This is a genomic window from Rhizobium sp. FKL33 (assembly GCF_005222915.1).
Taxonomy (GTDB): domain Bacteria; phylum Pseudomonadota; class Alphaproteobacteria; order Rhizobiales; family Rhizobiaceae; genus Rhizobium_E.
This window is the reverse complement of sequence record NZ_STFX01000008.1, coordinates 1-56,996: the sequence shown is the minus strand read 5'-3', so window position 1 is coordinate 56,996 and position 56,996 is coordinate 1. Positions and strand designations below refer to the sequence as shown.

The following is a 56,996-nucleotide window of genomic DNA, read 5'->3' as shown; positions in this document are numbered from 1 at the left end:
GCATCGGCGAGACCGTGCATCTCGGTTATGTCGACCAGAGCCGCGACGCGCTCGACCCCAACAAGACGGTCTGGGAAGAAATTTCCGGCGGCGCCGAAGTGATCAAGCTCGGCAAGCATGAGATGAATTCGCGCGCCTATTGCTCGACCTTCAATTTCCGCGGCGGCGATCAGCAGCAGAAGGTCGGCAATCTCTCGGGCGGTCAGCGCAATCGCGTCCACCTCGCCAAGATGCTGAAGTCCGGCGGCAATGTGCTGCTGCTCGACGAACCGACCAACGACCTGGACACCGAAACGCTCGCGGCGCTCGAAATCGCGCTCGAAAACTTCGCCGGTTGCGCCGTGATCATCAGCCACGATCGCATGTTCCTCGACCGTCTGGCCACGCATATCCTGGCCTTCGAAGGCGACAGCCATGTGGAATGGTTCGAGGGCAATTTCGAGGATTACGAGCAGGACAAGGTTCGCCGGCTTGGTCCCGACGCCCTCAATCCGAGCCGGGTCACCTATAAGCGCCTGACGCGCTGAGACCTTCTCTCTGGACGTTTCGGAACCCCCGGCTCGCGCCGGGGGTTTCTTTTTGCGTGGACGCCCGAACTTGACGCGCGTCAGGTCGCCGGTTTCCCGTCGCGGAAGTTATACGGAAAGTTTTCTCCGCGCGTCGTTTGATTTTCCGCTTGCGCCACCGATAAAAACATATAAAGATATGTTTATGTCTTGATTGGGTGATGCATGGTCGACAATAGCGGTTTCTCGCTGAACAGTCTGGTGGAAATTCTCAAGGCCTCGGCCGAACCGACGCGGCTGCGTCTGCTCGTGCTCTTGTCCTCGGGCGATCTCACCGTCAGCGATCTTACCGAAATTCTCGGCCAGTCCCAGCCCCGCATTTCCCGTCACCTGAAACTCCTTGCCGAAGCGGGTCTGATCGAGCGCTATCAGGAAGGCGCCTGGGCCTGGTTCCGGCTGCGTCGCGACGGCGAGAGCGCCCAGCTGACCCGCAAGATCATCGAAAGCGCCTCCGGCGCCGACGCCGTCATCACCCGCGACCAGGCGCGCCTGTCTCAGGTCCGCGCCAGCCGCGCCGAGAAGGCCAGCGAATATTTCAGCCAGAACGCCGAGGGCTGGGATCAGCTCCGCAAGCTGCATGTGGCCGAGGCGAAGGTGGAAGCGGCGCTGCGGTCGATGGTCGGCGCGCGCCCGGTCAACGCCTTTCTCGATCTCGGCACCGGCACCGGCCGGCTGTTGCAACTGTTCGAAGGCCTTTACCGCACCGGCACCGGCGTCGACGCCAGCCGCGAAATGCTGGCGGTGGCCCGCGCCAATCTCGAAAAGGCTGGTCTCGCCAAGGCGACGATCCGGCTCGGCGACATTTTCAACCTGCCGCTCGAAAGCGAGAGCTATGACCTCGTTTCGATCCACCAGGTGCTGCACTTCCTCGAAAATCCCGAACTGGCGCTGGCGGAGGCGGCACGAATGCTCAGGCCGGGGGGGCGGCTCGTCGTGGTCGACTTCGCCCCTCACGGCCTCGACAGTCTCCGCAGCGAACATCACCACGCCCGCCTCGGTTTCTCGCATCAGCAGATGTCCGATTGGCTCGAAGAGATTGGTCTCGACATTGTCGAGGTCAAGGACCTGACCCCGGAAACGGCGGGCGAGGCATTGACCGTGACCATATGGCTTGCCCGCGACCGCCGCATTGAAATCGCCGCCGACAGCGTTGCCGCGCTCTCGGCCACGAGCAGGAGATCCTGACATGACCAAATATTGCCGCGACATTGCCCTGTCCTTTGAATTCTTCCCGCCGAAAAACGCCGACGCCGCTTCGCATTTGTGGGATGCGGTCGACGATCTCAAGAAGTGGCAGCCGGAATTCGTCTCCGTCACCTATGGCGCCGGCGGCACCACCCGCGACACGACGCTCGGCACGGTGTCGACCATTCTGTCCGAGCACGGGCTCGACGCCGCCTCGCATCTGACCTGCGTCGGTTCGAGCCGCGAGGAAGTCCGCCAGGTGGTGGCCGATCTCAAGAAGGCCGGCGTCCGCCGCATCGTCGCGCTGCGCGGCGATCCGCAGGGCGGGCTGGGCAACGCCTATGTTCCACATCCCGAGGGTTACGCCTATGCGTCGGATCTGGTGGCCGGACTGGCCGAGATCGGCGGGCTGGACATCTCCGTCTCCGCCTATCCCGAGCGCCATCCGGAAAGCCGGGATTGGGCTGCGGAAATCTCCAATCTCAAGCGCAAGGCCGATGCCGGCGCGACGCGCGCGCTGACGCAGTTCTTTTTCGACAACGATCTCTATGAGCGCTATGTCGAAACCGCTCGCGCCGCCGGCGTCACGATCCCGATCGTGCCGGGCATCCTGCCGATCCAGAACCTGGCGCAGGTGCAGCGTTTCGCCGCCCTCTGCGGCGCAAGCGTCCCCGATTTCGTCGTTCAGACGCTGGGTCCGGTCGAAGATCATCCCGAGGAGCGTTTCCGTCGCGCCGCAGAACTCGCCGCGAACCAGGTTCTGGATCTCATCCGTCGCGGGGTCGACCAGTTTCATCTTTACACGATGAACCGGTCGGCGCTGACGTCCGAGGTCCTGCGCCTGTCGGGCTTCGAGCCGGCGCGGTTCGAAACGCCTGCGCTCACCATCGCCGCCTGAGCGGACATCACCAAATGAAAGAGGCGCCGGTTCGTGAGATCCGGCGCCTTTCAAATACCGTCAGGGCCGTTACGTTCGGCCCGTTAAAGCGCGTCTTGTCAGATGAACAGCATAACGCCGACGAACAAGAAAGCCGCGCCGACCAACACCATATTGAGGGATTGAGTAATTCCCATGCTCGAACCTCCTGCTCGTGTTGACGGGGTCAGTTAAGCGCGTTTTTCCGGCTCTGGAAAGCGGAAATTATGACGCAGTGCGGCGAAATAAGGCGCGCGGGCAATAATCCACAGATCCAACTCCATGAAATTCATAGATTTTCACGATTTCACATTTTTTTCACAGAGATGACTGAAAGCTGAAGATAAGCGCCATCTTTACCATTAATTTTAAGGGGTTGTGGCGCGAGCTGCGCGGCGCTGCACAAAGGAGGCGAGTCTTCCGTCCAGCACCACGAGGCCGAGAGCGATCACCGCCATGCCCGCCCATTCCACCCATTCCAGCCTTTCGCCCAGAAAGACCATCCCGAGCAGGATGGCGCTCGGGGGCACGAGCAGCGTGACCAACGACGCATTGGTGGCGCCCGCCAGCGCGATGATGCGGAAGAACAGGATATAGGCGAAAGCGGTTGAGACCAGCGCCAGCGCCAGCATGGCGGCGAGCGCGCCCGCGGGCGGCACGGGCAGTGTCCAGGGCTGGTCGACGCCGAGCGCTATCGGGGCCATGATCAGCGTCGAGGCGGTCAACTGGCCGGCGGCGATCGCGGTCGGATCGACGCCGCGGAACCGTTTGCTGAAGATTGCGGCGAAGCCGTAGGAGACGGCGGCCAGCAAGGGCAGGGCCAGCGCCCAGAGCGGCGCATCCGCGCCTGCGCCCAGATGCGGGGAAAACAGCAGCACCGCGCCGACCAGACCGAGAATGACGCCTGCAGCTTTCCGGGGCGTCATTTTTTCGTCCCGGGTCGTCATATGCGCGATCAACACGGTCCAGACCGGTGTGGTCGCATTGAGAATCGAGGCGAGGCCTGCGCCGATATGGGTCTGGCCGATGAAGATGAAACTGTGCGGAATGGCGTTGTTCAACAGGCCCAGCAGCAGAAACGATCCGGCGCGGTTCCGCAGCGTGGCGTAGAAGCCGTTGCGGCCGCGCAGATAAATATGCAGGGCGAGCGCCGCGATTACGAAACGGGACAGCGCCAGCGTCAGCGGCGGCACATGCTGCACGGCCACGCGGGCAAAAAAGAAGGAGCCGCCCCAGAGCAGCCCCAACAGGATCAGAAGCGCCCAGGCGAGGGGCGATATGGCGGACTTTTGTACAGCGGCTGTATTCGCCATCGCGACCTCTCCAGAAATTGTATCGTAGGAGAGGTCTAGGCGAGAGCAGCGGCTTCCGCCACCCGAAAAATCAGAGCGCGTTCAGGAGAGCGGGGGTCGCCCAGCCATCGGCCGGCATGCCCAGCCGCTGCTGTTCCTTCTGGATGGCGATGCGGGTGCCGCCGCCGAGAATGCCGTCGATCTTGCCGACGTCATGGCCGAGCGCCTGTAGCTTGGTCTGCAACGCCTTCATGCTGTCGGTGTCGAGGCCCGGTTCGGGATTGCCCTTCACGTAAGGCGGCGCGCCGGCGAGCCGCGTGGCGAAATAGGCCGCCGACGTCGTGTAGATGAAGGACTTGTTCCATTCGAGATAGATGGCGAAATTCGGATAGGTCAGGAAGGCGGGTCCGAAGCGGCCCTGCGGCAGCACCAGCGCTGCGTCGAGCTGGCCGAAATTCGTATTTCCGTCGCGGGGCGTCACGCCGAGCGCGAACCAGTCCTGCGCCTTCAGGTTGCCGCCCAGGCCGCTCTTCTCGAACGGCACATTGTCCGGCAGCGTGACCTCTTGGATCCAGGGCTCGCCCTTGCGGAAGCCGAGGCTCTGGATGAAGCGGGCGGCGGTGAGGATGACGTCGTCGTCGCTCTTCTTGAGGTTGACATGCCCGTCGCCGTCGCCATCCGTGCCATAGGCGATGATGTCCTTGGGCAGCATCTGCACCATGCCGATTTCGCCCGCCCAGGCGCCGGTGTTGGTTTCGGGATCGAGATCGCCGTCGGCGACCATCTTGATGAGAGAGATCAGCTGCGGACGGAAAAGCTCGGGCCGGCGACAATCATGGGCGAGCGACACCAGTGCGTTGCGGGTGTTGAAATCGCCCTGCACGGCGCCGAAATCGGTTTCCAGCGCCCAGAAGGCGGTGATCACCGGGGCGGGGACGCCGTAATCGGCTTCCGCCTTGGCGAAGGTCGCGGCGTGGTCCTTCATCTTGCGGCGACCGATGTCGAGACGGGCCTGACTGACGACGCGCTTGGAGAATTCGAGGAAGGTCTGGCGGAACACGCCCTGGCCGCGGTCCATCGACAGAACCTTCTTGTCGATCCGGGCGCCGGCGAGCGCCTCGTCGGCGGCTGCGGCCGGAATGCCCTGCGCCACGGCTTCCGCCTTCACCCCATCGAGAAAGGCGGTGAGATCGCCGCCGCAGGCGACTGCGGGCGCGGCCGGCTGAGCGGGTTCTGCCGTCTGGGCGAGAGAGGGGAGGGGCGTGAGCGCGGTCAGCGCGCAGAAAAGGGAAGCGGTCAGCGATCGCTGCATGATGAACCTTCCGAAAGAGCAAATTCGCGAAAGGTTTTTCAGAGAATTATGGCGGATGCAAGCCAATTCCGGCAGGAGCGGCCGACGTGGGAGAACGCCGGCCGGGCGCTTCGATTACATTTCGGCGACGGCGGTCAGCCAGTTGCGCCAGTTCTTGGCGGAACCCGCGAAGACATTGATGTCGGTGTCGCCCTTGATGCCGGGAATGCGGCCGGTGCTGGTGTATTGCCAGAAGGCCCAGCGACGATCGGTGTAGATGTTGTTGGGGTGATCGGCGACGGCGCGCAGCCAGAAGTGATAGTTCTTGAACTCGCCCACTAGGATGTCGCGATGGAAGTCGACCGTGGTGTAGATGATCGGGCGCTTGCCGTAATGGGCTTCGAGCCGGTTCAGGAAGCGTTGCAATTCCTGCACGGCCGTGAGCTTCGACGGGCGATAGCGGCAGTTCTTGGATTCGCCGTTCCATTCCACGTCGAGCACCGGAGGCAGCACCATGGCCGCCTTGGGCACATTGGCGATGAACCAGTCGGCCTGCTGGTCGGCCGTCGAGCAGAAATAGTAGAAGTGATAGGGCGCTGGCGGAACGCCGGCGGCCTTGGCGGCGCGCCAGTTTTCATGGAAGCGATTGTCGAGATTGTCCTTGCCTTCCGTCGCCTTGATGAAGGCGAAGGCGACTCCGGAGCCCCGCACCTGGCGCCAATCGATGTCGCCGTTCCATTTGGACACGTCGATGCCATGGATCGGGTGATGATGCGGAGTCTTCGGCCCGAAGTCCTGCGGGTCCATGTCCTGAAAGCGCGGCGGCACGGAAGCCGTTTCCACAAGGTCGTACTCGACAGACGAGCATGACGCCATCGCAAGCAGCAAGGGCATGACGAAAAGCGCGAAGCGACGCATTTTTCCCCCGATAAGACGCAATACACAAGCCCCTGCCGCTTCCCGTTTCCCACGTCAGCTCAGGGCGTAAGCGCCGATCCTGCGGCATCATCGTAAAGAATCGGTTAGTTTCCAAGCGGAAATTGCATCTTTCGGCTTGCGCCTCGCTTTCGGTGAGGCGCATTCGCGGCTCAGCCGCGCGAGCGGCGGATGATCGCCCGCCAGGCATAGCCGCGCCTGAGCGATGAAAACTCGAAATCGCATTCTTGGGAAAGGGCGTGTCGCTCCATCGCAGCCCGCAGATTTGCGCGCGGCGAGACATGGAAGCGGCCGAGCCAAGCGAAGAGCAGCGCGCGGAATGGCGCAGGCAGGCCTTCCTGCTGACCGAAATCCACGATATGCAGCGAACCGCCTGGTTTCAACGCCCGGACGCATTGCTCGATCGTGCGTTCCCATTCCGGGATCATCGACAGCGCGTAGGAGACGAGAATACGATCGAAACCCGCCACCCCGAATTCGGCAGGTGAGAAGCGCGCCGCATCGGCGAGGCGAAGCACGGGCGCCGGCATGCCCTCGACCGTCAGAGACTTTTCGGCGCTCGCCAGCATTTCACTCGATATGTCGAGGCCGAATTGGCGGATGCCGGGATAGTGCTTTGCCGCCAGCGCCAGATTGCGGCCGGTGCCGCAGCCGACTTCCAGAAGGCTCTGCCGCGCTGTCATCGTCAATCCCCGGATCGTCTCGTCGCGGCCGAGCAGATAATATTTGCGGGTCAGATCGTAGATATGGCGCTGATGGCGGTAGATGTCGTCCATCAGGCTGGAATGATTGCGATTGGCGAGTGTCTGGTCGGTCATGGCGTCTTCTCGTAGATGTGGAAGCCGCCATAGATGGCGGAGCGGTCCTTGCGGCCGAGCGCCAGCGATTTGTCTTCGAGATAGCGCCAGGCGGCGTCAATCTCGGAGGCGAGGCGTCCGGCGACGATGCTCTTTTCGGCGGCGGTGCGGAAGATCACCCGCGCGCCGGGACGGGCGGTGCGGGTGATCTCGCGCCAGAGCGCGTTCACCTGTTCGTCCGTCATCCAGTCCTGCGCGTCGAGCAGCACATAGCGGTCCATGCTCTCAGCCGCTTTGCCTTCGAGGATATGCACGACATTGTCGTGATGCAGCGCGACGCGGTCGAGATTGTCGCGGATCGCCGCATAGTTCTCGAACGCGAGATAGGGCGGCAGCTTGCCTTCGGCCGGGGAGGGGTAGCGCCGTGCGAAAGCCTGCCAGGCGAAGTAATTGTCTTTGAGCGGGAAGTGGCAGGCCAGTTTCTCCACCCGTTCGCGCAGCACGCCTGCGAGCGTCTTCTCCTCGGTCAGGCTCGCCAGTTCGTCGAACTGGCGCGGCGGAATGCCGAGGCCGAAGAGCGAGCTCTTTCGCGCCGTGATCCAGCGCACCGCCTTGCGGTCGAAAACCGGGGCGATGCGGCGTTCGAACACGTCGCGCTGTTCTTCCAGGGTGCGGGCCTGCATCAACTCGTTGAGATCGACGCCATAGAGACGGGCGGCGATGTGGCTTGCGCCGATGAAGCGGCCGAGCAGTCCCGTGCGGTAGAAATTGCCGTTGAACACTTCGATGCGGCGCTTGCCGTTGAGGCGGCGGCCTTCCCAATAGCGGCGGCTCTTGGCGTCGAGATGGGGGGCGATGAAGCGGTCGTAGGCGGCGCTGTTGGCGCGCTCGTTGGCGGCGCCGAAGAAGCGCATCACGTCCGAATGTCCGGGCAGATGCCGGAAGGCGGCGATCTTCAGGCGGTTGAGCGCGATATGGCTGGCGTTGAGATCGGCGACGTCGATGCTCTGCGGTCCCCTGGCGAGATAGGTGAGCATGTTGCAGCCGCCCGAGGCGATGGTCAGCAGACGGTGATGCGGCTCAAGCTCCATGGCTGCGAGATCGACGTCCGGGTCCTCCCAGATCTGCGGATAGACGAGGCCAGAAAAGAGCAGGCCGAAGATTCGCTCCGAAATGCCATCGAGGCTCAGGGCCCGATGCTGAAGAAGAGCTCCCTTCAATCGCTCGTCCAGGCCGATGCGTCGCTTGCGGATGATGGCGTCGATCATGTGCAATCCCCTCGATCCAACGGATGCGTAGCGAATATTGCAAATGCGCGACGGTTTGATGACGGAGATTGTGGGAACTTGGCCCGATTTGGGCCGGCAAATGCGGATTCCGTTTACCGCAAGTTAAGACTTGGCCGCTAACTTCTGATTCATCACCAGGAGCGGCGAACATGATGTTGCGAACGTTTCTGCCGAGGATGTCTCAGCGATATGCTTTCGCTGGCTCGGCAATTGGGGCGTTACTGCCCATAATCGGATTGACGGCGGAAGCCGTGTTGAGCGAGCGGGGAACCGCTGTCGCGTCGGTCGGTCTGACGCCGACACAGGCTCTGATGTTGACCGCCCCCATTCTCTGCGGGCTGGCGTTTCATCGCCTCGGCTCGCTGAAGGAAGCGCTCGAGCGTCGGCTCGAACAGCGCGAGCGCGCGGCAAAGCAACTCTTCGAACTCTCGCTGCGCGACCGGCTGACCGGCGTCGCGAACCGGCGCGCCCTCGAACTCGAAATCGAACGCTTCATCGAGGCCAAGCGGCATGGCCGCTTCCGTCCGGCGTTGCTGTTGATGGATCTCGACAGGTTCAAGCAGGTCAACGACATGCTCGGCCACGACGCCGGCGACGACCTGCTTCGCATCTTCTCGTCCCGGCTCACCGCCGTGCTCGGCCCGTTGGCGCGTCTTTTCCGCCTCGGCGGCGATGAGTTCGTGGTCACCATAGCGGGCGAACCCCGGGACAGCGACATCGAACGGCTATGCCGGATGATCGAAATGACGGCGGCCGAGCCCTACGACCTCGGCGGCGGCCGCGTCGCCTGTGGCGTGTCGATCGGCATCTGCTATGTGGAAGAGGGCGATCAGCATATCGGCGACCCGCTGCGCCGGGCCGACGCCGCGCTTTATGTCGCCAAGGATGTGCCCGGCTCCGCCCATATCTTTCACACGCCGGCGCTCGGCCGGGCGATGAGCGAGCATGCCCGCCTCGAAGAAGAGATTGCCGCCGGCATTCGCAACGACGAGTTCTTCCTCGAATATCAGCCGATCATGCATGCCGAAAACAGGCGCGTGAACGCCTTCGAAGCCCTGCTGCGCTGGCGGCATCCCCGCCGCGGCGTATTGCGCCCGGACGCCTTTCTCGATGTCGCCCGGCGCTCGGGCCACATCATGCGCATCGGCCGGATGGTGTTTTCCAAGGCGATTGCCAACGCGGCTGACTGGCCCGAGGAAATCGGCGTTTGCGTGAATGTCAGCGGCGACGAATTCCGCGATCCGGGCCTCGTCCGCCATGTGCGTCAATGTCTGGATCAACACCGCGTCGATCCGCGCCGGCTCACGATGGAGGTGCAGGAAGAGGCGTTTCTGGTCGATCAGGACAGTATCCGGTCTGCGCTCCTGGCGCTCAAGGACATGGGTGTGCGCATCGCGCTCGACGATTTCGGCGTCGGCAGCGCTTCGATCAATCACCTGAGGCAGTTTCCCCTCGACCAGCTGAAGGTCGATCGCTCCTTCGCCCGCGGCATGGGCGAAGGCGGACAGGATCGCGAACTCGTCGACATCATGGTTCGGCTCGGAAAGGTTTTCAACATCGGCGCGACGATCGAAGGCGTCGAAACACAGACACAACTGGATCTGGCGGTGGGACTGGGCGCGACGTCGCTCCAGGGCTACATGATCTCCCGCCCGATCCCTGCAGATACGGTTCAGTCGCTCTTCGTGGCTGCGGGTCCATCGCCCCTAGGGCCCGCCCACTTCGCGAGCGCCTGAACCGCGCTCGGAAGTTGGGGAAGGCGCGCCCCTTCGCACTTCCCCAACGACCGATTTCCTGCTCAAGTCAGGAAACCTGAACTGCGTTGACTTCTTTGGAAAGCGACAGCCCCCAATGGCTTTCCTCCGAAGTCAACGCAGTTCATTTTATTCTGGAGTGTGCTCATGAAACTCATCGCCCGGATCCTGGCCTGGCTGGTTGCTATCGTCGTCGTCATCGCGATCGGCGCCGTCGGCTGGCTCTATCTCAATCCGCCCGAGGAGTTTCGCGTCGCCAACGCCTATTCGGCCAAGATCATCTGTTCCAGCGTCTTTGTGTCCGGACGCAAGGCCGAGGAGGTGCTGGCAGACGAACTGCAGGCGCCGGGCCATTGGCTTTTGAAATATGTGTCGATCGCCAAAGGCGAGGATGCCGTGACGGCCAAGCTGTTTGGCTTCCTAGCCGCTGAATCGGCTGTCTATCGCCCCGGCCTCGGCTGCGCTTCGGCGCCGAACGGCGATCTCGACGCCGTCCGCGCCGTCGCCTTCAAGACGCCGCCGGTCATTCCGCCCGTGTCCGATTTCGAATGGCCGCTCGGCGATACCGTCAGCCGCAGCGCCGATCCTCGCGCCGAAGCGCTGCTCGCCGATCCCAAGTTGATCGGCCCGGGCGCGCGGGCGCTCGTCGTGGTCAAGGACGGGCGCATCGTGGCCGAGGCCTATGCGCCCGGCTTCAATGCGGAGACGCCGCTGCTCGGCTGGTCGATGACCAAGACGGTCACGGGCGCGCTCGCCGCAATCCGCATGCAGGACGGCGCGCTGTCCTGGGACAAGGCCAAGCTTTTCCCCGACTGGACCGACGACCGCGCCAAGATCACGGTCGCCGAGCTGATGGCGATGACCAGCGGCCTCTCGCTGAACGAGAGCTATGGCGATGTCGACGACGTCACCCGCATGCTGTTTCTCGAGCCCGACCAGGCGAAATTCGTGCGCGACAAGCCGCTCGAAGCCAAGCCGGGGGAGAAATTCGAATACACCACCGGTACGGCGGTGCTGCTGGCGCGGGCGGTGCAGGACACCTTCGCCGATCGCGAGACTGCGCTCGCCTATCCCCGCCAGGCGCTGTTTGCGCCCATCGGCATGCGTTCGGCCATCTTCGAGACCGATGAGACGGGCACATTCTCCGGCGGCTCGTTGCTCTACGCCACGGCGCGCGACTGGGCGCGCTTCGGCCTGCTGCTCGCCAATGGCGGCGACTGGAACGGCGAACAGATCCTTCCGGTCGACTATATCGAGCGAGCCGGTCGCGCCAGCGCCCTCTCGGGCGGTCGCTACACCGAAGCGCTGACCTGGAAGAGCGGCACGGGCGAGCAGACTGCGGAGCAGACGGGCCTTCCCGCCGATGCGTTCTGGGCGCTCGGGCACGACGGCCAGTCGATCGCGATGGTCCCCTCGGCCGGTCTCGTCGTCGTGCGCATGGGACTGACGCCCTCCAAACTCAATTACGACCCGGCGCCACTCACGAAGGCGCTGCTGGATGCGACGATGGAGCCGCTGCCGGAGCCCGAGCCGGAACCGGCGCAGCCGTGAGTTCGGGCAGTATCGCGTTCGAGGGGAGGAGGGCATGCGCATCATCCTCGTTTCCGACATTCACGACCAGCCCGAGCCAGGCGGCGGGCTCGGCGGCGATGTCGATGTCGCATTCGTCAGGATGAGCGAAGCCGCAGACGCGGCCCATCTGCGCGGCGAGGCGCTGCATCGTCATCTCTTCAGCAATGGCGGCATGGAAAAGGCCGTGGCGCATGTCGCTGCGCTCGGCGGCGATGAAGCGGTCGGCATTGGTTTCAGCGCCGGCGGAACGGCTCTGTGGCGCGCCGCCGCCGGTGGAATGCGGATGAGGGCGCTCGTCTGTGTTTCCTCCACGCGGCTCCGACTCGAAACAATCAGGCTATCGATGCCGGTCCATACATTCTGGGGTGGGCGCGACGCACAAATTCCGGACGAAACCTGGCGTAGGACGATGCCGACATCGTCGCACGTGTATGAGGGGCTCGAGCACGGTTTTTATCAGAAGCGCGAGGGTGACGCGGCAGGCAGATTGTGGACTGCGATCAGGCGAGCGCTCGGCGTGGACTGGTAGCCTCTCCTGTTGCCGATTTTCGGCGTGCGGGATCAACCCGGTGTAAGTGGACTGCAAGAGTGTCCCATGGGGGGACGATGTCCGCTCGTCGCAGTATCTGGCCAATCTCGCCTCGGTGATAGCCGCCATGCAGCGCCACATGTGTCAACATCTCCTGACGAGTCATGCATCCTCGATCGCCATCGGTGAACGTGAACCGGATTGGTTCGGCTAGATCTTGTTCGGAGACATTCGCGACATAGTTGTTGTACCAAGCATCATTCGCCGCCATCTGCGCCCTTAGCGCTTCGAGCGAAGGTAGCGGATCGACATTATCGTTTACATAGCCATGCTGTGCACCAGCGAGATGACCCGAGAAGATGCGGGCTACGACATGGCTGTGGCTCGCCAGGCGCAGTGCGTCGAGATAGGCGGCTGGGGCTTTCTCTTCGAGTTCAGCCAGTTTGTGAATGAGGTCGCCATTGGCCCAGGCGTGATATGCGAATATAGCCGGGAACGGGTTGGACATTATCTGTTTCCTCTCAGAAAAATGTGAGTAGATTGCTCACATTCTTGCCGGGAGCGCCGATTTGTCTACTCGCATTGCAATCGTCTCAACGTCGATGCGCAAGCAGCCTCGACAAGCCCGCTCTAGGCTGATGGTGGACGCAATCCTTGAAGCCGGGGCTCGCATTTTGAGCGAGTCCGGTTGGGCTGGTTTCAACACAAATGTCGTGGCAAAGCTGGCGGGCGTCAGCATCGGCTCGTTTTATCAGTATTTTCCTGACAAACTGGCCCTGATCGATGCGATCCGGGACCGGCACCTGCAAGACTGTTTGATGGCCTTGCGCGGGTTGCCGATGGATGCGCCGCGTCTCGAGGATTTCGCCGCCGCTCTGGTAGACGCTCTTGTTTCCGCCCATGGTCGGCATCCCGGTTTGCATCGGGTACTCCTTGATGAGACCCCGAGCGGCGGCCATCTGGATCCCGCGAGTGCCTTCGAAACGGAGTATATCGGCATTTATGCCCGTGCGATCGGCATTTTTGCCGGGCGGGCGCTTGATGAAAAATCGCGGGCTGACGCAATGGTGCTGTCGGACGCCGTTGACGGTGTCATTCACAATGCTGCGCGGCGGGGACAGTTGAGCGACGGCTCAATTCGAGCCGCGCTTATCCTGCTTGTCGAAACATTTCTGTCTCGCCTAAGGCTGACGGACTACAAGGGGGCGTCCGCATGAGACGTAACCTCAGAGCGTGTCCGAGCTTGGTCGGCATGGAAGCGTTTCCATGCTGCCGCTATCCAGTTGCGCCAGGACTTCAGCAAAACCATATTTCGGCGTGAAGCCGAGAAGCCGCCGGGCTTTGCCTGAAAAGTAGACGCGGTCGATGGTTTTCGGCAGCCGCCATCCGCGCTTTTCAAACGCCGCAGCAACATCCGGCGCGCGCAGGCGGATCACAGAGGGGGCGTCAGAGGCGAGGGCGCTCCGATCCTCCATGAGAAACGGCGTAGCCGCGGAGACGACAAACACCTGAAAGGGATCGCCTCGATTGTCGAGGGCCAGCAGATGGGCGTCGGCGACGTCGCGTATGTCAACGCCTCGATGAAGGCGATAGATTGCCATCTGGTCGGCGGGTTCGGGGAAACTTCTCGCCATGCGCAACACGCGCACCTCGAACGCGGGGCTTGCGAAGTCCGCAAGCGCCTGCTCTGCGTCGAGCTTGGTCCTGTGGTAGATCGTTCTCGGCCGGGGCTGTGAATCCTCGTCCAGCCAGGCGCAATTTCCTGCCTCGACTGCCTGCCCGTAAAGCGCGGTGGTGCTCGTAAACACAAGCCGCCCGACGCCGGCCTCGCCAGCGAGGCGAGCAAGGTTGCGTGTCGCCTCGACGTTGACGCGGTGAAATTCGGCATCCGCGATCACGCCCACATGCGGCGCGTGAAGCGCTGCAGTGTGAATGACGGCGTCAGCGCCTTGCAACGCCGCTCGCAACAGGGACGAATCGTTGATGTCGGCGAGAAGGCTTGTCGTGGAGAAAGGCGTTCGGTCGACGCCGACTATTTCATGATGGTTGGCGATGGCATTGTAAATCGATCGCCCGACCCGACCCGAACTTCCGGTGAGAACAATCTTCATTGCGCGCTTCCGAAGTCAGCGGGTATCAAATTGACCAAACATCCGGCCTTGTCAGGTCGAGCCGACTGCTTTCAATCGAATTCGTTCTGTCCAAATCTCGAACGCACGGGACGCCCTCAATCCGCGTGAATGACTTCCAGAAGCTGCTTCTTCTTGGCCTGGTAATAATAACCGGTGCGATAGAGCCAGTCCGCCTTGGCCACGTCCTTGTCGGCGGTGAGCCAGGCGCCGCGCAGATATTTCACGGCGTATTTCAGGTTGGTTTCCGCATCCAGAAGGCCGTTCGGCGAGCCTTCATAGCCCATGCCCTTGGCGGTGCGGTAGCGGATCTGCATCAGACCCCAATTGCCGCGATGGACTGCGCCGGGATTGTAGTTGCTTTCGCGGCGGACGACCTTGTGCACCAGATGCTCCGGCACTTCGTAAAGCGCGGCGTATTTGGAGATGAGCTGATTGAGGTCGGTGTTCTTGCTGGAAGAGACGACCGGCTCCAGCGATTGAACCGCCGGCTGCGCGGCAAATGCGGTGGCGGCCGAGGGATCGGCGCTGGCGAGTTCGACGCTGGTTTTGCTCGGCGTCGCCGCCGGCCCGCCCATGCGCAGCGCGAACACTGCCGCGACATCAGGCTGGCCAAAACTGTCGGTCATCACTGCGGACTGGCGCGGCTGGGCGGCGGCCGGCTGAACGCCCGGCGCAGCCTGCAGACCGGGCGCGGCGTCGGCGGTTGTCGTTGCGACAGCGCCGGGAATGCCGGGCTGAACTGTGGCAGCGGCGGCGGCAGTCTGTTGTTGCAGGACGGGAGTCGGCACGGAAGTCGGTGTTGGCAGCGCCATCACGGAGGGATCTACGGAAGCGACTTCGACGGCGCTGAAAGCCTGAGCGGCGTCGGTGATCGGCTTGGGCGAGGGGATGGCGTAAGCCATGGCCACCGTTTTGTCTGACGCGAGATCGACCGGAGAGATCGGGGCCGGGGACGTGGTCAGCATCGCCGTGCTGGACGTGTTCACCGTCTGGAGTTGGGTGGTCATCGCCACTTGCTGGGCCGCCGGCTTCACATCCAGTTTCGCCGAGTTCACCTTGGCGGACTGGCAAGACGCCGTCAGTCCCACCGCGCCTGAAATCAGCGCGATCCGTGTGGCATGCGTCACGTATTTTTTCATCAACTCCGCCCGCTTTGTTGAGGTCCGCCCTCCCTTCGGAGGGGGAGAGTCTTCACAAATCGTTACGTCCTGATACTCGATTAAAAGACAGCCGACAAGACGCTGTGCTTAACCTTTCCCGTACTGGTGGATCTCGTTCTTCGAAGTGAAATCAGTGATTTCATCAGCGGATGATGGTCCATCGTTAATGGATGATGAATGATCGTGGTTAACAAATCCCTAATTTGAACGCCCGCGCCAGATGGACCAAGACGCAGCAGTCGCCGACTACGAGCAAAAACCATTGAATCTTCACAAGCTTGTGAACGGGCGCAGGGGCGAGGAAAAGGTCCGGGTCGCGATCGCATTTGGCGAAAAAGTTCCATCTTGCAATGCGGGCGCGCAATTTGAGGGATCAGCGCCTTTGAACCATCTTCGGTTAACCGTCAGAAAAACTAAATTAAGAAATTTGACAAACCGACGCGGGAAAACCCTCCCGCGCCGGCGGAAACGGATGTCAGGCGGCTCGCCAGGGCTGGCCGATATAGTCCATCACCTCCGAGAACCAGGGCTGGTCGGTGTCGAAATGCTTGCCGCCCTTGATGCGCGAGAATTCGATCGTCCGCAGTTTGCCGTTCTGGTCCTCGTCGTGGCCGGTGACGCCGGAGACGCGGTTGAGCGCGCTTTCCACCGCAAGGTCGACCATGCTCTGGATCAGTCTGAGATCGTCGCGGTTGGCCGGGGCGGAACGGGCGTAATAGCCCGACTTCTGCACCATCGAGCGCTCGGCGCCGATCATGTGGCCGATATGTTTGGAGAACCAGTTGCCGACATTGATCGTGTCGATCTTCACATGACCGAAGGCGTCGCGCTTGACATGCTCGCCGGAGGCTTCCCGCTCCGCCACGATCGTATCGAGGCCTGCGCCTTCTGAAACGAAGATGGTCACGAAGCCGGTCTTTTCCATGATCTGGCGGAGGCGCTCGCCTTCTTCTTCGAGATCGAAGGCGACTTCCGGCAGATACATGCCGTCGATGTTCTTGAGCTGGGTGTTCATCATCAGGCCTTCGACATAGTCGCGGCCCTTGGTGTCCTGGATATAGGCGCGGGCCGTGGCGGCCGTCAGCCAGCCGCAATGGCGGCCCATGACCTCATGCACGACCAGCGATTTCGGCGCGGCGCTCTGTTCGTTCGACACATGGTCGAAGAAATGCGCGCCGACTTCGGCCGCCGTCCAGGCGCCGAGCGATTGCTTGATCGGCACGACGTCGTTGTCGACGGTCTTGGGCAGGCCGACGACGGTCAGCTTGTAGCCGTTGGCCTCGAGATAGGCGGCGAGGTCGGCGGCCGTGGTGTTGGTGTCGTCGCCGCCGATCGTGTGGAGAATGGTCACGCCGTCGCGGGTCAGCCGCTCGGCGGCCACGCGCAGCGGGTTTTCGCCTTCCTTGACCAGGCCGCGCTTCACGCAATCGGCGGCGTTGGTCAGCTTCACGCGGCTGTTTCCGATCGGTGAACCGCCGTGATAGTGCAGAAGATGCGCCTTTTCGCGCATGTCCTTGGTGATCTGGATGCTGTCGCCGAGGAGCACGCCCTGATAGCCCGAGCGATAGGCGATCAGCTCCACATCGGGAGCGATGTCGCTATAGCGTTCGATCAGTCCGCCCACGGCGGAAGACAGGCAGGGCGCTAGCCCGCCGGCTGTCAGCATTGCGGCTTTTTGTTTGGCCATGATTGAAATCTCCCATGCGGCGTTTGCCTTTTCAGCCGGCATCGATGGGCCAGCGCCAGCCTTCTGTAAAGTGAAGAGATGATGAAGAACAGGCCTTGCATCCGGTGCGGAAGGCGCGCCTGCCGATTGAAACGATTCAATGCGCCCGGGAAAACCCAGGGCTTGTGGATAAGGTTGTCTTCGGGCCGAGCGGGCCCGGCGGAGGAACCTCCTGCATCATCGCGCGTTCTAACGGCAATGACAGGATTTGCTCACCCAGGAGAAGATCGATGAAGACCTCGCTCAAAACAATTGTCGCCGCTTCCGCCTTCGGCTTCGCAGCGGCTGTCACCGGCCCAGCGCTTGCTGACAGCCTCACCATCCGCGTGGCTCCGAACACGCCCGCACAGCGCGTGATCGTTCGTCCGCCTGTGGTCAAGAAGGTGGTGGTACGCCAGCCGTGCTACACCAAGACGGTGAAAAAGGTGACTAGCAACAAGACGGTGATCACCAAGTCGCGCGTCTGCCCGTAAACTCGGGTCGATGCCAGGTTACTGCGCATTCGAAGCGGTTCCGCCATCGTGCGGAGCCGCTTTTGTATTCGCCACATTTGGCTGCGGCGACTGCAAATTCGCCGGAAAGATCGTTTCCGATCAATTTGCATTACGGAAATTTCATTCTCGCCATGGCTTGCTTTTAAGCCGACAATTGGTCACCCTTTTCTTCTATCCTCGTTCTCCTCCAGCCGGACGCGATCATGTCTTTTTGGGAAAAGCTCTTCAGCGCAGTCGCCGACACCGCGACCAACGCCTTGTCGAGCCTCATCGAGGCGATCCGGACCGTGTTCGAAGGCGATCCGGAAACGCGGCGCAAGGTCGCCTTTTCCGTCGCGGTCATCGCGCTTTCGGCCAAGATGGCCAAGGCCGACGGCATCGTGACGCCGAACGAGATCGAGGCTTTTCAGCAGATCTTCGAATATCCGGACGCGGAAGCGCGCAATGTCGCCCGCCTCTATAATCTCGCCAAGCAGGATGTCGCGGGTTACGAGGCCTATGCCGAAAAGCTCTCCGGCCTCTGCCGCTCCGACCATCCCAATTGCGCGATGCTCGAAAACGTCATGGACGGCCTGTTCCATATCGCCAAGGCGGATGGCGCGGTGCACGAGCGCGAAATGGCCTATCTCGAAAATGTCGCGGCGATCTTCCAGATCTCGGAAGACCGCTTCGCGCAGATCCTCGCCCGTCATGTCTATGTCGAGGGCGCTGATCCCTATAGCGTGCTCGGCGTGTCGCGGAAGGACGATTTCTCGACCATCCGCCAGCAATATCGCGCGCTGGTGCGCGAGCATCATCCCGACGTGATGATCGCCCGGGGCCTGCCCACGTCGTTCCAGGCGGTGGCGCATGAGCGCATGGCGACGTATAACGCGGCCTATGCCGCCATCGAACGCGAACTTCGCGCGGCCTGACGCCAGCATTCGAGACTGTTGATGAGCCATTTTTCCCCCGATTTCGCGCGCGCCGATGTCGCCGCATCCCCCAATTTCGGCGATCGCAAGGGTGTCGAGCGTCCCGACATGATCATCCTGCACTACACCGGCATGCCGTCGGCGGATGCGGCCTTCGACTGGCTGCGCCGGCCCGAAAGCGAAGTGTCGAGCCATTATTTCGTCTGGGAGGACGGCCGCGTCAGCCAGCTGGTGGCGGAGGACAAGCGGGCGTGGCATGCCGGCGCGAGCTTCTGGAAGGGGGAAACGGACATCAACTCCCGCTCCATCGGCATCGAGATCGCCAATGCCGGCCATCCCGGCGGACTGCCTGACTTCCAGCCTGCGCAGATCGCATCGGTGATCGCGCTCTGCCGCGACATCGTCGCCCGTCACGGCATCGTCTCCGAGCGCGTGCTCGGCCATTCCGATGTGGCGCCGGTGCGCAAGGTCGATCCCGGCGAGAAATTTCCCTGGCAGGCGTTGGCCGAAGCCGGGGTGGGCCATCATGTCGAGCCGGCGGTGATTTCGGGCGGACGCTTCTTCCAGCGGGGCGATGCGGGGCCGCCGGTCGAGGCGTTGCAGGCGATGCTGGCGCTCTATGGTTACAACGCGCCCGTCAGCGGTGAATTCTGCGACCGGACCGCAGGCGTGGTCGAGGCGTTCCAGCGGCATTTCCGCCCCGAGCGCGTCGACGGCGTCGCCGACGCCTCCACCATCGACACCTTGCATCGGCTGCTTCGGGCGCTGCCGCAGGACTGAGCAACTTTCTGTTGTCCGAAGAGTTCACACTGACTAAGAAACACTCTGTGTAAAACAGTGCGCGGGTTCAAAATGGCTATCGTCGGAATCGACCTCGGAACCACCAATTCCCTGATCGGCGTGTTCGAAGACGGCAAAGCCAGATTGATCGAAAACGCCAATGGCGGTTTTCTCACGCCCTCGGCCGTCTATGTCGACCAGAATGGCGAGATCGTGGTGGGAGCAGCCGCCCGGGAAATGGCGCTGACCAATCCCGACGCCGCGGTGATGTCGTTCAAGCGCTGGATGGGCACCGACCGGGTCGTGTCGCTCGGCAAGAGAAGTTTCCGCGCCGAGGAACTGTCTTCCTTCATCCTGCGCTCGCTGATCGACGACTACAAATCCAAATATGACGAGGAGATCACCGAAGCGGTGATTTCCTGCCCGGCCTATTTCAATGACGGCCAGCGCAAGGCGACCATCAATGCGGCGAAGCTTGCCGGCCTCAAGGTCGAGCGGCTGATCAACGAGCCGACGGCGGCGGTGCTGGCCTATGGGCTCGAGACCCGCGACGACGGCCAGTTCCTGGTGTTTGATCTGGGCGGCGGCACATTCGACGTGTCGATCATGCACAAATATGACGGCGTGTTCGAAATCCGCGCCTCCGCCGGCGACAATTTCCTCGGCGGCGACGATTTCTCCGAAGCGCTGGCGGGTCTCCTCCTGCGCAAGGGCAATATTGACCGCGCCGGCCTCGGCAAGATCGACCAGGCGCGAATCCTGCGCGCCGCCGACACGCTGAAGATCGATCTCTCCGCCAAACCGAACCTCGATTATCGCATCACGCTCGAAAAGACCGTGCTCGAAGGCGTCGTCACGCGCGAGGAATTCGAGGCGGAGGCCTCCGACCTCATGCGGCGGCTCCGGCATCCGCTCGAACGAGCGCTGCGCGATTCGTCGATTTCGCCCGATGAGCTCGACGCCATCGTGCTGGTGGGCGGCGCGACCCGCATGCCGGCGATCCGCCAGATGATCGCACGCCTGTTCGGCAAGCTGCCCTTCGTCACCATCAATCCCGACGAGGTCGTGGCGATGGGCGCGGTGATCCAGTCGGCGCTGAAAAGCCGGAACGCGGCGGTCGACGATGTGTTGTTGACCGATGTCTGCCCCTTCACGCTCGGCGTCGCCTCGATGCGCACGCGGCCTGACGGCAGGCGGGAAGAGGTGGTTTCGCCGCTGATCGAGCGCAACGCCACCGTGCCGATCAGCCGCGTAGAGCCTTTCACCACCATCTCCGACAACCAGACGGAAATTGCGCTCAGGATCTATCAGGGCGAAAACATCCGTCCCGAGCACAATGTCCATATCGGCACGCTGAATGTGAAGATCCCGCGCAAACCCGCCGGCCATGAAAGCGTCGATGTGCGCTTCACTTATGACATCAATGGTGCGCTCGAGGTCGAGGCGACGGTGCAATCGACCAAGGACGTGTTCAAGACGGTGTTCTCCAACGATTCCGGTCTCGACGAGAAGGAATTGGCCAAACGCTTCGAGCAGCTTTCGAAGATCAAGCTCGCGCCCCGCGACCAGCAGGAAAATCGCGAACTCATCGCGCGGGCCGAACGCATCTATGCCGAAGCGCTCGAGCAGGATCGCCAGATCATCGCCGATGGGCTGATGCAGTTCACCGCCGAAATCGAAGACCAGCGGCTGCGCGACATCGAGGCGGTGCGCGAGGAGTTTCGCGCCTTCCTGAACCAGTTCGACAAATTCGTCTTCAACCGCGATTGAGACGGGGATGGAGACCTCTGACTATCCATGGTCGGCGCTCGGGATCGAACGGACGGCCGACGCTTCAGCCATCCGCAAGGCCTACGCCATAGCCTTGAAATCGGCGCGGCCGGATGAGAATCCAGAAGCGTTTCAGAGACTTCTGACCGCGCGGAACGAGGCGTTGCGGCTGGCGGTCACCGCTCCGCATGTCGGCGCAATCCTGTCGGCGACGTTATACAAGAACGAAGCCAACACAAAATTCCGCCCAGTTATCCAGTTGCTTCAGACTGAACCTGGCACGCGACTAACAGAAGAGACCGACGCCACTGCTATCCGGCAATTGTTTAAGGCGCTAGAGCAGGTAGATGTTGCCTTTGAGAAGAATGGCGATGTCGTGGCGGCTTATTGTGACGCTTTTGACGTTGTAGAGAACGCGCCCCTACAAGAGTTGGGTCAGTTTTTGGGTCCGGTCATTCGTCATATTGCAGAGGGGCTGGCGCATCGTCAGCCTCGCGCGTTCCAGGACGTTACGCTCCAAGAGCCTCGCGACATACTCGGGCCTTTCGAACAGGTCCTGATCGAGCTTGATCGTCGCTTCAAGATTTTCGGCGACGAGCGGATCCTGCTTAACTATTTTGGTTCCGATGCAGCGCTGCATTTCGCCTCTCTCCTTGCGTTTGCGATTGGACAAGGACCGGGCGGTTCCGCTTCCCGAGAAAGGCCGCCGCTCTATGTCGATGACATTTTCATCCTGACGACTTTCGCCTCGAGCAAGCGCATGCTGCGGATCTGCGATATTGCGAAGACCACGGGCCGCTTCCCACTCAACGTAGATCTTTTTGGACTGTTTTTTCCGTATTTCTTCGCTCTTTATCACCGGATTTACTGGCTTGCGGCCCTGATTGGGCTTCCACCGGTTCTCTATCTGGGCCTTACTCCAAAGGAGATGATCCCTCTTGGCGGTGCATTACAGAGCGGGCTCATCTTGCTGTATGTGGTCCAATGCCTGTGTGTGGGTATCAAGGCGGATCAATTGCGTGTTTTCCAACTTCGGCTATGGGTGGATGTGTTGAAAAGGCGTAGAAGATCGCCGGCTTATGCCTTGCGGCGCCTGGCCGAGCTTGGCGTCGCGTCTCCGCACAATGCTTGGCTGGGTGCAATATTCCTGTTTGTGCTCGCCGCGGGCATCCGCGCCGCCGTTTATGGACCCCAGCCATGACCCGTCGCTATCCCTGGACCATTCTCGATATCGATCCGACCTCCGACCAGAAGGAGATCCGCAAGGCCTATGCGCGCAGGCTCAAGGTGACGCGTCCGGATGAGGATCCTGCCGGCTTCCAGGCGCTGGTGGAAGCCCGCGACGCGGCGCTGGAGGAAAGCCATTGGGTAACGAGCGACGAGGAAGGCGAGGGCGCTGCCGAAAACGCCTCGCCGGAAGATGCGGCGGTCGCTCCAGTTGTCCCTTCAGTCGAGGCGGATGGCCCGGCGGCGGATCTGTCCGGTCGTGATCTGGCGGAGGCGGTGACGGTCGAGGCGAAAGATGCGCCCGCTCTCACGCCATCTGATCCGTCCGACGCCAAACGGGTCGTCGTCGAACTGTCCTATCCCGCGCCTGATACCGAGGCGACAGCAGGCGAGTCGCCGGCGGAGGCGCATGACGATGACGAGGAGGAGCTCGAACTCTGGGAATTGCTGGAGGAGACCCGCAAGACCCAACCCTGGCGGCGACCGCTGGATCTCTGGGGCAACGTCTTCGACGCGCTCGAAAACCTTCCGCTCAGCCAGTTCGACGAGGCGCTCGGCGTGGCGCTGCGCGACCTCCTCGACCAGATCCAATCGGGCGATCTCAAGCCGCATGACCAGCCCGGGGTGCTGCGGGAACTCGACCGGCGCTTCGACCTCCTGTCCAACGATCGCCGCATCCTCCGCCATATGCGTCCCGAGGACGCCGATTCGCTGATCGACGCGCTGTCGGACGCCGCCGAGCGGCGCGGTGCGGCCGATGCGCCCGCCCAGCCGCAAACGCTGGACGGCGTCGACGATCTCGATCCTGGCCTCGTGGCGCTCGCTTTTGCGCGCGAGCCGAAGATGATCGCCTATTTCGAGCGCGCGATTCGCGAGCGCAGCTACCCCTGGGCGTTCTCCGTGGTCGGATTGTTGTTTCCGGCGCCCTTCGCCTTCTATTACCGGCTTGGGAAACTGGCGTGGTTCGCGGCAATCTTGGCCATTGCCAACGCCATTCTGCGTTCGCCGTCAACCCGCGAGGGCTTGCCGATGGTCAACGGTTTTTACGGCCTCTTAGTCACCATTTATATCGTCGTTGCGCTCTCCACCGCCTTCAACTGGCGCAAGCTCCGGCTCGCGGCGCTCAGCGAACATCTCGCGCCGCTCAAGGCGAATGCTGCCCCCTATGAACGCTTGGCGGAGGCGGCGGCTGCTTTCGGCAAACCGGATCGGACGAAGATGGCGCTCGGCATTTTCATTCTGCTCGCCGCTGTTTTCCTGCGCCTTGTTCTGCAATAAAACTTGAACGCCATTCGCCATTTTCGAGTCCGGAGATTTCCCGTGCCCCAGTTCCAATACGCCGTGGTCGGACGCGGCCTGACCGGCTCCGCCGCCGCCCGCCATCTCGCCGAACAGGTTCCGGGCGTCGTGCTGATCGGCCCGGATGAGCCTCACGATTGGGCGAGCCATCAGGGCGTGTTCGCCAGCCATTACGACGAAGGCCGCATCACCCGCACCATCGATCCCAACGAAGTCTGGGCGCGGCTCGCCAACCGCTCGATTGCGCGCTACCGGGAGATCGAGGCGAAAAGCGGCGTGACCTTCTACGGCGAAAAGGGCTGCCTGATCTCCGGCCTCAAGACAGGCCGCAGCCAGACCTATATGGCCAATATCCGCGCCGCCGCCGCGCGGGTGGGCGTCGAGCCCGTCCTTCTGGACGACGAGGGGCTTAAGGCGACATTTTCCTATTTCAGCTTTCCCGACGGCTCCGACGCCGTGTTCGAGCCGGTGAATGCCGGCTATGTCAGCCCGCGCAGGCTGGTGGCGGCGCAGACGATCGCGGCGGAGAAGGCCGGAGCGAGCGTGATCCGCAAGCATGCGTTGTCGATCGCCCAGAAGCATGGTTACGCCGAGATCACGCTCGAGGACGGCGAGACGGTCAGCGCGGCTCGCGTGCTGGTCGCCGCCGGCGGTTTCACCAATCAGCCGGGACTTTTGCCCGACGTTCTCGACATGCAGGTCTATGGCCGCACGATCAGCCTGTTCGAAGTCTCCGAGGCTGAAGCCGCGCGGCTCGCCTCCATGCCGTCGCTGATCTTCGAAGACGAGCCGGAGGAGTTGGGCGTCTATATGCTGCCGCCGATCCTCTATCCGGACGGCAAGCATTATCTGAAGATCGGCGGCGATATGACCGATATCCTGCTCGAAAACACCGACGCCGTGCGCGACTGGTTCAAGAGCGGCGGCAGCCCCCGCAATTTCGATCATCTCGTCGGCATGATGAAGCGCCTCGTTCCCTCGCTCGACATCAAGGAGGCCCGGCCGGTGACCTGCGTGACCTCCTATCCGCATGATCAGGGCGTCCCGACCAAATATCCAGCCATCGGCCCGACCTCTGCGCCGTCGATCTTCGTCATGGCCGGCGGCTGCGGCGCCGCGGCGAAAAGCTCGGACGAAATCGGCCGGTTGGGGGCGGAACTCCTCGTGCATGGCGAGATCGTCGATCCGGCCTATCCGACTGCGGATTTCAGGCCGAGGTTTGTGTGAGGATGTCGCCGGGCGGTTCCGTTTGGCTCTTGTAGCAAAAACTGGTAGAGTCTGCTGATCGAGAGGTGCAGCTATAATATCGGCTTACAATATCGGAGATCACTTCGAAGGCTTCGTGCGCGAACTCGTCGAAAGCGGGCGTTATGAGAGCGCCAGTGATGTCATGCGCGATAGCCTCCGCCTGCTCGACGAACATAAGAAGGCGCGGGCGCTCGAACTGGAATTTCTCAAACGCGAATTTGCGGAGGGCAAAGCCAGCGGCGAGCCGCAAGAAGTTGATCCGATCCAATTCTTCAATGAGCTGAAGGCGGAGCGGCGCGCCCAGCGTGGCGAGTGTAGATCACGCTTAACCAGATCTATCAGAGATCTGTTGTGTCGTTGGCAACGTAAATTTTTTCTTTGATGGCGTATTCGTTAATCTTGTAAAATTCTGGTAATTTCTCTGTGTTGCTTCTCTTTAGACCAGTTTCAAAGATATGTAAAACGTCTGATGCCGAAACGCCGTCACATAAAAATATTTCGCCTATTTGAAATGTAATACTTTCCTGCATTTCTTCATCGAAGTCGTAAGTTTCTGTTATTTGAAATTTATTTGCGTGTAATTGATAGTATAAGCTTTTTACGGGTCTTGGGAGGTGTCGAATCTTGCTCTCCATCGCTCCCTTGAGTTCAATCAATTGCAATATTTCTTCGTAAAAATCGATCCCGTATTTTTTTGATAAAATCTCAAACACTCCTCTATGACGAATTGTAATATTTTAACGCCTTCAACCCCCCTCCGTTCGGAGATATCCAAAACCAATTCAAATCGCTTTTGCTCAATTTCTGTACGCATCGATACCTCTTCAAGCATATGTTCCGCCCGTACAAAGGCGGTATTCACCTGACGGCGCCATGCTTTGAAGCGGATTCAGGCGGCGTGGATTTCAGGTTGCATTGAAGCCTGTTTCTGTCTGTTTGTCTGCGCCTCTTCTCTCAGTTTTTGGGTGTCGGCCCGGCATTCTTTCCCGGTCTATCGATGAAAGTCTGCAGGAGTTTCCAGTCGGCTCTGGTCCGGGCGCCTGGCACTGTAGCTGACAGTCTTGGAAATCGCGGTCGAAATCTCGTTTCCGAACCGCGCCGTCGCCAAGAGGCCTGATTGCTTCCGGTCTCCACCATCGAGGTTGGTCGACATGAACGCTCTCGAAATAAAACCTTCCCATAACCGCATCCTTGCTTTATGGACCGCCTCGCCAGTCGGCCGGGCAGCCGCGCTCCGCATGTGGTCGAAAGGCCGCGGGGTGAGGAAAGTCCGGGCTCCACGGAAACACGGCGCCGGATAACGTCCGGCGGGGGCGACCCCAGGGATAGCGCCACAGAAAACAGACCGCCCGGCATGCCGGGTCAGGGTGAAAAGGTGGGGTAAGAGCCCACCGCGGATCCGGCAACGGAGACGGCATGGCAAGCCCCGCCGGGAGCAAGACCGAATAGGGACGACGCGTCCGCTTCATGCGGCAGGCCTGTTTCCGGGTCAGTCGTCCGGGTGGGTTGCGAGAGGCGTCGCGCAAGCGGCGTCCCAGATGAATGGCTGCCACGTTCCGGAGCGATCCGGAGCCTTACAGAACCCGGCTTATAGGCCGACTGGCGATTTTTTCTCTCTTCAAAAATAATTTCTCACGTAGCGTGAGGTCCCTCGCGGACCTTTCGCGGCGGCATTTCTCAACCTTTCGTTAAACTTAACAGCTTATGAATGGGAGACCGGCCTCCCGTTCGCGGGCGACCCTTCCCATTGACGCCCATATGGTCCCATGCTATCCCAAAAGCGCACTGAAAAAGGGCGACAGACAGCCCGCTTCAAGACTGGTGCAGACCGGTGGGATCATCCTTCCGGCCTGGGCGCAAAGGCGAGACAGGACCTCTCTTTCGCGTTCAAAATCAAGTGGATGACGGTTTCGCCCAGCGAGGCTCGTTTCCTGGAAGCGGAAGTATTGCGTCATGAGCCGGTTCCTTTCCAATGCGACGAACAAGGTCGACGCCAAGGGGCGGGTCTCCGTGCCATCCTCTTTTCGCGCCGTGCTTGCCGCGCAGGGGATCGAGGAGCTCTACGGCTTTCAGGATTTCCACTATCCGGCGATCAATGTCGGGGGACCCGACCTGCTCGCGCGCCTGGAAAGGCGGCTGCAGGACATGGACCCGTTTGCGCCGGAAGCAAACCGGATGTCGCTGCTCATTCATGGCGGCGGCGTTCACATGAAGCTCGATACGGAGGGTCGCCTGATGGTCACGGATTTCATCCGGACCTATACGGGGATCGAAAACGAGGCGACCTTCGTCGGTCGGGCGGATTTCTTTCAGCTGTGGCGGCCGGATCAGTTTCTGGCCGCGCAGAATGCGGCGAGACTGGAGTTGCGGGGCGAAAGCCGCGGCTCCTGATGGTGCGGGGTGACAGGACGATGACGGATCATGGCAACGGAGCGGACGATGCCATTGGCGGACCGATGCGTCATATCCCGGTCATGTTGTCCGAGGTGCTCGCGCATCTCGGGGCGGAGCAAGACCGCATCATTCTCGACGGCACATTCGGGGCCGGCGGTTACAGCCGGGCCATTCTGGCGACGGGCGCGACGGTGATCGCGCTCGATCGCGACCCCACGGCGATCGCCGGGGGGCAGGGGCTTCTCACCGAGTTTCCCGACCGCTTCAGCCTGCATCACACCAATTTCGGCAAGCTCGACGACTTCGCTCCCGAAGGCGGGCTCGACGGCGTGGTGCTCGATATCGGCGTCTCCTCGATGCAGATCGACGAGGCCGATCGCGGCTTCTCCTTCCAGAAGAACGGACCGCTCGACATGCGCATGTCGGGCGCGGGCGTCAGCGCCGCCGATGTCGTCAACCGCGCCAAGGTCAACGACCTCATCCGCATCTTCTCCTTCCTCGGCGAAGAACGTCAGGCGGGCCGCATCGCCCACGCCATCGACAAGAAGCGGCTGGAAAAGCCGTTCGAGACCACGCGCGATCTGGCGGGCCTCATCGAGATCGTCACCCCGCGCAAGATGACCGACAAGATCCATCCGGCCACCCGCGTCTTCCAGGCGCTGCGCGTCTTCGTCAACAACGAGCTCGGCGAACTGGCATCGGCGCTGTTCGCCGCCGAACGCGCGCTCAAGCCCGGCGGCCGGCTCGTCGTCGTCACCTTCCATTCGCTGGAGGATCGCATCGTCAAGCGCTTCTTCGGCGATCGCGCCGGCAAGGCGTCCGGATCGCGGCATCTGCCGGAAATCGCCGCCGCGCCCGTCATCTTCAAGCCCGAGCCGAAACAGGCGGTGCAGGCGACAGAGGCCGAGGCGGAAGTCAATCCGCGCGCCCGTTCCGCCAAGCTGCGCTGCGGCGTCCGCACTGAGGCGAAGGCCGGCAAGGCCGACGCCTCGATCTTCGACCTGCCGCAACTCGCCGACATCGAACGACTGAGAGGCTGACATGCTGCGCACGCTGGACATTCTGCTGATCGTGATCATGACGGCGGTGGCGACCATCACCTATACGATCAAGCATCGCGCCGAAGAGAAGCTCGGCGAAGTGCGCAAGCTCGAAGCCAATATCCGGCTGGAGAAGGACACGATCGACCTGTTGCGCGCCGACTGGGCGCTCCTGACCCAGCCCGCCCGGCTCGAACGGCTGATCGCGCTCTATCAGGAAGAGCTCAAGCTGCAGCCGACCGACACGACGCAGATGGTGCAGCCGGCGGAATTGCCGATGCTGAAGGCCGATCTGCCGCCGGTCGAAGAGGCCGACGCCAAGGACGGCAAGAAGAAGGCCGACGACAAGACGGCAGCGGGCAAGAAACCCAAGACGGATGACATCAAGACAGGATCGGTGGCGCGCTAATGTCCTTCCTTTCCCGCATCATGGTATTGAAGAGCAAGGCGCATTTCAGCGCCGGGCCGCGTGGTCACGAGTCCGAAAAAGGCCTGACCTTCCAGGGCGTGCGCAAGACATCGGGCCAGCAGGCCCGAAGCCGCATCGCCATCATGATCGGCGCCTTCACGCTGGTTTACGCCGTGATCGGCGGCCGGCTGGTCTATTACGGCATGACCCCGCCGGAAACGGTGTCGTCGATCCGGCCGGCGGAAAATCAGGTCGCCTCGCGCCCCGACATTCTCGACCGCAACGGCGAAATTCTCGCGACCGACGTGCGCACCGTGTCGCTGTTCGCCGAGCCGCACAAGATCGTCGACCCCGACGAGGCGGTGGAGCTCCTTTCCACCGTGCTGCCCAATCTCGATCGCAAGGCGATCTACAAGAAGCTCACCTCCAATTCGCGCTTCCAGTGGCTGCAGCGGCAGCTGACGCCCAAGCAGCAGAGCGAAATCCTGTCGCTCGGCATTCCCGGCGTCGGTTTCCGTCCGGCCAAGCGCCGGTTCTACCCGGCCGGCGACGCCGCAGCTCATGTCGTCGGTTACGTCAATATCGACAACCGCGGCGTGGCGGGCATGGAGAAATATCTCGACAATCAGGGTCTCGCCGATCTCGCCGCCATCGGCATGACCAGCACATCCGAGCTCGAGCCTGTCCGCTTGTCCATCGATCTCAGGGTGCAGAACATCATCCATGACGAGATCAAGCGCGGCCTGACGGATTTCGATGCGATCGCCGCCGGCGCCGTGGTGCTCGACGTCAACACCGGCGAAGTGCTGGGCATGGCGTCCGCGCCCGATTTCGACCCCAACAATCCCGGCGAGACTATCGACCTCAAGACCAAGAGCGGCATGAACCGCATGTCTGGCGGCGTCTTCGAAATGGGCTCGACCTTCAAGGCCTTCACCACGGCCATGGCGCTCGACTCCGGCAAAGTGTCGATGAACGACACGTTCGACGCGCGCAAGCCGCTCTATATCGGCGGCTTCACCATTCACGACTTCCACGCCACGCGCCGCATTCTCTCGGTCCGCGATGTGTTCATCCACTCCTCCAATATCGGTTCGGCGCGCATGGCTGACGCCGTGGGCGTAGAGGGGCACCGAGAATTTCTCACCCGGCTCGGCCTGCTCACCCGCATGGAGACGGAACTGCCGGAAGTGGCGGCGCCGTCCCAGCCCAAGACCTGGAAGAAGATCACCTCGATGACCGTGGCCTTCGGCCATGGCGTGTCGACCACGCCGCTGCAGACGGCGGTGGCCGGCGCCGCGCTGATGAATGGCGGCAAGCTCCTGCCGCCGACCTTCCTGATCCGAAACCAGGAACAGGCCAACGAAATCGCCAAGGCCGTGGTCAACGAGCGCACGGTGGAAAACATGCGCTACCTGTTCCGCGCCAATGTGCTCGACGGTTCGGGCAGCCGCGCCAACATCGCCGGCTTTAATGTCGGCGGCAAGACCGGCACCGCGGAGAAAGTCGTCAACGGCCGCTATGCGGGCAATGTGCGCTTCAACGCGTTCCTCTCCGCTTTCCCGGTCGAAAATCCGAAATATGTGGTGCTGTCGATCGTCGACGAGCCGAAGAAAGCCTATAAGGGCTGCGGCGTCACCGCGGGCTGCAATGCCGGCGTGATCGCGGGCAACATCATCCGCCGGGCGGGGGCGCTTCTCGGGGTGAAGGCGAAGTTCGGCCCTGATGGAAATGCCTTGCTTGTGTCTTATTGAGCGGCATAAACGATCCCACGGATTCGTTTCGAGAGACAAGACTGAGGGGGCGACATGAAACTCGGCGATGTGCTTCAAGAGGCAGGCGCGCGCATCGACGGCGCGGCTGATCAAATCGACATCACCGGCGTGACCTCCGACAGCCGACAGGTGAAGCCGGGCGACCTGTTCGTGGCGCTTTCAGGAGTCAAGACCGACGGCGGCAAGTTCATCGGCGACGCCGAAGCGAAGGGCGCCGCCGCCATTCTCGTTCAAACCGGGGCTTCGGCCTCGTCCAGCCTGCCGGTGATCGCGGCGGACGATCCGCGCCGCGCGCTGGCGCTGGCCGCCGCAGCGCTGCATCCCGGCCAGCCGGAGACCATGGTCGCCGTCACCGGCACCGCCGGCAAGACCTCGGTCGCCTCTTTCACACGGCAGATCTGGGCGCATGCCGGCTTGGCGGCCGCGCAGATCGGCACCACCGGCGTGATCGCGCCCGGCCGCATCGACGAGGGCTCTCTCACCACGCCCGATCCGGTGACGCTGCAGAAACTGCTGGCGGAACTGAAAGCCGAAGGCGTGACGCATGCCGCGATGGAGGCCTCCAGCCATGGCCTCGACCAGCGCCGTCTCGACGGCGTCAAGCTCTCCGCCGCCGCCTTCACCAATCTCGGTCGCGACCATCTCGATTACCATCCGACGATGGAAGAGTATTTCGCCTGCAAGATGCGGCTGTTCGACACGCTGATGCCCAAGGGCGCGCCGGCGGTGATCTTCGCCGATGACGAATGGTCGGACAAGGCGGCGTCGGCGGCGCGCAAGGCCGGGCTCGATGTGCGCAAGGTCGGCCGCTTCGGGGATTATCTCGTGCTGAAGCGGGTCGAGCATTATCGCGACAAGCAGGTGGCGGAGATCCATTTCGGCGACGCCATCTATGAAATCCATCTGCCGCTGGCCGGCGATTTCCAGATCGCCAATGCGCTGGTGTCGCTCGGGCTGGCGCTGTCGACCGGCGCGGACCAGGAAAAAGCTTTCGACGCGCTCGATCACCTCAAGGGCGCGCCGGGACGGCTGGAGCTGGTCGGCAAGACCTCTGAAGGCGCGCTCTGCTATGTCGATTACGCCCACAAGCCCGACGCGCTGACCAATGTGCTGACCTCGGTGCGCCCCTTCACCACCGGCCGGATCGTCACCGTGGTCGGCTGCGGCGGCGATCGCGACAAGGGCAAGCGCCCGATCATGGGCGAGGTGGCCACACGGCTTTCGGATGTGGTGATCGTCACCGACGACAATCCGCGCAGCGAAGACCCGGCCACGATCCGTTCTGAGATCACGGCCGCCGCCCCAGGCGCGATCGAGATCGGCGACCGGCATGAAGCGATCCGCCACGCCGTTTCGTTGCTTGCGGCGGGCGACACGCTGATCGTCGCCGGCAAGGGGCATGAGGAGGGGCAGAAGATCGGCGATGTCGTGCTGCCCTTTTCCGATCACGAGGAAATCCGCAACGCGCTCAAAGGATGATCCATGGCCTATCTCTGGACCAGTGAAGACCTGATCGCCGCCACCCATGGCCGCCCGCGGGGGACTTTGCCCGCCGGCATCACCGGCATTTCGATCGACTCCAGGGCGATCCAGCCGGGCGAGGCGTTTTTCGCCATCAAGGGCGACCGCGTCGACGGACATGACTACGCCAATATCGCCGCCGCCCATGGCGCGGCGCTGCTGGTGGTCAGCGAAGGCAAGCTGCCGGCGCTCGGCGCCGTCAATGCGCCGATGCTGGTGGTGCCCGATGTGCTCGAAGCCATGGAGAAGCTCGGCCGCGCCGCGCGCGATCGCTCCAACGCCCGCATCATCGCCGTCACCGGTTCGGTCGGCAAGACCACGACCAAGGACATGTTGCGCCAGGTGCTGGGCGCGGCGGGCAAGGTGCATTACTCGCCGGCCTCCTTCAACAATCACTGGGGCGTGCCGCTGACGCTCGCCCGTATGCCGGCGGACGCTGATTACGGCGTCTTCGAAATCGGCATGAACCATCCGAACGAAATCCGTCCGCTGGTGAAGATGGTGCGTCCGCATGTGGCGATCATCACCACGATCGCCGCCGCCCATCTCGGCAATTTTTCTGGCCTCGACGAAATCGCCCGCGCCAAGGCGGAGATCTTCGAAGGGGTTGCCGAGAATGGCGCCGCGCTGATCAACCGCGACATCGAGCAATTCGAGCTTCTCGACCAGTTGGCGGCCGAGGCCCACGTCGCCCACACCTATTCCTTCGGCGCCCATGCCAAGGCGGATTTCCGGCTGATCGATTACCAGCAGGAAGATCAGCACGGCGTGTTCTGGGCCATCGTCGCCGGCCGCACCATCGAGGTGGCGATCCAGGCGCCGGGCCGCCATATCGCCGAAAACGCGCTCGCCGTGCTCGCGGCCTCCTACCTCGCAGGCGCTGATCTCGACACGGTCGTATCGGCCTTCGCCGGCGTCGGCGCGGGCAAGGGCCGCGGGGCGCGCAGCCGCCTCACGACGCCGGGCGGCGCCTTCACGCTGATCGACGAGAGCTACAACGCCAATCCCGCCTCGATGCGGGCGGCGATCGCGCTTTTGGGCGCGGCAAAGCCCGATGCGGGCGGACGCCGCATCGCCGTGCTCGGCGACATGCTGGAAATGGGGGATTACTCCCCGCAGGTGCATGCCGATCTCGCCCAGCCCATTGGCGCGGAGCCGATCGATGCGGTATGGCTCGCCGGTCCCGACATGGCCTATTTGCGCGACGCCCTTGGCGACAGCCGCTCGGTGCTTTATTGGCCGACCGTGGATGAAATGAAGGCCTATGTGGTCGACAATGTCAGGCCGGGCGACGTGGTGATGATCAAATCGTCGAACGGCTCGGGATGCGGGCGGATCGTCGCTGCGCTCATGGAACAATATCCGGCGTCGACGTCGGCTTAAGGACGGAAGGAAAAGCGCGGATGCTGTTGTGGCTGGTGGAGCTCTCGGATCACCTGCAGGTGTTCAACCTGTTTCGGTACATCACCTTCAGGGCGGGAGCCGCGCTGTTCACCTCGGCGCTGATCGTGTTCTTTTTCGGACCGAAGATCATCGACTCCTTGCGCGTCCGCCAGGGCAAAGGTCAGCCGATCCGCGCCGACGGGCCGCAGACCCATTTCAAGAAGGCCGGCACGCCGACCATGGGCGGGCTGATGATCCTCGCCTCCGTCGTCGCCTCGTCGCTGCTCTGGGCCGATCTCGGCAATGTCTATGTGGTCAGCTGCCTTCTGGTGATGCTCGGCTTCGGGCTCATCGGCTTCTATGACGACTATCTCAAGGTCACCAAGCAATCGACCGCCGGCTTTTCGGGCCGCATGCGCCTGCTCACCGAATTCGTGATCGCGGCGATCGCCGTGTTCTTCATGATGCTGGCCGCCAAATCGGTGGGTCCGAACGGCATCGACATCGGTTCGTCCATCGCCTTTCCCTTCTTCAAGGACCTGCTGCTCGATCTCGGCTGGTTTTTCATCGTCTTCGGCGCCTTCGTGATCGTGGCGGCCGGCAATGCGGTGAATTTCACCGACGGCCTCGACGGTCTCGCTATCGTGCCTGTGATGATCGCCTCCGCCTCCTTCGGCGCCATCGCCTATCTCGTCGGCAATGCGGTGTTCGCCAATTACCTGCAGGTCAATTTCGTGCCGGGCACCGGCGAATTGACCGTCGTCGTCGCCACCGTCATCGGCGCTGGCCTCGGCTTCCTCTGGTTCAACGCGCCGCCGGCCGCCATCTTCATGGGCGACACCGGCTCGCTGTCGCTGGGCGGCCTGATCGGCTCGATCGCTGTGGCCACCAAGCATGAGATCGTCATGGCGATCATCGGCGGTGTCTTCGTGATGGAAACGCTGTCGGTGATCATTCAGGTGGGCAGCTTCAAGCTCACCGGCAAGCGCGTCTTCCTGATGGCGCCGATCCATCACCATTTCGAGAAAAAGGGCTGGACGGAAAGCCAGGTGGTGATCCGCTTCTGGATCATCTCGGTGATCCTGGCGCTGATCGGCCTGTCCACGCTGAAAATCCGCTGAGGACGTCATGATCCCGGTCACCACATTCAAGAACCGCCGCGTCGCTCTGTTCGGTCTCGGCGGCTCGGGTCTCGCCACCGCCGAAGCCCTGATCGCCGGCGGAGCCGAGGTCGCCGCCTGGGACGACAATCCCGACAGCGTCGACAAAGCTCGGAGCCGCGGCGTCGGAACCGCCGACCTGCGCCAGGCCGACTGGTCGAAATTCGCCGCCTTCGTGCTGTCGCCGGGCGTGCCGCTGACCCATCCCAAGCCGCATTGGACGGTGGATCTCGCCCGCGCGGCGGGCGTCGAAGTCATCGGCGACGTCGAACTCTTCGTGCGCGAGCGCCGCGCAAAGGCGCCGGCTTGCCCCTTCATCGCCATCACCGGCACCAACGGCAAATCCACGACCACGGCGCTGATTGCGCATATCCTCCGCTCGTCGGGCCGCGACACGCAGCTGGGCGGCAATATCGGCACGGCGGTGCTGACGCTCGATCCGCCGGCGAACGATCGCTTCTTTGTGGTCGAATGCTCGTCCTACCAGATCGATCTCGCCCCGACGATCAATCCGACGGCCGGCATCCTGCTCAACCTGACGCCCGATCATCTCGACCGTCACGGCACGATGCAGCATTACGCCGACGTCAAGGAACGGCTGGTCGCCGGGGCCCGCAACGCCATTGTCGGCGTCGACGACAGCTATTGCAGCCTGATCGCCGACCGCGTCGAAATGGCGGGCGTGACCGTCACCCGCATTTCGCGTCGCCAGACGCTTGAGCACGGCCTCTATGCCGATGGCTCCAGAATCATGATCGCCGACAGCCATGGCGTTCGCGGGATCGCCGATCTCGACGGCATCCAGACACTGCGCGGCGGCCACAACGCCCAGAATGCGGCCGCCGCCATCGGCGCCTGCCTCGCCGTCGGCGTCAGCGAAGACGAGATCCGCGCCGGCCTCAGATCCTTCCCCGGCCTCAAGCATCGCATGCAGCCGGTGGCCCGCAAGGCTGGGGTCACCTTCGTCAACGATTCCAAGGCGACCAATGCGGAGGCCGCGGCGCCGGCGCTGTCGAGTTATGAGAATATCTTCTGGATCGCCGGCGGCCTGCCCAAGGAAGGCGGCATCGCCGCTCTCAAGCCGCTGTTTCCGCGCATCGGCAAGGCCTATCTGATCGGCGAGGCCGCGCCGCAATTCGCCGCCACGCTCGGCAATGATGTGGCCTACGAAATTTCCGGAACGCTGGAGCGTGCCGTGGCGCATGCCGCTCAGGATGCGGCTTCTGTCGAGGGCGCCGTGGTGATGCTGTCGCCGGCCTGCGCGAGCTTCGACCAGTTCAAGAATTTCGAGGTGCGCGGCGACCGCTTCGTCACGCTCGTTTCCGAACTCGACGGCGTCGAGATGCTCGTGCCGCTCCACGGAGCCTGAAGCCTTCAGCCTGTCACAGGGTTCGGGGCGTAAGCTCCGATCCCTTGGTGATCCACCAGGCGTGGTTAATGACAAATTAAGAAATTTGCCTGCATTCTCGCGGGAAAAATCCGTTGCGGCGCGAAGAGGTGATTTGATGGTGAGCAGAGCTGAACGCGGGCCTTTGGCCGAATGGTTCTGGACGATCGACCGCCTGTTCCTCGCAGTGTTCGTGCTGCTGCTCGGTATCGGTTTCATGCTGTCCTTCGCCGCGTCTCCGGCGGTCGCCGAGCGCATCGGGCTCGACCAGTTCCATTTCGTCGAACGTCACGGCCTGTTCATGCTGCCGTCGCTGGCTGTCATGTTCGGACTATCTTTCCTAACGCCTCGCCAGGTGCGCCGCGTCGCCATGATCATGCTGCTGACGGCGCTGGTGATGATGGTGCTGGTGTTGTTTATCGGCATGGAGGTGAAGGGTTCCAGACGCTGGATCACCCTCTCTTTCCTGTCGATACAGCCTTCGGAATTCATGAAGCCCGCCTTTGTCGTGGTCTGCGCCTGGTTGTTTTCTGAAAACCAGAAGCAGCCGGACATTCCCGGCAATCTGTTCGCGATGATGTTGTTCGTGATCGTGGCGGCGCTGCTGGTGGCGGAGCCGGATCTCGGTCAGACGATCCTGACCTCGGCGGTCTGGGGCTCGATGTTTTTCATGGCCGGCATGCCTTGGTTCTGGATCATCCTGATGGCGATCGGCGGAGCGGGCGGCCTGTTCGTCGCCTATACCGTGCTGCCGCACGCCGCCCAGCGCATCAACCAGTTCCTCACCGGAGAGGGCAACACCTTCCAGGTCGACACCGCCCATGACGCCATCGTGCGCGGCGGCTGGTTCGGCATGGGGCCGGGCGAGGGCGTGGTCAAGCGCATCCTGCCCGACAGCCATACCGACTTCGTCTTCTCGGTGGCGGCGGAGGAATTCGGCGTCGTCTTCTGCATGGCGCTCGTCGCGCTCTATGGCTTCGTGGTCATGCGCGGCCTCGCGCATGCGCGCGGCGACCGCAACGATTTCACCCGTTTCGCCGTGGCCGGCCTCGTGCTGCAGATCGGCTTCCAGTCGATCATCAATATCGGCGTCAATCTCCAGCTTCTGCCCGCCAAAGGCATGACGTTGCCGCTGATTTCCTATGGCGGTTCGTCGCAGATTGCCATATGCGTGACCGCCGGTTTCGTTCTCGCACTCACGCGTCAGCGGCCGGAAAAGCGCGCGCAGGAGCGCAGCCTGTTCCGCGCACCGACTTTGGCGCCTGCGGAGTAAAAAGATGAGCAAGGGCATTATCGCTCTGGCTGCCGGGGGAACCGGCGGCCATTTGTTTCCGGCCGAAGCTTTGGGCCATGCGCTCCGGGCGCGCGGCTATTCCGTGCATCTGGTCACCGACAGCCGCGCCGAGCGCTTCGCCGGCAAATTTCCAGCCGACGAGATCCATGTCGTGCCCTCGGCCACCTTCGCCTCCAAGACGCCTTATGCGATCCTGAAGACCGGCTGGACGCTGTGGACCGGCATGCGCAAGGCGAAGGCGCTATTTCAGCGCATCAAACCATTGGCCGTCGTCGGTTTCGGCGGCTATCCCACCGCGCCGCCTTTGATGGCGGCCTCGAGCCTCGGCATACCGACGCTCATCCACGAGCAGAACGCCGTGATGGGCCGGGCCAACAAGAAGCTCGCGCCGCGCGTCGACGCCATCGCCGGCGGCTTCCTGCCGGAGAACAACGGCGCCTTCGCCGTGAAAACGCTGGTGACGGGCAATCCGGTTCGTCCTGGCGTCATCTCAGCCGCCGGCCACCCCTACCAGCCCTCTTACGGCGAGGATCCGTTCGAACTCCTAGTGTTCGGCGGCAGCCAGGGCGCGCAGTTCTTCTCAAAAGCCATCCCGGCGGCGATCTGCCTGATCGATCAGGCGCAGCGCGCGCGGCTTCGGATCGTCCAGCAGGCACGCCCCGAAGACAAGGATACGGTCGCCGCCGCCTACGCCAAGCTCAATCTTTCGGCCGAGGTCGCGCCCTTCTTCGGCGACATGCCGGAGAAACTCGCCAAGGCGCATCTTGTCTTCTGCAGGTCCGGAGCCTCCACCGTCTCCGAACTCGCGGTCATCGGCCGTCCCTCCGTGCTCGTGCCTTATCCCTATGCGCTCGATCACGACCAGGCCGCCAATGCGGCGGCGCTGAAGGCCAAAGGCGGCGCCGAGGTCATCGCGCAAGCCGAGCTGACGCCGGAGCGCATCGCCACTATCATCACTGCCGCCATGGCCGAGCCGGACCGGCTCGCCGCCATGGCGAGCGCCGCCCGCCAGACGGGCAGGCCGCAAGCCGCCGACACGCTCGCCGATCTGGTCGAAGCGATCGCCCGCGGCGAAACGGTTGCAGAATTCAAAGGGGTTCACGCATGAAAATGCCCAAGAGCATCGGGCTCGTCCACTTCATCGGCATCGGCGGCATCGGCATGAGCGGCATCGCCGAAGTGCTGCACAATCTCGGTCATAAGGTGCAGGGATCGGACCAGGCCGACAGCGCCAATGTCCAGCGCCTGCGCGCCAAGGGCATCGACGTCTTCGTGGGCCACAAGGCCGACAATCTCGGCGAGGCCGAAGTCGTGGTCGTGTCGACCGCGATCAAGAAGAACAATCCGGAACTGATCGCCGCGCGCGAGAAGCTGCTGCCGGTCGTGCGTCGCGCCGAAATGCTCGCCGAGCTCATGCGCTTCCGCAACGCCATCGCCATCGGCGGCACGCATGGCAAGACCACGACCACCTCGATGGTCGGCACGCTGCTCGAAGCCGGCGGGCTCGACCCGACCGTGATCAACGGCGGCATCATCAACGCTTACGGCACCAACGCCCGCATGGGCGAGGGCGAGTGGATGGTGGTGGAGGCCGACGAATCCGACGGCACCTTCCTCAAGCTGCCTGCCGACGTCGCGGTGGTCACCAATATCGACCCTGAGCATCTCGACCATTACGGCACCTTCGACAACGCCCGCGCCGCCTTCCGCCAGTTCGTGGAGAATGTGCCGTTCTACGGCTTCGGCGTCATGTGCCTCGACCATCCCGAAGTGCAGACCATGGTCTCCAAGATCGAAGACCGCAAGGTCATCACCTATGGCGAGAATCCGCAGGCCGACGTGCGCTTCCTCAATCTGCGTTACGAAGGCGCGATCTCGATCTTCGACGTGGTCATCCGCCGTCGCCGCACGGGAAAGGTCATCGAGATGAACGGCCTGAGGCTGCCGATGCCGGGCCGGCACAATGTCTCCAACGCCACGGCGGCCATTGCGGTCGCGCATCGGCTGGGGATCAGCGAAGAGGCCATCGCCAAGGGTCTCGCGGGCTTCGGCGGCGTCAAGCGCCGCTTCACCCATACCGGCGAATGGAACGGAATCCAGGTGTTCGACGACTATGGTCATCACCCTGTCGAGATCAAGGCGGTGCTGAAAGCCGCTCGCGACACCTGCAAGGGACGCATCATCGCCATCCATCAGCCGCATCGCTACAGCCGGGTCCACAGCCTTTTCGAGGATTTTGCCGCCTGTTTCAACGATGCCGACACGATTTTCATTGCGCCGATTTATTCGGCGGGCGAAGATCCGATCGATGGAGTCACGGCTGAAGAGCTGGTGTCTCGCATCAAATCCGGCGGCCACCGCGACGCGCGCTTCCTGTCTTCTCCGGATGCGCTCGCGCCCTTCGTGGCCGCGCTGGCGGAGCCGGGCGATTTCGTCGTCCTGCTCGGAGCCGGCAACATCACAAATTGGGCCGCGGCTCTCCCCAAGGAACTCGCGTCCCTGTCAGGAAAGAAGGCATGAAGCAGGTAGATGGCAAGAAGCTGCTGGCCGAACTCGGCAGCGCGATGCAGGATGTCAGGGGCAGGCTGACCCCGGACGCGCCGATGGACCGGGTGACGTGGTTTCGCGCCGGCGGTCTGGCGGAACTGATGTTCCAGCCGCATGACGTGGACGATCTCGTCACCTTTCTGAAGGCGCTGCCGGAAGAGGTGCCGCTGACGGTCGTGGGCGTCGGCTCCAACCTTCTCGTCCGAGACGGCGGGATCAAGGGCGTTGTGCTGCGTCTGTCGGCCAAGGGCTTCGGCGATGTCGAACTGGCCGGCGAAAACCGCATCCGCGCCGGCGCGATCTGCCCGGACAAGAACATCGCCGCCATGGCGCTCGATCACGGCATCGGCGGTTTCGCCTTCTATTACGGCATTCCCGGTTCGATCGGCGGCGCGTTGCGCATGAACGCGGGCGCCAATGGCTCGGAAACCCGCGAGCGCGTGGTCGAGATCGAGGCGGTGACCCGCAAGGGCGAACGCGTGACGCTCTCCAACGCCGACATGCATTACAGCTATCGCCATTCCGCCCCGCCGGAAGGGCTGATCTTCACCCATGGCGTTTTCCAAGGTTACGCCGAGGACAAGGCCAAGATCCGCGCCGACATGGACGCCGTTCGCCATCATCGCGAGACCGTGCAGCCGGTGCAGGAAAAGACCGGCGGCTCGACCTTCAAGAATCCCGAGGGCCATTCGGCCTGGAAGCTGATCGATGAAGCAGGCTGCCGGGGATTGCAGATCGGCGGCGCGCAGATGTCGCCGCTGCACTGCAATTTCATGATCAATATCGGCCAGGCGACGGCGCATGATCTCGAAAAGCTCGGCGAAATCGTTCGCCAGCGTGTCTTCGAAAATTCCGGCGTGCTGTTGGAATGGGAAATCAAGCGCATCGGCGATTTCATGCAGGGTTATGAAGTGGCGGCTTTCGCGCCCTGATGTGCTGCGCCGTCATTGTCGATCATGTCAAAGGGCCGTTCGCGGCCCTTTTTGCTGCGCAGATGATTGATCCCCGCCATCGGATGATATGTTATGATTGTACAGGCGGATAGACTCCGACAGTCTTTGCGAAAAGACGTAAACCTGAGCGTGTTGTGGTATTTTTACTAGCGACATTTTGAGACGCTGAACAGAAAGAATGTCCACAAATCGAATTTATCTACGTATCGTAGCGTCTACCCTGAGTCGAAGACGGTCGGGGCGATTATTTGGTTTTTTGTAGTTTATACAATTATAGGTTTTCATGTTCGGATTTTTGACGAAGCTAAAGGTCATGACCGCTACGGGCGCTGACACCCTGACGCGTTCCAGGGTCGCCTGCAACGCTTTTCGGGGGGCGTTGTGTTTCTCCTTGAGCTTGACGCTGGCGCAGGTTTCCATCTGTCTGATCGTCTATCGGTTCGATCTTCTGCCGCCTGACCCGGCCCATTTTCTATTTTGCATATCGTGGATGACGCCGCTTCTGGCGCTGTTCGGCGCGTTCATCGTCTATTATCGCGCCGGGCTCCGCATCCACGGGCTGAGGGTCACCAACAAAGCGCTGGACGAGATGAGCCGGATCGACCCTTTGTCGAAGCTTCTCAATCGGCGCGCCTTTCTCGACGCTTTCGCCAAGCGGAAGGAAGATTCGATCCTCATCGTCTTCGACATCGACTTTTTCAAGCAGGTCAACGACCGGCACGGCCATGCGGCCGGCGACGAGGTGATCGAAACGGTGGCTGGGGTCATTTGCCGGGTGTTCCATCGGGCTACAGACGTCGTATGCCGGTTGGGCGGCGAGGAATTCGGCGTGCTCAGCCAGGCGTCGCGGCTGGAGGAGGATTATCATCGCGCCGAGCGGGTTCGTGCCGAGACAATCCGTTGCGAGTTCTCGACCGGCGAACAAAGTTTTTTCGTCACTCTCTCGGGCGGTATGGCGCATGCCGCCTTGGGGGTGGAGTTCGAGGCGGCCTTCAAGCAGGCCGACATGGCGCTCTATGCTGCAAAACAGCGCGGACGGAATCTGATTCTCGGGCCGGGTCTCGGCGATGCGTGCCGCCCATGATGTCGGTCATTCGGTCGTGAATGCGTCGAGGATCGGACATGGGCCGTCCGGCCCATGGGCGCAGGCCTGCGCCAGACGACCGAGTGCTGTCTTTGCGGCTTGCAGTTCGGCGATCTTCTGATCCAGCGCGAGAATTCTCGCGTCGGCGAGTTGCCGCGCCCGCCGACGGTCGTTTTCAGCGTCGAGCCTGAGCAGTTCGGCGATTTCCTCTAGGGTGAACCCGGCCTTCTGCGCTGAGCGGATGAAGCGCAGCCGCCGCACATCTCCATCCCCGTAGCGACGCACCCCGCCGGAGAGGCCCGAGCCTTCGGGGCGCGGTGGAACGTCGATCAAGCCGCGGCGTTGGTAAAAGCGGATAGTTTCAACCCCGACGCCGCCTGCTTCGGCGAGTTTCGCAATCGTCAATGGCATCCCTTGACTCCGTATCATGGTACGGAGGCTATATCGGTGGCGTGGTTCCGAAAACAAGAGGAAAAATCATGACCAAGGAAGCGACGCTCTATCGCATGGTGATGGACAAGCATATCTGCCCCTATGGGCTCAAATCCAAGGATCTGCTCGAGCGGCGGGGTTACAGGGTCGAGGATCGCTGGCTGACCAGCCGGGAGCAAACCGATCGCTTCAAGACTGACCATCAGGTCAAGACGACGCCGCAGACCTTTATCGACGGGGTGAGTATTGGCGGCCATGATGATCTCCGCCGTCATTTCGGACTTGCCGTCGCCGATCCCTCCAAACCCACTTATCGCCCGGTGATTGCGCTCTTCTCCGTGGCGGCCCTCATGGCTGTGGCGACGAGCTATGCCGCCTTTGGCGATGCGCTGACGATGCGGGCCTTCGAATGGTTCATCGCGTTCAGCATGTGTATCCTGGCGATCCTCAAACTGCAAAACATCGAGACTTTCTCAACGATGTTCTTGAACTACGATCTGCTGGCGCGGCGCTGGGTGGGCTATGGCTATATCTATCCTTTCGCGGAAGCGCTTGCGGGCGTTTTGATGGTGGCCGGCGCATTGTCTTGGTTGTCCATTCCGGTGGCCCTGTTCATTGGAACGATCGGCGCGGTCTCCGTCTTCAAGGCGGTGTATGTCGACAAGCGCCAATTGAAATGCGCCTGCGTCGGCGGTTCTTTCAACGTGCCGCTCGGCTTCGTATCCTTGACGGAAAATGTGATGATGGTCGCCATGGCGTTGTGGATGCTTTACGGCCTGCTGGGCGGTCATGGCCCTATGTAAGCTGATGCAAAGTATCCTCGGACAAGCCCGGCGAGCAATTCACCCAAAATGAGTGGGGGCGGTCTGACTGTCCCCGGCGCCTTGTCGCTGGCGCATGACGGCGTTTTGTGAGACGAAATTCCCCAGAACCAGATATGCGCAGGAGGAAATCACGTGGCGAAACTTCACAAGATCGGTTTGATTGCATTGGCTTTGGCGGCTGCGACCCTGTCGACGACCAGCGCCGCTCGCGCCTGGGGCTGCATCGCCGTCTCCGAAGAGGGGTCCTATGGCTATAGCTACAATTACGACAACGAGGCCGACGCGACCGAGCGCGCGCTCAACGAATGCGCCAATAAAACAACGACCGAGTCCGTGTGCGAAATCACGGAATGCAATGAAGATACCTGATCGATCAGCCTGATTTGCTCGAATTCTGAAGGCGTTCGCCGATTGTCGCGGCGAGCGCCTTTGCATTTCGGCCGACCAGCATGCTGAGATGCGTGCCGTTTGTCTCGATCCATTCCACATTGGCGAGATGCGGAGCCCAGACGTCCCGGGATGGACAATCGATCGGCGAGCCGGCGGACGAGGTGACGAAATGGGTCTTCCCCTCGTATCGGCGCGGCTGATAGAGCCCCTTCATCCGCATGATCTGCTCTCCCATCCCCGTGTAAGCCGGCGGAAAGCCATGCACCCATTGCGGATTGAACAAGGGGTAATCGGCTTTTTCTGGCGAGAGAAAGCGCAGGAGCAGCCGATGTCCCTTCCGCTTCGGATATCCGGCGCCGCAGCCCGGCTTGCCGTTGACGGCGTAGCGATCGAGCCTCCGGCGCAAGGCGAGAAAAGCCAGCGCTTGCCGGCAGACCACCCGGGCCATCAGCCTCAGCCATTGCGCAGTTGAAATGCAATGATCGCTGAGGGGGCTGTCCAACATAGCAAGAAACTCGATCTTCTCGCCCTCAGCCTCCAGCGCGCGGGCAAGTTCGAGCGCGATGACGCCGCCGAAGGAATATCCCATCAATCGATAGGGCCCCCGCTTCTGCACGCGGCGAATGGCGCAGAGCGCGTCCTGGACTTCGCTTTCGACCGTCGGCAAAGCATGCGGTTGAAACGGATGCGCCTTGACCGCAAGACCGTGGATGGCGCCGTTAAAGGGGAGGGCGCTGATCAGTTCTCGCATTTCGAGAAAGCAATTTGCCCCGCCCGCATAGCAAAAGAGCGGGCGTTCATGGTCTCCTTCACGCAGAAGCACGCGTTTTTCATCCGAATAGGCGCGCTCCGTGCGTATGGCGTCGGCGATCTCTGCGACGTTGCGGCAGCGATAGAAGATGTTGACGTCCAGCTCGATCCCGGTGGCGCGCCAGAATTCGCGGATGATGCGGAGGGCTCGATTGACGCCAAGACCAACGTCCAGGAGATCTTGTTGCGGATCAAGTCTGGTCTTGAGAGCTTTCTCGGCGATGTCGAGCAACCGCGCAACGACCTGGTCGTCAGGGGCGGCGTCGAGCCGCTCTCCGGGGCTGGCGTCGCCGCTTCGGCGCTCGGTCCCCGCTCCGTCGCCAGTCTGCAATTGTATCCCCGACATCGTCTCGCCGTCACAAAGCCCTTTTCGGTCCACCATGGATCGAAAAGATGAATAGAAGCTTGGCGGATGCTATATTTTGGAAACCTGCAGAGTATATTTTATGGACTGTCATGTCCGCTGTGCGCCCGAAAATCTTCGTGCGCACAGCGTGGCTGTCCTCGATCAGCTCAGATCGAGCACGATACGTCCGTCGATCTTACCTTCGATCATCCGGTCGAAAATTGTATTGATGTTTTCCAGCTTGTCCCATGAAAAATGCGATTTTACCTTGCCTTCGCCGGCGAATTGCAGGGACTCTTCGAGATCCTGCCGGGTGCCGACGATCGAGCCGCGCACGGTGATGCGTTTGAGCACGGTGTCGAACACGGGAAGGGCGATCTTCGACGGCGGCAGACCGACGAGCGACATGGTGCCGCGCGAACGCAGCATGTGGAAGGCCTGCTCCATGGCTTGGGGCGATACAGCGGTCACCAGCGCGCCATGCGCGCCGCCGATCGTCTTCTGCACCTGCTCGACGGCGTCTTCCTGTCTTGCGTCAACCAGGAGGTCGGCGCCGAGATCGCGGGCGAGCGTGAGCTTGTCTTCATGCACATCGACGGCGACGACATGCAGGCCCATGGCCTTGGCGTATTGCACCGCCATATGGCCGAGGCCGCCGACGCCCGAAATCACCACCCATTCGCCGGGCCGCGCTTCGGTTTCCTTGAGGCCCTTATAGACGGTGACGCCGGCGCAGAGCACGGGGGCGGCGGGGCCGAAATCCAGCGCGTCGGGCAGGCGGCCGACAAAATCGGGATCGGCGAGGCCATATTCGGCGAAGGAGCCGTTGACGGAATAGCCGGTGTTCTGCTGGCTGCCGCACAGCGTTTCCCAGCCGGTGCGGCAATGTGGGCAGTAGCCGCAGGCCGTGTGCAGCCAGGGCACGCCGACGCGGTCGCCTTCCTTGACGCGCTTCACATTCTTGCCCGCCTTGGCGACAAAGCCGACGCCTTCATGGCCTGGAATGAAGGGCGGCGAGGGCTTGACCGGCCAGTCGCCATGGGCGGCGTGCAGGTCGGTGTGGCAGACGCCGGTCGCCTGGAAACGCACCAGGATCTGGTCGTCGTCAGGGTCGGGGATCGGCAGTTCTTCGATCACCAGCGGTTTCTTGAACTCCCGCACGACGGCGGCTCGCATCAGATTGGACATGTCCGGCTCCTGGTCAAAGGGATCCCGTTGGCTCGCCGCAAGCGGTCAAGCCTCAAGGTGAAGTGATCTCTGGTTGCGAAGCCAATCTAGCCGGGCGGCGCGGGCGGACCTTGATCAGTGTCAAACGATGCGCCTGTCGTCAAAAATTCACGAAGCGAATGCGTCGGGTGATTGACGAATTAGGGCGTTTGCCCTAATTTCCTTTAGGGCAATTGTCCTATTGGCGTCGGCAGGAGGCAATCATGGCGGGACGACAGACCCGGAGCGATATCGTCAAGGCGGCCGACGAGCTGTTCTATCGGCGAGGCTATGAGCCGACCTCATTTGCCGACATCGCCGAGAAGGTGAACATCTCGCGCGGCAATTTTTACCATCATTTCAAGGTGAAAGACGAGATTCTCAACGAGGTGATTCAAAAGCGCGCCGTCGACCGACAGGCGATGCTGGACGCCTGGGAGGGGGAGGAGACGACGCCTGCGGGGCGTATCGGCCGCTTCATCGATATTCTCGCGATGAACTGCGATAAGATCCGCTTGCATGGCTGCCCGATCGGCACTTTGACCAGCGAACTCGCCAAGCTCGACCACCCGGCGCGGGAGGAGGCGGTGGCGTTGTTCTCGCTGTTCAGAAACTGGTTGAACCGGCAATTCGTCGAGATGGGTCTCGAGGAGAAGGCGGATCGTCTCGCCATGGAGTTGCTTGCCCGCAGCCAGGGCGCGGCCACTCTCTACAATGCCTTCCGCGACGATGATTTTCTGAGCCGTGAGATCGCGGCGATGAAGCGCTGGGTTGCGGGCGTCGCCGCCACGGCGGCATCATTGACAAAAGACCAATCAATCAAAGACCTGGAGAGGGGTTTATGATGTTCATCATCTTGCTGAAGTTCACCGACAACAGGGCCCGCGCAAAGGACCTCATGGACGGTCATAATGACTGGCTGCGGCGGGGTTTCGACCAAGGCTTGCTTCTGATGGCCGGCAGTCTGCAGCCCGGCCTCGGCGGCGCGGTGATTGCGGTGGGAGGCGATCGCGCTGCGATCGAGGCCTTTGTGGCGGAAGATCCCTTCGTGGCCGAAGGTGTTGTGGCCGCCGACATTCACGAAGTTGCGCCGAAACGGCTGGACGAAAGACTGGCTTTCCTCGCCGCTTAGCGCATTTTGTTCGGATTCCGCAAAAAAAAGATCCGTCTGACACCGTATCGCCGTAGCGGGGAGACGTTCGGCTTCTTACGATCAGCTTATCGAATCGCAGGTCAGGCAGGCGGAGCATGGACCCGGATTGGTCGATGACGGAGCAGCGCGAGGCGTGGGCGCTGCGGAGAGCTTACGACATCGTCATGCGCGAGGGCGGCAGCCTTGTACGGGCCGCGCAATGGCTCGACAAGAAGGGGACGGCCTCCAGCACCGTTCGTCTGCGCGAGGCTATCGCGCAGTCTCTGATGGAAGCGCTTGCTGTACGGATCGAGGCGCGGCGGGCTTCCGTTGATACTGAGCCGGGCCGAGCATCCGACGACCGTGGCCATTGAGCCACAACCCCGCCGATCCTCAGCATTTTTTCGAATTCGCTGTTCCTCATTAAGACTGGTTAACGGGTCGTTAACCTTAATCGTCTTTACTCAATCCTAACGAATCCTGTCCGCGCGCGGCGTGCTGGCGTCAGCTTCAAGCAAGGGCGGATTTCTAGTTTCGGCGTTTGAGTTTTCGGGGATTGGGAATGAGCGAAAAGCATGTGGCGGTGTTGATGGGCGGATTTTCCTCCGAGCGACCGGTTAGCCTGTCGTCCGGATCCGCCTGCGCCGACGCTCTGGAGGCGGAGGGTTACCGCGTCAGCCGCGTCGATGTCGGCCGCGACGTCGCCTCGGTGCTGGTCGAGCTCAAGCCCGACGTGGCTTTCAATGCGCTGCATGGTCCTTATGGCGAGGATGGCTCGATCCAGGGCATCCTCGAATATCTCGAAATTGCCTACACCCATTCCGGCGTCCTCGCCTCGGCGCTCGCCATGGACAAGGGTCAGGCGAAGAAGATCGCCAAGGCCAATGGCATTCCCGTCGCCGAATCGAAGGTGATGAACCGCTTCGACTTCACCGCCGTCCATCCGATGCGGCCGCCCTATGTGGTCAAGCCGGTGCGCGAGGGGTCGAGCTTCGGCGTGGTCATCGTCAAGGAAGATCAGAGCCATCCGCCGCAGGTCATCACCTCGTCGGATTGGCGCTATGGCGATACGGTCATGGTCGAGCGCTATGTCGCCGGCCGCGAACTGACCTGCGGGGTGATGGGCGATGTCGCTCTCGGAGTCACCGAAATCGCGCCGCAGGGCCACGCCTTTTATGATTATGATGCGAAATACGCCGCCGGCGGCTCTGTCCACGTGATTCCGGCGCAAATTTCACCGAAAATTTACCAAACTGTTCAAATGCTGGCCCTCAAGGCGCACAAGGCGATGGGCTGCCGCGGAGTGTCTCGTTCCGACTTCCGCTACGACGATCGTTTCTCAGAGGACGGAGAACTGATCTGGCTGGAAATCAACACCCAGCCAGGCATGACTCCCACGTCGCTGGTGCCCGAAATGGCCGCTCATGCCGGCCACTCCTTTGGCGAATTCCTGCGATGGATGGTGGAGGACGCATCGTGCCAGCGTTGAAACTCCTCGGCTCTCGAAAAAACTATGCCGACGACAAGCTCTGGGCCGACGGCTCGGGCGAGGGCGGCGAGAAGATGATCCTGCCGCGGCCGCTGCGCCGCGTGGTGCGCTTCATGGGCAGCCTGGCTGCGGGCCGCGTCAATATTCCGCGTCATCTCGGCAGCGTCTCGCTGGTCGCCTTCTATGGCCTGACGGCGACCTACGCCTTTACGCTCAGCGGCGAGACGCCGGATGTCGCCCAGGCCGTGAGCTCTGTCGCCGGTTTCGCGATCAACAACGTCAAGGTGTCCGGCAATTTCCACACCTCGGAAATCGACATTCTTGAGAAGCTCGGTCTCGACGGCGCCACGTCGCTGATGTCGCTCGACGCGCAGCGCACGCGTGAGGCGCTGAAAAGCCTGCCCTGGGTGCGCGACGCCGAAGTCCGCAAGATCTATCCCGACACGGTGGCGGTGAAGCTCGTCGAACGCGACGCCTTCGGCATCTGGCAGCACGGCCAGGACCTGTCGCTGATCGAGAAGAACGGCAGCGTGATCGCGCCGCTGCGCGACAACAAATTCGCCCATCTGCCGCTCTTCGTCGGCCGCGACGCCGAAACCGGCGCCGCCGAGATCATGGCCGATTTCGACAAATGGCCCGACATCAAGGCGCGCGCAAAGGCTTATATCCGCGTCGCCGGCCGCCGCTGGGACGTGCAGCTCGACAATGGCGTGCTGATCAAGCTGCCGGAGCGCGACATGGATCGCGCCATGGCGGAGCTTGCCGAACTGAACCGCGATCACCAGCTCGTTGAGCGCGACATCGTCGCGGTCGATTTCCGGTTGGCCGATCGCACCACCATCCAGCTGAGCGAGGGCGCGACCGAGCGCCGGGCCAAGGCTGTGGCGCTGCGCGCCAAGGCGCTCAAGAAGGCGGAGGAGCAGATATGAGCATCTTCCGTTCGGCTGGCTCCACGACGCCGCGCCTGAAGCCCCTGAATTCCAAACGCGCCCATACGGTCAGCGTGCTCGACATCGGCTCGACCAAGGTCGTCTGCATGATCGCGCGGCTGACGCCGCGCGAAGCCTCCGAGGTTCTTCCCGGACGCACCCACAAGATCGAGATCATCGGCATCGGCCATCAGCGGTCGCGCGGCATCAAGTCGGGCGTCATCTCCGATCTCGACGCGCTGGAAGGCGTGATCCGCAACGCGGTCGACGCCGCCGAGCGCCAGGCAAAGCTGACCGTCGACAGCCTGATCGTCAACGTCTCCGCCGGCCGGCTGCAGAGCGACATCTACACCGCCGCCATCGATCTCGGCGGCCAGGAAGTCGATCAGGAAGACGTGCGCCGCGTGCTGGTCGCCGCCTGTCATCAGTCGCAGCGCCACGACCGGGCCGTTCTGCATTCGCTGCCCACCGGCTTCTCGCTCGACGGCGAGCGCGGCATCGCCGATCCGGTCTCGATGTTCGGCGACACGCTGGGCGTCGATATGCATGTGCTGACCGCCGAGCGCACCGCGATCAAGAATATCGAGCTCTGCGTCAACCGCGCCCATCTGACCGTCGAGGGCGTGGTGGCGACGCCCTATGCGTCGGGCCTGGCGGCGCTCGTCGAGGACGAACTGGAGCTCGGCTGCGCAGCCATCGACATGGGCGGCGGCGCGACCACGATTTCCGTCTTCGCCGAGGGCAAGCTGGTGCATGCCGACGCCATCGGTCTCGGCGGCCATCACGTCACCACCGATCTCGCCCGCGGGCTCTCGACCCGCATCGAAGAGGCCGAGCGCATCAAGGTCATGCATGGGTCGGCGCTGTCGAACTCCACCGACGACCGCGAACTCGTCTCGGTTCCGCCGATCAGCGAGGAAGATCACGAGCAGCCGAGCCAGGTGCCGAAGGCGTTGATCTCCAAGATCGTCCGCGCCCGCGTCGAGGAAACGCTCGAAATGATTCGCGACCGCATTCGCAGCTCCGGTTTCTCGCCGATCGTCGGCAAGCGCCTGGTGCTCACCGGCGGCGCAAGCCAACTCACCGGCCTGCCGGAGCTCGCGCGACAGATCTTCGCCCGCAATGTCCGGATCGGCCGGCCGATGGGCGTCAAGGGTCTGCCGCCGGCGGCGAAGGGACCGGCATTCTCCACCGCCGTGGGTCTCCTGATTTATCCGCAATTCGCGGATATCGAGATTCACGCTGCGGAGCATGGGCTTCTGTCTTCCTTGGCGGGCGGCAATGGCCGCATCGCGCGCATGGGGCATTGGCTGAAGAGCAGTTTTTGAGTTTCGCCGCGAGGGGGATACCACTCGCGGCGCGGAAGATCCCAACGCCAGTCCGCCGGCCGAGCCGGTCCGGAACGGCATGTCAGGAATAAAGACCGGAACGGCGGTACGGTCGGAATACAGGAAGGACTGAGAACATGACCATCAAATTGCAGAAGCCGGACATCACCGAGCTGAAGCCGCGCATCACCGTTTTCGGTGTCGGCGGCGGCGGCGGCAACGCCGTGAACAACATGATCAGCGCCGGCCTGCAGGGCGTCGACTTCGTCGTCGCCAATACGGACGCGCAGGCGCTGGCCATGACCCGCGCCGAACGCATCATCCAGATGGGCGTTCAGGTCACCGAAGGTCTCGGCGCCGGTTCCCAGCCTGACGTCGGCCGCGCGGCCGCCGAAGAGTGCCTCGACGAGATCATCGATCATCTCTCCGGCACGCATATGTGCTTCGTCACCGCCGGCATGGGCGGCGGCACCGGTTCGGGCGCAGCCCCGGTCGTCGCGCAGGCCGCCCGCTCCAAGGGCATCCTGACCGTGGGCGTGGTCACCAAGCCGTTCCACTTCGAAGGCCAGCGCCGCATGCGCATCGCCGATCAGGCCATCACCGAACTGCAGAAGTCGGTCGACACGCTGATCGTGATCCCGAACCAGAACCTGTTCCGCATCGCCAACGACAAGACCACCTTCGCCGACGCGTTTGCGATGGCCGACCAGGTGCTCTATTCGGGCGTCGCCTGCATCACCGACCTGATGGTCAAGGAAGGCCTGATCAATCTCGACTTCGCCGACGTTCGCTCGATCATGCGCGAAATGGGCCGTGCGATGATGGGCACCGGCGAATCCTCCGGCGAAGGCCGCGCATTGGCCGCCGCCGAAGCCGCGATCGCCAACCCGCTGCTCGACGAAACCTCAATGAAGGGCGCCCAGGGCCTGCTGATCTCCATCACCGGCGGTCGCGACATGACGCTGTTCGAAGTGGACGAAGCTGCAACCCGCATCCGCGAAGAGGTCGATCCCGACGCCAACATCATCCTCGGCGCGACGTTCGATGAAGCCCTGGAAGGCATCATCCGCGTCTCCGTCGTGGCCACCGGCATCGATCGCGCTCAGAACGCGGGAGAGTCGCGCCCTTTTGAAGTAAAGCCGGCGGCAAGGCCGGTGATCCGCCCGCAGGCTTCCGCTCCTGTCGCGCCGATTTCGCAGCCGGCTCCCCAGCCGGTGATGCAGCAGCCCGTGTTGTCTCAGCCGATCGCGGCTCCGCAGCCGCAGCCGGTCATGCCTGTGATGCAGGCTCCGCAGCCGGTCGCGCCGCGCCATGATCCGGTGGCGGAAACCATCCGCGCCGCCGAAATCGACATGGAGCGCGAACTCGAGATCGCCGTCTCGCAGCCGCTGATGCGCGAACTCGACCAGCCGGCCCAACCTGCCCAGGACAGCTTCCGTCCTGCGAGCCGCCTGTTCTCGGCGCCGGCTCCCGAGCCGATGCAGGTTCAGCAGCGTCCGGTCCAGCAGGCTTCGCAGCCGATGGCGCCGGTCCTGGAAACCCAGCCGCAGCCGATGCAGATGCGCGCGCCGGTCGCTCCGGCGCCTCAGCCGCAGCCCGCTCCGGCCCCGCAGATGCGCGCCGAACCCTCGCTGATGGCCCAGGTGCGGTCCGAAGCCGAAACCCATCGCATGCCGAAGGTCGAGGACTTTCCGCCGGTGGTGAAGGCCGAGATGGAGCATCGCTCGTCGCCCGCAGCCCAGGCGCATGCCGAAGAGCGTGGTCCGATGGGCCTGCTCAAGCGGCTGACCTCGTCGCTGAGCCGCAAGGAAGACGAGCCTGCCGCTCCCTCCGACATGACCTCCGGCGCGCCTTCGGCCGCGTCCCAGCAGCGTCGTCCGCTGTCTCCGGAAGCCAGCCTCTATGCGCCGCGCCGCGGCAATCTCGACGATCTCGGCCGCGCCGCGCCGTCGCAGCCGCGCAGCCAGGAAGAAGAGCTGGATATCCCGGCCTTCCTGCGCCGCCAGTCGAACTGAGACCTCCACCGATTCAGAGGGCCCGGTTCACGCCGGGCCCTTTTCGATTCGGGTTTCGACCCTGTTTCAAAGCGGCGCAGACCGCATTTTCTGGCTCTGCCATCCCGCCATCATGATCGCCGCAGTGGTTTCCATATTTCTGTCCACATGTGCTTTCCCACGCGATCGGGACTGTGGAGCGCCGTGACTTCCAGTGTCTCGGCTTCCAGGGACATTGCCCTGCGACGCCAAGGACTTGCGCTCCGTTACAGACGGAAAGAAACATTGATTTGGATTGCCGCCGACCGGTCGCTATTTTCACGATGGATCTGCTTGGAGGGAGCGATCCGATCGAGTTGCGAGCGAAAGCGCGCGGAATGCATGGTTAAATCCGGGTTGCCGGATGGATGGGCAGAAGGCCCATTCGGAAATGTGGGGCCAAATGGCATCAGGACTGGCTGGATTTGAAACGACGTTCGCAAATCCCTTCACCATTCGCGGCATAGGCGTTCATTCGGGCGCTGATGTGACCGCCACCTTTAATCCCGCCGACGCGGGAACCGGCATCATCTTCCAGCGCACTGGGCCGAATGGCGAGGTGACCGAACTCAAGGCCGTGTCGGCGACCGTCGGCAACACCGATCTGTGCACGGTGCTCGGCACGCATCCGGCGCGCTCTGTCGCGACCGTCGAACATGTCATGGCCGCGCTTTATGCGCTCGGCATCGACAACGCCATCATTGAGATCGACGCCGGGGAAGCGCCGGTCATGGACGGCAGTTCGGCCATGTTCATCGACGCGATCGAACAGGCGGGCATCAAGACGCTGACTAAGAAGCGCCGTTACATCCGCGTGCTCAAGCAGGTGCGAATCGATGTCGGCTCGTCCTGGGCCGAATTCCACCCCTATGACGGCACCCGCTTCGAAGTCGAAATCGATTTCCCCAGCCCGACCATCGGCCGGCAGAGCTGGAAGGGCGACCTGACGGCTGCGAACTTCAAGAGCGAATTGTCGCGCGCCCGCACCTTCGGCTTCATGCGCGATGTGGAGCGGCTCTGGGCCGCCGGCCTCGCGCTCGGCTCCTCGCTCGAAAATTCCGTGGTGATCGGCGACGATCATCGCGTCATCAATGTCGAAGGCCTGCGTTATCCTGACGAATTCGTTCGTCACAAGACGTTGGACGCCGTGGGCGACCTGGCGCTTGCCGGCGCGCCGTTCCTCGGCCTCTATCGCTCCCATCGCGGCGGCCACAAGGTCAACGCCTTGGCGCTGAAGGCGCTGCTGTCGGACGCCTCGGCCTATGACATCGTCGAATCCGCCGGCCAGCGCGCCCGCGTTGCGGCGCCGGAGATGATCGCCGTTAGCAGGCAGGAATACGCTCACTGGACCGCCTGAGGCTCTATCTTGCGGGCGCGCCGGATCACCCGGCGCACCGACCCGTTTTCGCCACAAATTTGCCCGATGGGGTAAACATGGCGTTGCGATAGCTGTTATTTTATGGCTAGTAACGCCACGAACGGAGAGGCGAGGCGCATGGGCTTTTCGATTAGCCGGGCCCGCTGGGGATTTGCAGGAAGTGAGATGATGAAACTATCCACGCGCGCTGTGCTTGTGACCTTGGCGATCAGCGCCTCCGGCATGTTGATGTCGGCTTGCACCAGCGATCCCGATCTCGACATCACCAAACTGGGCGTTCAGACTGATCCCCCCGACGTGCTCTACAATCAGGGCCTCGCCAATATCAACGCCGGCAAGCTCACCGAAGCGCAGCGCAAGTTCGACGCCATCGACAAGCAGCATCCGTTCTCGGAATGGGCGCGCAAGGCGCTGGTGATGTCCACCTTCGTGAAATATCGCCAAGGCGATAACGAAGCCGCCATCCAGTCTGGCGAGCGCTACATGAACCTCTATGCCCAGACCAAGGACGCCGCCTACGTGCAGTACATGGTCGGTCTCGCCTACGCCAAGCAGATCCCGGTGGTGACGCAGGACCAGCGCGCCGCCGCCAAGACCATCGAAGCGATGCTCAAGGTCGTCAATAACTATCCGACCTCGGAATATGTCGACGACGCCCAGGTGAAAATCCGCATGGCCCGCGACAACCTGGCCGGCAAGGAAATGCAGATCGGCCGCTACTATCAGGAGCGGAAGGAATATCTCGCCGCCGTGTCGCGCTATCGCAATGTGGTCGAAAGCTTCTCCAACACCAACCAGGTCGAGGAAGCGCTGGCGCGCCTCGTGGAGTGCTACTACGCGCTCGGCCTGACCGATGAAGCCCAGACTGCCGCAGCCGTGCTTGGCCACAATTATCCGGACAGCGACTGGTACAAGGACAGCTTCGCGCTTCTGAAGGCGCAGGGGCTCGAGCCGCGCGAAAACACCGGCTCGTGGATCTCGCGCGCCGGCAAGAAGCTGCTTCTCGGCGAATCGACCTGAAACCAAATGGTCTGATCCATGCTCGTCCAGCTGTCGATCCGTGACATCGTCTTGATCGATCGGCTCGATCTCGCCTTCCAGCCCGGACTTTCGGTGCTGACGGGCGAGACCGGCGCTGGAAAGTCGATCCTGCTCGACTCCCTGTCGCTCGCCCTCGGCGGACGCGGCGATGGCGGCCTTGTTCGCCATGGCGAAGACAAAGGGCAGGTGACCGCCGTCTTCGATCTCCCGGGCGCGCATCCGCTGCGGACCTTCCTCAAGGACAACAGCATCGATGACGACGGCGATGTGATCTTCCGCCGCGTCCAGTCCGCCGACGGCCGCACGCGGGCTTTCGTCAACGACCAGCCTGTCTCGGTGCAGTTGATGCGCGAGGCCGGCGCCAAACTCGTCGAAATCCATGGCCAGCATGATGATCGCGCGCTGGTCGACACCGAAGCGCATCGTCTGCTGCTCGACGCCTTCGCCGGCCTCACCGAGGAATGCGAGGCGGTCGGCGCGCTTTACAAGACCTGGAAGGATTCGAGCCGCGAGCTCAAGAGCCATCGCGCCAAGGTGGAGGCCGCCGCCCGCGAGGCCGATTATATCAGGGCGTCGGTGGAGGAACTCGAAAAGCTTTCCCCGGTTGATGGCGAAGAGGAAGAACTGGCCGAAAGGCGCGCCCGGATGATGAAGGTCGAGCGCGTCGCCTCCGACATTTCCGAGGCTTCCGATTTTCTCAACGGCTCGGCTTCGCCGGTGCCGCATATCGCCTCGCTGGTGCGGCGGCTGGAGCGCAAGTCGCAGGAAGCGCCGGGCCTTCTGGAAGAGACCGTGCAGGCGCTGGACGAGGCGCTCGACCGGCTCTCGGATGCGCAGAATCTCGTGGAGTCGGCGCTGCGCCGCACCGAATTCGACCCCAAGGAGCTGGAGCGCGTCGAAGAGCGCCTGTTTGCGCTGCGCGCCGCCTCTCGCAAATATTCCGTGCCGGTCACCGGCCTGCCGGCGCTGGCCGCCAAGATGGCGGCCGATCTCACCGATCTCGACCAGGGCGAGGAAAGGCTGAAGCGGCTGGAAGAACGCGAGAAGGAAAACGCCGTCGTGTTCCTGACCGCGGCTCGCGCGCTGTCCGACAAGCGGCGGCATGCCGGCGCCTCGCTCGCCGAAGCCGTGATGGCCGAACTGCCGGCGCTGAAGCTCGAACGCGCCCGCTTCATGGTGGAAGTCACCGCCGATGAGAATGAGGCGACCGCCTCGGGCATCGACCTTGTCGAGTTCCACGTGCAGACCAATCCCGGCACGCGGCCCGGCCCGATCATGAAAGTGGCTTCGGGCGGCGAACTCTCGCGCTTCCTCTTGGCGCTCAAGGTGGCGCTCGCCGATCGCGGCTCGGCCCCGACTTTGGTGTTCGACGAAATCGACACCGGCGTGGGCGGCGCCGTCGCAGACGCCATCGGCCAGCGGCTCAAGCGCCTGTCGTCGCGCGTGCAGGTTCTCTCGGTCACCCATGCGCCCCAGGTCGCCGCCCGCGCCAACACGCATCTCCTGATCGCCAAGGGCCCGGTGGAAGGCGGCGACGGCCGCATCGCCACCCGCGTCTCCACCATGGCCGAGGACGAACGCCGCGAGGAAATCGCCCGCATGCTGGCCGGCGCCTCGATCACCGAAGAGGCGCGCGCGGCGGCGGCGAAATTGCTCGCGGGCGAGGGGTGAGAGCCGTCACTTGCGCGTGAGTTTCTGAGCAGGAGGCCTTCAAACAACGGGCCGAACCCTCTCCGCCGTCATGCTCGGCCCTGTGCCACTGCTGTCCGGTTTAAATTTCTGGACAAGGCGCATGACATTGATTCTACTCGGTTTCAGACGTTTCGCGGCGTTC

52 protein-coding genes and 1 other RNA gene (1 of these 53 running past the window's edge) are annotated in these 56,996 nt (G+C 62.6%); 41 read left to right on the top strand and 12 right to left on the bottom strand.

All coding sequences use genetic code 11. The features are described 5' to 3' along the window. The 3 genes from ettA to metF all read left to right on the top strand — a co-directional run. A protein-coding gene (gene ettA, locus E8Q41_RS05830) for an energy-dependent translational throttle protein EttA (protein ID WP_137154582.1) crosses the window boundary here: on the top strand, positions 1-527 show its 3' end. It extends 1,123 nt beyond the left edge of the window; only the last 527 of its 1,650 coding nucleotides appear in the window; the start codon falls outside the window, past its left edge; the stop codon is at positions 525-527. 204 nt (positions 528-731) lie between these two features. Next, positions 732-1,751, top strand: a complete 1,020-nt coding sequence (locus E8Q41_RS05825; protein ID WP_137154581.1) for a metalloregulator ArsR/SmtB family transcription factor — start codon at positions 732-734, stop codon at positions 1,749-1,751. A 1-nt stretch (position 1,752) separates the two neighbouring features. After that, entirely contained in the window at positions 1,753-2,649 is an 897-nt protein-coding gene (gene metF / locus E8Q41_RS05820; RefSeq protein WP_137154580.1) for a methylenetetrahydrofolate reductase [NAD(P)H], read from the top strand. A 386-nt stretch (positions 2,650-3,035) separates the two neighbouring features. Here metF and E8Q41_RS05815 read toward each other — a convergent pair whose 3' ends face one another. The 5 genes from E8Q41_RS05815 to E8Q41_RS05795 form a co-directional block, all read right to left on the bottom strand. Next, positions 3,036-3,980, bottom strand: coding sequence for a DMT family transporter (locus E8Q41_RS05815; RefSeq protein WP_137154579.1), 945 nt, complete (start codon positions 3,978-3,980; stop codon positions 3,036-3,038). Between the two features lie 70 nt (positions 3,981-4,050). Further along, positions 4,051-5,271: a lytic murein transglycosylase gene (locus E8Q41_RS05810; protein WP_137154578.1), complete on the bottom strand. Its 1,221-nt coding sequence runs from the start codon at positions 5,269-5,271 to the stop codon at positions 4,051-4,053. 114 nt (positions 5,272-5,385) lie between these two features. Continuing rightward, complete coding sequence (locus tag E8Q41_RS05805; RefSeq protein WP_137154577.1) at positions 5,386-6,168, bottom strand: GH25 family lysozyme; 783 nt, start codon at positions 6,166-6,168, stop codon at positions 5,386-5,388. Positions 6,169-6,338: 170 nt separating this feature from the next. Further along, complete coding sequence (locus E8Q41_RS05800; RefSeq protein WP_137154576.1) at positions 6,339-7,004, bottom strand: class I SAM-dependent methyltransferase; 666 nt, start codon at positions 7,002-7,004, stop codon at positions 6,339-6,341. Further along, entirely contained in the window at positions 7,001-8,251 is a 1,251-nt protein-coding gene (locus E8Q41_RS05795) for a DUF3419 family protein (protein WP_137154575.1), read from the bottom strand. The genes E8Q41_RS05800 and E8Q41_RS05795 overlap by 4 nt, the downstream gene beginning before the upstream one ends. A gap of 275 nt (positions 8,252-8,526) precedes the next feature. Between E8Q41_RS05795 and E8Q41_RS05790 the strand changes: the two genes are divergently transcribed. From E8Q41_RS05790 to E8Q41_RS05780, 3 genes are all read left to right on the top strand, one after another. Beyond that, positions 8,527-10,008: an EAL domain-containing protein gene (locus E8Q41_RS05790; protein ID WP_170976375.1), complete on the top strand. Its 1,482-nt coding sequence runs from the start codon at positions 8,527-8,529 to the stop codon at positions 10,006-10,008. A 165-nt stretch (positions 10,009-10,173) separates the two neighbouring features. Continuing rightward, a complete protein-coding gene (locus E8Q41_RS05785) occupies positions 10,174-11,577 on the top strand; it encodes a serine hydrolase (RefSeq protein ID WP_137154573.1) in 1,404 nt (467 codons plus the stop codon). Positions 11,578-11,611: 34 nt separating this feature from the next. Continuing rightward, on the top strand, positions 11,612-12,127 hold the full coding sequence (locus E8Q41_RS05780; RefSeq protein ID WP_137154572.1) for an alpha/beta hydrolase: 516 nt from the start codon (positions 11,612-11,614) through the stop codon (positions 12,125-12,127). On the opposite strand, the gene E8Q41_RS05775 is transcribed toward E8Q41_RS05780, so the two are convergent. Then, on the bottom strand, positions 12,099-12,635 hold the full coding sequence (locus tag E8Q41_RS05775) for a DinB family protein (RefSeq protein WP_137154571.1): 537 nt from the start codon (positions 12,633-12,635) through the stop codon (positions 12,099-12,101). The two genes, E8Q41_RS05780 and E8Q41_RS05775, sit on opposite strands and share 29 nt — an antisense overlap. A 130-nt stretch (positions 12,636-12,765) precedes the next feature. On the opposite strand from E8Q41_RS05775, the gene E8Q41_RS05770 reads away from it, so the two are divergent. Then, positions 12,766-13,344 (top strand): TetR/AcrR family transcriptional regulator, encoded by a 579-nt coding sequence (locus E8Q41_RS05770; protein ID WP_246660093.1) that lies wholly within the window; start codon positions 12,766-12,768, stop codon positions 13,342-13,344. A 9-nt stretch (positions 13,345-13,353) separates the two neighbouring features. Here the strand turns inward: E8Q41_RS05770 and E8Q41_RS05765 are convergent, their stop codons facing one another. The 3 genes from E8Q41_RS05765 to E8Q41_RS05755 all read right to left on the bottom strand — a co-directional run bounded on the left by E8Q41_RS05765 (position 13,354) and on the right by E8Q41_RS05755 (position 17,106). Continuing rightward, on the bottom strand, positions 13,354-14,238 hold the full coding sequence (locus E8Q41_RS05765) for an NAD(P)-dependent oxidoreductase (protein ID WP_137154570.1): 885 nt from the start codon (positions 14,236-14,238) through the stop codon (positions 13,354-13,356). A gap of 116 nt (positions 14,239-14,354) precedes the next feature. Then, entirely contained in the window at positions 14,355-15,398 is a 1,044-nt protein-coding gene (locus E8Q41_RS05760) for a lytic transglycosylase domain-containing protein (RefSeq protein ID WP_137154569.1), read from the bottom strand. 496 nt (positions 15,399-15,894) lie between these two features. Then, positions 15,895-17,106 (bottom strand): pyrophosphate--fructose-6-phosphate 1-phosphotransferase, encoded by a 1,212-nt coding sequence (locus tag E8Q41_RS05755; RefSeq protein WP_137154568.1) that lies wholly within the window; start codon positions 17,104-17,106, stop codon positions 15,895-15,897. Between the two features lie 269 nt (positions 17,107-17,375). On the opposite strand from E8Q41_RS05755, the gene E8Q41_RS05750 reads away from it, so the two are divergent. From E8Q41_RS05750 to E8Q41_RS05650, 22 genes are all read left to right on the top strand, one after another. Further along, complete coding sequence (locus tag E8Q41_RS05750; RefSeq protein WP_137154567.1) at positions 17,376-17,618, top strand: hypothetical protein; 243 nt, start codon at positions 17,376-17,378, stop codon at positions 17,616-17,618. Between the two features lie 224 nt (positions 17,619-17,842). After that, positions 17,843-18,553 carry a DnaJ family molecular chaperone gene (locus tag E8Q41_RS05745; protein WP_137154566.1) on the top strand — a complete coding sequence of 237 codons (711 nt, stop codon included), beginning with the start codon at positions 17,843-17,845 and terminating at the stop codon, positions 18,551-18,553. A 21-nt stretch (positions 18,554-18,574) separates the two neighbouring features. Then, on the top strand, positions 18,575-19,333 hold the full coding sequence (locus E8Q41_RS05740) for an N-acetylmuramoyl-L-alanine amidase (protein ID WP_137154565.1): 759 nt from the start codon (positions 18,575-18,577) through the stop codon (positions 19,331-19,333). A gap of 72 nt (positions 19,334-19,405) precedes the next feature. Beyond that, positions 19,406-21,103 (top strand): Hsp70 family protein, encoded by a 1,698-nt coding sequence (locus tag E8Q41_RS05735; protein WP_137154564.1) that lies wholly within the window; start codon positions 19,406-19,408, stop codon positions 21,101-21,103. 7 nt (positions 21,104-21,110) lie between these two features. After that, on the top strand, positions 21,111-22,304 hold the full coding sequence (locus E8Q41_RS05730) for a J domain-containing protein (RefSeq protein WP_137154563.1): 1,194 nt from the start codon (positions 21,111-21,113) through the stop codon (positions 22,302-22,304). Then, positions 22,301-23,608, top strand: coding sequence for a J domain-containing protein (locus tag E8Q41_RS05725; RefSeq protein ID WP_137154562.1), 1,308 nt, complete (start codon positions 22,301-22,303; stop codon positions 23,606-23,608). Before E8Q41_RS05730 ends, E8Q41_RS05725 begins: the two co-directional genes overlap by 4 nt. A gap of 42 nt (positions 23,609-23,650) precedes the next feature. After that, positions 23,651-24,856, top strand: a complete 1,206-nt coding sequence (locus E8Q41_RS05720) for an FAD-binding oxidoreductase (RefSeq protein ID WP_137154561.1) — start codon at positions 23,651-23,653, stop codon at positions 24,854-24,856. Positions 24,857-24,929: 73 nt separating this feature from the next. Then, complete coding sequence (locus tag E8Q41_RS05715) at positions 24,930-25,259, top strand: type II toxin-antitoxin system ParD family antitoxin (RefSeq protein WP_137154560.1); 330 nt, start codon at positions 24,930-24,932, stop codon at positions 25,257-25,259. A gap of 829 nt (positions 25,260-26,088) precedes the next feature. Then, positions 26,089-26,484: RNase P RNA component class A (rnpB, locus tag E8Q41_RS05710), an RNA gene on the top strand. Positions 26,485-26,830: 346 nt separating this feature from the next. Then, positions 26,831-27,268 (top strand): division/cell wall cluster transcriptional repressor MraZ, encoded by a 438-nt coding sequence (mraZ, locus tag E8Q41_RS25825; RefSeq protein ID WP_246660092.1) that lies wholly within the window; start codon positions 26,831-26,833, stop codon positions 27,266-27,268. Between the two features lie 20 nt (positions 27,269-27,288). After that, positions 27,289-28,311 carry a 16S rRNA (cytosine(1402)-N(4))-methyltransferase RsmH gene (gene rsmH / locus E8Q41_RS05705; RefSeq protein WP_246660091.1) on the top strand — a complete coding sequence of 341 codons (1,023 nt, stop codon included), beginning with the start codon at positions 27,289-27,291 and terminating at the stop codon, positions 28,309-28,311. 1 nt (position 28,312) lies between these two features. Beyond that, on the top strand, positions 28,313-28,720 hold the full coding sequence (locus E8Q41_RS05700; protein ID WP_137154558.1) for a hypothetical protein: 408 nt from the start codon (positions 28,313-28,315) through the stop codon (positions 28,718-28,720). Then, on the top strand, positions 28,720-30,474 hold the full coding sequence (locus tag E8Q41_RS05695) for a penicillin-binding protein 2 (RefSeq protein ID WP_137154557.1): 1,755 nt from the start codon (positions 28,720-28,722) through the stop codon (positions 30,472-30,474). The genes E8Q41_RS05700 and E8Q41_RS05695 overlap by 1 nt, the downstream gene beginning before the upstream one ends. Positions 30,475-30,528: 54 nt before the next feature. Further along, entirely contained in the window at positions 30,529-31,974 is a 1,446-nt protein-coding gene (locus E8Q41_RS05690) for a UDP-N-acetylmuramoyl-L-alanyl-D-glutamate--2,6-diaminopimelate ligase (RefSeq protein ID WP_137154556.1), read from the top strand. Positions 31,975-31,977: 3 nt separating this feature from the next. Further along, a complete protein-coding gene (locus E8Q41_RS05685) occupies positions 31,978-33,399 on the top strand; it encodes a UDP-N-acetylmuramoylalanyl-D-glutamyl-2,6-diaminopimelate--D-alanyl-D-alanine ligase (protein WP_137154555.1) in 1,422 nt (473 codons plus the stop codon). Between the two features lie 20 nt (positions 33,400-33,419). After that, positions 33,420-34,520 carry a phospho-N-acetylmuramoyl-pentapeptide-transferase gene (gene mraY / locus E8Q41_RS05680; protein WP_137154554.1) on the top strand — a complete coding sequence of 367 codons (1,101 nt, stop codon included), beginning with the start codon at positions 33,420-33,422 and terminating at the stop codon, positions 34,518-34,520. A gap of 7 nt (positions 34,521-34,527) precedes the next feature. Beyond that, entirely contained in the window at positions 34,528-35,928 is a 1,401-nt protein-coding gene (gene murD / locus E8Q41_RS05675) for a UDP-N-acetylmuramoyl-L-alanine--D-glutamate ligase (protein ID WP_137154553.1), read from the top strand. Positions 35,929-36,064: 136 nt separating this feature from the next. Further along, the gene (gene ftsW / locus E8Q41_RS05670) at positions 36,065-37,219 is read left to right on the top strand and encodes a putative lipid II flippase FtsW (protein ID WP_137154552.1); all 1,155 of its coding nucleotides are present in this window, start codon (positions 36,065-36,067) and stop codon (positions 37,217-37,219) included. 4 nt (positions 37,220-37,223) lie between these two features. Further along, positions 37,224-38,348, top strand: a complete 1,125-nt coding sequence (gene murG / locus E8Q41_RS05665) for an undecaprenyldiphospho-muramoylpentapeptide beta-N-acetylglucosaminyltransferase (protein ID WP_137154551.1) — start codon at positions 37,224-37,226, stop codon at positions 38,346-38,348. Next, positions 38,345-39,760: a UDP-N-acetylmuramate--L-alanine ligase gene (gene murC / locus E8Q41_RS05660; RefSeq protein ID WP_137154550.1), complete on the top strand. Its 1,416-nt coding sequence runs from the start codon at positions 38,345-38,347 to the stop codon at positions 39,758-39,760. The genes murG and murC overlap by 4 nt, the downstream gene beginning before the upstream one ends. Continuing rightward, the gene (gene murB, locus E8Q41_RS05655) at positions 39,757-40,719 is read left to right on the top strand and encodes a UDP-N-acetylmuramate dehydrogenase (RefSeq protein WP_137154549.1); all 963 of its coding nucleotides are present in this window, start codon (positions 39,757-39,759) and stop codon (positions 40,717-40,719) included. The genes murC and murB overlap by 4 nt, the downstream gene beginning before the upstream one ends. A gap of 511 nt (positions 40,720-41,230) precedes the next feature. Beyond that, positions 41,231-41,824, top strand: coding sequence for a GGDEF domain-containing protein (locus E8Q41_RS05650; protein ID WP_170976374.1), 594 nt, complete (start codon positions 41,231-41,233; stop codon positions 41,822-41,824). Between the two features lie 6 nt (positions 41,825-41,830). Here E8Q41_RS05650 and E8Q41_RS05645 read toward each other — a convergent pair whose 3' ends face one another. Next, positions 41,831-42,253 carry a MerR family transcriptional regulator gene (locus tag E8Q41_RS05645; RefSeq protein WP_205910373.1) on the bottom strand — a complete coding sequence of 141 codons (423 nt, stop codon included), beginning with the start codon at positions 42,251-42,253 and terminating at the stop codon, positions 41,831-41,833. A 50-nt stretch (positions 42,254-42,303) separates the two neighbouring features. Here E8Q41_RS05645 and E8Q41_RS05640 point away from each other — a divergent pair, with 50 nt between their 5' ends. Both E8Q41_RS05640 and E8Q41_RS05635 read left to right on the top strand, forming a co-directional pair. Next, positions 42,304-43,059 carry a glutaredoxin gene (locus tag E8Q41_RS05640; RefSeq protein WP_137154546.1) on the top strand — a complete coding sequence of 252 codons (756 nt, stop codon included), beginning with the start codon at positions 42,304-42,306 and terminating at the stop codon, positions 43,057-43,059. Positions 43,060-43,212: 153 nt separating this feature from the next. After that, positions 43,213-43,449, top strand: a complete 237-nt coding sequence (locus tag E8Q41_RS05635; protein WP_170976373.1) for a DUF4189 domain-containing protein — start codon at positions 43,213-43,215, stop codon at positions 43,447-43,449. Between the two features lie 4 nt (positions 43,450-43,453). On the opposite strand, the gene E8Q41_RS05630 is transcribed toward E8Q41_RS05635, so the two are convergent. After that, positions 43,454-44,611 carry a thioesterase domain-containing protein gene (locus E8Q41_RS05630; protein WP_205910372.1) on the bottom strand — a complete coding sequence of 386 codons (1,158 nt, stop codon included), beginning with the start codon at positions 44,609-44,611 and terminating at the stop codon, positions 43,454-43,456. Between the two features lie 177 nt (positions 44,612-44,788). After that, positions 44,789-45,814, bottom strand: a complete 1,026-nt coding sequence (gene adhP / locus E8Q41_RS05625; RefSeq protein ID WP_137154543.1) for an alcohol dehydrogenase AdhP — start codon at positions 45,812-45,814, stop codon at positions 44,789-44,791. A gap of 242 nt (positions 45,815-46,056) precedes the next feature. Here adhP and E8Q41_RS05620 point away from each other — a divergent pair, with 242 nt between their 5' ends. The 10 genes from E8Q41_RS05620 (at position 46,057) to recN (ending at position 56,833) form a co-directional block, all read left to right on the top strand. Then, positions 46,057-46,677, top strand: a complete 621-nt coding sequence (locus tag E8Q41_RS05620) for a TetR/AcrR family transcriptional regulator (RefSeq protein WP_137154542.1) — start codon at positions 46,057-46,059, stop codon at positions 46,675-46,677. Continuing rightward, positions 46,674-46,964, top strand: coding sequence for a YciI family protein (locus tag E8Q41_RS05615; RefSeq protein ID WP_348640011.1), 291 nt, complete (start codon positions 46,674-46,676; stop codon positions 46,962-46,964). The genes E8Q41_RS05620 and E8Q41_RS05615 overlap by 4 nt, the downstream gene beginning before the upstream one ends. A 116-nt stretch (positions 46,965-47,080) precedes the next feature. Continuing rightward, positions 47,081-47,338, top strand: coding sequence for a hypothetical protein (locus E8Q41_RS05610; RefSeq protein ID WP_170976371.1), 258 nt, complete (start codon positions 47,081-47,083; stop codon positions 47,336-47,338). 188 nt (positions 47,339-47,526) lie between these two features. Further along, the gene (locus E8Q41_RS05605; protein ID WP_137154540.1) at positions 47,527-48,453 is read left to right on the top strand and encodes a D-alanine--D-alanine ligase; all 927 of its coding nucleotides are present in this window, start codon (positions 47,527-47,529) and stop codon (positions 48,451-48,453) included. Then, positions 48,441-49,382, top strand: a complete 942-nt coding sequence (locus E8Q41_RS05600) for a cell division protein FtsQ/DivIB (RefSeq protein ID WP_246660090.1) — start codon at positions 48,441-48,443, stop codon at positions 49,380-49,382. Before E8Q41_RS05605 ends, E8Q41_RS05600 begins: the two co-directional genes overlap by 13 nt. Next, positions 49,379-50,710 carry a cell division protein FtsA gene (gene ftsA / locus E8Q41_RS05595; RefSeq protein WP_137154538.1) on the top strand — a complete coding sequence of 444 codons (1,332 nt, stop codon included), beginning with the start codon at positions 49,379-49,381 and terminating at the stop codon, positions 50,708-50,710. The genes E8Q41_RS05600 and ftsA overlap by 4 nt, the downstream gene beginning before the upstream one ends. Before the next feature lie 137 nt (positions 50,711-50,847). After that, entirely contained in the window at positions 50,848-52,725 is a 1,878-nt protein-coding gene (ftsZ, locus tag E8Q41_RS05590) for a cell division protein FtsZ (RefSeq protein WP_137154537.1), read from the top strand. Between the two features lie 421 nt (positions 52,726-53,146). After that, positions 53,147-54,100 (top strand): UDP-3-O-acyl-N-acetylglucosamine deacetylase, encoded by a 954-nt coding sequence (gene lpxC / locus E8Q41_RS05585; RefSeq protein WP_137154536.1) that lies wholly within the window; start codon positions 53,147-53,149, stop codon positions 54,098-54,100. 186 nt (positions 54,101-54,286) lie between these two features. Continuing rightward, the gene (locus E8Q41_RS05580; RefSeq protein WP_137154535.1) at positions 54,287-55,141 is read left to right on the top strand and encodes an outer membrane protein assembly factor BamD; all 855 of its coding nucleotides are present in this window, start codon (positions 54,287-54,289) and stop codon (positions 55,139-55,141) included. An 18-nt stretch (positions 55,142-55,159) separates the two neighbouring features. After that, positions 55,160-56,833, top strand: a complete 1,674-nt coding sequence (recN, locus tag E8Q41_RS05575; protein ID WP_137154534.1) for a DNA repair protein RecN — start codon at positions 55,160-55,162, stop codon at positions 56,831-56,833. The last annotated feature ends 163 nt before the right edge of the window (positions 56,834-56,996 follow it).

Excerpts from the sequence above, each read along its gene's own strand:
- E8Q41_RS05700 (WP_137154558.1), top strand. The coding sequence starts at position 28,313 with ATGCTGCGCACGCTGGACATTCTGCTGATCGTGATCATGACGGCGGTG.
- E8Q41_RS05620 (WP_137154542.1), top strand. The coding sequence starts at position 46,057 with ATGGCGGGACGACAGACCCGGAGCGATATCGTCAAGGCGGCCGACGAG.
- E8Q41_RS05685 (WP_137154555.1), top strand. The coding sequence starts at position 31,978 with ATGGCCTATCTCTGGACCAGTGAAGACCTGATCGCCGCCACCCATGGC.
- murB (WP_137154549.1), top strand. The coding sequence starts at position 39,757 with ATGAAGCAGGTAGATGGCAAGAAGCTGCTGGCCGAACTCGGCAGCGCG.
- ftsZ (WP_137154537.1), top strand. The coding sequence starts at position 50,848 with ATGACCATCAAATTGCAGAAGCCGGACATCACCGAGCTGAAGCCGCGC.
- E8Q41_RS05690 (WP_137154556.1), top strand. The coding sequence starts at position 30,529 with ATGAAACTCGGCGATGTGCTTCAAGAGGCAGGCGCGCGCATCGACGGC.
- mraZ (WP_246660092.1), top strand. The coding sequence starts at position 26,831 with ATGAGCCGGTTCCTTTCCAATGCGACGAACAAGGTCGACGCCAAGGGG.
- lpxC (WP_137154536.1), top strand. The coding sequence starts at position 53,147 with ATGGCATCAGGACTGGCTGGATTTGAAACGACGTTCGCAAATCCCTTC.
- E8Q41_RS05805 (WP_137154577.1), bottom strand. The coding sequence starts at position 6,168 with ATGCGTCGCTTCGCGCTTTTCGTCATGCCCTTGCTGCTTGCGATGGCG.
- murG (WP_137154551.1), top strand. The coding sequence starts at position 37,224 with ATGAGCAAGGGCATTATCGCTCTGGCTGCCGGGGGAACCGGCGGCCAT.
- E8Q41_RS05770 (WP_246660093.1), top strand. The coding sequence starts at position 12,766 with ATGGTGGACGCAATCCTTGAAGCCGGGGCTCGCATTTTGAGCGAGTCC.
- E8Q41_RS05795 (WP_137154575.1), bottom strand. The coding sequence starts at position 8,251 with ATGATCGACGCCATCATCCGCAAGCGACGCATCGGCCTGGACGAGCGA.
- E8Q41_RS05695 (WP_137154557.1), top strand. The coding sequence starts at position 28,720 with ATGTCCTTCCTTTCCCGCATCATGGTATTGAAGAGCAAGGCGCATTTC.
- murD (WP_137154553.1), top strand. The coding sequence starts at position 34,528 with ATGATCCCGGTCACCACATTCAAGAACCGCCGCGTCGCTCTGTTCGGT.
- E8Q41_RS05800 (WP_137154576.1), bottom strand. The coding sequence starts at position 7,004 with ATGACCGACCAGACACTCGCCAATCGCAATCATTCCAGCCTGATGGAC.
- E8Q41_RS05810 (WP_137154578.1), bottom strand. The coding sequence starts at position 5,271 with ATGCAGCGATCGCTGACCGCTTCCCTTTTCTGCGCGCTGACCGCGCTC.
- E8Q41_RS05745 (WP_137154566.1), top strand. The coding sequence starts at position 17,843 with ATGTCTTTTTGGGAAAAGCTCTTCAGCGCAGTCGCCGACACCGCGACC.
- E8Q41_RS05755 (WP_137154568.1), bottom strand. The coding sequence starts at position 17,106 with ATGGCCAAACAAAAAGCCGCAATGCTGACAGCCGGCGGGCTAGCGCCC.
- ftsA (WP_137154538.1), top strand. The coding sequence starts at position 49,379 with ATGAGCATCTTCCGTTCGGCTGGCTCCACGACGCCGCGCCTGAAGCCC.
- E8Q41_RS05740 (WP_137154565.1), top strand. The coding sequence starts at position 18,575 with ATGAGCCATTTTTCCCCCGATTTCGCGCGCGCCGATGTCGCCGCATCC.
- E8Q41_RS05580 (WP_137154535.1), top strand. The coding sequence starts at position 54,287 with ATGATGAAACTATCCACGCGCGCTGTGCTTGTGACCTTGGCGATCAGC.
- E8Q41_RS05815 (WP_137154579.1), bottom strand. The coding sequence starts at position 3,980 with ATGGCGAATACAGCCGCTGTACAAAAGTCCGCCATATCGCCCCTCGCC.
- E8Q41_RS05785 (WP_137154573.1), top strand. The coding sequence starts at position 10,174 with ATGAAACTCATCGCCCGGATCCTGGCCTGGCTGGTTGCTATCGTCGTC.
- E8Q41_RS05610 (WP_170976371.1), top strand. The coding sequence starts at position 47,081 with ATGGACCCGGATTGGTCGATGACGGAGCAGCGCGAGGCGTGGGCGCTG.
- E8Q41_RS05775 (WP_137154571.1), bottom strand. The coding sequence starts at position 12,635 with ATGTCCAACCCGTTCCCGGCTATATTCGCATATCACGCCTGGGCCAAT.
- metF (WP_137154580.1), top strand. The coding sequence starts at position 1,753 with ATGACCAAATATTGCCGCGACATTGCCCTGTCCTTTGAATTCTTCCCG.
- adhP (WP_137154543.1), bottom strand. The coding sequence starts at position 45,814 with ATGTCCAATCTGATGCGAGCCGCCGTCGTGCGGGAGTTCAAGAAACCG.
- E8Q41_RS05615 (WP_348640011.1), top strand. The coding sequence starts at position 46,674 with ATGATGTTCATCATCTTGCTGAAGTTCACCGACAACAGGGCCCGCGCA.
- E8Q41_RS05765 (WP_137154570.1), bottom strand. The coding sequence starts at position 14,238 with ATGAAGATTGTTCTCACCGGAAGTTCGGGTCGGGTCGGGCGATCGATT.
- E8Q41_RS05645 (WP_205910373.1), bottom strand. The coding sequence starts at position 42,253 with ATGATACGGAGTCAAGGGATGCCATTGACGATTGCGAAACTCGCCGAA.
- E8Q41_RS05735 (WP_137154564.1), top strand. The coding sequence starts at position 19,406 with ATGGCTATCGTCGGAATCGACCTCGGAACCACCAATTCCCTGATCGGC.
- E8Q41_RS05780 (WP_137154572.1), top strand. The coding sequence starts at position 11,612 with ATGCGCATCATCCTCGTTTCCGACATTCACGACCAGCCCGAGCCAGGC.
- E8Q41_RS05725 (WP_137154562.1), top strand. The coding sequence starts at position 22,301 with ATGACCCGTCGCTATCCCTGGACCATTCTCGATATCGATCCGACCTCC.
- E8Q41_RS05605 (WP_137154540.1), top strand. The coding sequence starts at position 47,527 with ATGAGCGAAAAGCATGTGGCGGTGTTGATGGGCGGATTTTCCTCCGAG.
- E8Q41_RS05825 (WP_137154581.1), top strand. The coding sequence starts at position 732 with ATGGTCGACAATAGCGGTTTCTCGCTGAACAGTCTGGTGGAAATTCTC.
- E8Q41_RS05640 (WP_137154546.1), top strand. The coding sequence starts at position 42,304 with ATGACCAAGGAAGCGACGCTCTATCGCATGGTGATGGACAAGCATATC.
- E8Q41_RS05750 (WP_137154567.1), top strand. The coding sequence starts at position 17,376 with ATGAAGACCTCGCTCAAAACAATTGTCGCCGCTTCCGCCTTCGGCTTC.
- rsmH (WP_246660091.1), top strand. The coding sequence starts at position 27,289 with ATGACGGATCATGGCAACGGAGCGGACGATGCCATTGGCGGACCGATG.
- ftsW (WP_137154552.1), top strand. The coding sequence starts at position 36,065 with ATGGTGAGCAGAGCTGAACGCGGGCCTTTGGCCGAATGGTTCTGGACG.
- E8Q41_RS05650 (WP_170976374.1), top strand. The coding sequence starts at position 41,231 with ATGACGCCGCTTCTGGCGCTGTTCGGCGCGTTCATCGTCTATTATCGC.
- murC (WP_137154550.1), top strand. The coding sequence starts at position 38,345 with ATGAAAATGCCCAAGAGCATCGGGCTCGTCCACTTCATCGGCATCGGC.
- mraY (WP_137154554.1), top strand. The coding sequence starts at position 33,420 with ATGCTGTTGTGGCTGGTGGAGCTCTCGGATCACCTGCAGGTGTTCAAC.
- E8Q41_RS05730 (WP_137154563.1), top strand. The coding sequence starts at position 21,111 with ATGGAGACCTCTGACTATCCATGGTCGGCGCTCGGGATCGAACGGACG.
- E8Q41_RS05760 (WP_137154569.1), bottom strand. The coding sequence starts at position 15,398 with ATGAAAAAATACGTGACGCATGCCACACGGATCGCGCTGATTTCAGGC.
- recN (WP_137154534.1), top strand. The coding sequence starts at position 55,160 with ATGCTCGTCCAGCTGTCGATCCGTGACATCGTCTTGATCGATCGGCTC.